The organism is Pseudomonas sp. NPDC079086, from assembly GCF_044542155.1.
Lineage (GTDB): Bacteria > Pseudomonadota > Gammaproteobacteria > Pseudomonadales > Pseudomonadaceae > Aquipseudomonas.
In genome coordinates, this window is sequence record NZ_JBITTY010000001.1 from 1644002 (window position 1) to 1700684 (window position 56683).

A 56683-nucleotide genomic window follows, 5' to 3' on the forward strand; every position below is an offset into this window, starting at 1 on the left:
GATGACCAGTCAGGCCTATCGCCTGGAGCGCTTGACCAACTTCGTTGACCCTTGGGCGGACCAGTACGGCGCCGGTTACCAATTGAGCCAGGCGCTGATCGCCTTCGGCCGCGGTGAGTGGTTTGGTGTGGGGTTGGGCAACAGTGTGCAGAAGCAATTCTACCTGCCGGAAGCACATACCGACTTCGTGTTTGCCGTGCTGGCCGAAGAGCTGGGCATGGTCGGCGCCCTGATCACTGTTGGTCTGTTTGTCTTCGTCAGCGTGCGTGCCCTGTATATCGGCCTGTGGGCGGAGAAGGCCAAGCAGTTCTTCTCGGCGTATGTGGCCTACGGCCTGGCTTTTCTGTGGATCGGCCAGGTGCTGATCAATATTGGCGTGAACGTCGGCCTGCTGCCGACCAAAGGCCTGACTCTGCCATTTCTCAGCTACGGCGGCAGCTCGTTGGTGATCTGCTGCGTCAGCCTGGCGCTGCTGCTGCGCATCGAGTGGGAACGTCGCACCCAGCTGGGCAGTGAGGATGTCGACTTCAAGGAATCGGATTTCTTCGAAGGCCAGTCCGCCGAGGAGGTTCAGCATGCGCGGTAATGTGCTGATCATGGCCGGCGGCACCGGTGGGCATGTATTCCCGGCGCTGGCCTGCGCCCGCGAGTTCAAGGCGCGTGGTTACAGCGTGCATTGGCTGGGTACGCCGCGTGGCATCGAGAATGAGCTGGTGCCGGCGGCTGGGCTGCCGTTGCACCTGATCGATGTCACTGGCCTGCGTGGCAAGGGCAAGCTGTCGCTGCTGAAAGCACCGTTCCAGCTGCTCAAGGCGCTGTTCCAGGCGCGCAAGGTCATGCGCGAGCTGCAGCCAGTGTGTGTGCTGGGCATGGGCGGTTATGTCACTGGCCCAGGCGGCCTGGCTGCGCGCATGAGCGGGGCGCCGCTGATCATCCACGAGCAGAATGCCGTGGCAGGTACGGCTAACCGCAGTCTGGTGCCGTTCGCCAGCCGCGTCTGCGAAGCCTTCCCGAATACCTTCGGCAACAGCGACAAGCGCCGTACCACCGGCAACCCGGTGCGTGAAGAGCTATTCCTGGAAACCCCACGTGATTCGCTGCGCAATCGCCAGCCGCGTTTGCTGGTGCTGGGCGGCAGCCTGGGCGCCGAACCGCTGAACAAATTGCTGCCTGAAGCCCTGGCGCTGGTGGCTGCCGAGCTGCGGCCTGAAGTGTTCCATCAGGCCGGCAAGCAACATGATGCAATTACCGCTGAACGCTATCGCGCAGTTGACGTCGAAGCGCAGGTCGCGCCGTTTATCAAAGACATGGCGCGGGCCTATGCCTGGGCTGATCTGGTTGTGTGCCGGTCCGGCGCGCTGACCGTCAGCGAGCTGGCCGCAGCCGGCCTGCCAGCATTTCTGCTGCCGTTGCCGCACGCGATCGACGATCACCAGACCCGTAATGCCGATTATCTGGCCAGTGCTGGCGCTGCCGTACTGCTGCCACAACGTTCCACTGACGCCGCCAAGCTGGCCGCGCAGCTGACCGAGGTTTTGATGCACCCCGAACAACTCACCCATATGGCGCAGACGGCTCGTCGTCTAGCCAAGCCCGATGCAACCTGCACCGTTGTCGATATCTGCCTGGAGGTGGCCCGTGGCTAAGTCTCCCGCCGCTGCACGTTCGGAAATTCGCCGCATGCGCCGCATTCGCCGTATCCACTTTGTCGGCATCGGTGGCGCCGGTATGTGCGGTATCGCCGAAGTGCTGCTCAACCTCGGCTATGAAGTCTCCGGCTCCGACCTCAAGGCTTCGGCCGTGACCGAGCGTCTGGAAACCTTCGGTGCGCAGATTTTCATTGGCCACCGCGCCGAGAACGCCGAACAGGCCGATGTATTGGTCGTGTCCAGTGCGGTGAATACCAGTAACCCGGAAGTCGCCACCGCCCTGGAGCGTCGTATTCCAGTCGTGCCGCGCGCCGAGATGCTCGCTGAGTTGATGCGTTATCGCCACGGTATTGCTGTTGCCGGCACCCATGGCAAAACCACCACCACCAGCTTGCTGGCTTCGGTGTTCGCCGCTGGCGGTCTGGACCCGACGTTCGTGATTGGTGGCCGGCTGAATGCAGCTGGCACCAATGCGCAGTTGGGCAGCAGTCGTTACCTGATCGCCGAAGCCGATGAGAGTGACGCCAGCTTCCTGCACCTGCAGCCGATGGTCTCGGTCGTTACCAATATCGACATGGACCACATGAGCACCTATGGCGGTGACTTCAACAAGTTGAAGAAAACCTTCATCGAGTTCCTGCACAACCTGCCGTTCTACGGCCTGGCGGTGATGTGTGTGGATGACCCGATCGTGCGCGAGATTCTTCCGCAGGTGGCCCGTCCAACTGTAACTTACGGCTTCGATGAAGGCGCCGATGTGCGCGCAATCAATGTGCGTCAACAGGGCATGCAGACCTTCTTTACCGTGCTGCGCCGTGACCGCGAGCCGCTGGATGTGTCGGTGAATATGCCGGGCAACCACAACGTATTGAACGCCCTGGCCACCATCGCCATCGCCAGCGACGAAGGGATCAGCGATGAAGCCATCGTCCAGGGCCTGTCGGGCTTCCAGGGTGTTGGCCGGCGCTTCCAGGTGTACGGCGAACTGCCGGTGGATGGCGGCAGCGTGATGCTGGTCGACGATTACGGCCACCACCCGCGCGAAGTCGCGGCGGTGATCAAGGCCGTACGCGGTGGTTGGCCGGAGCGCCGCCTGGTGATGGTCTATCAGCCGCACCGTTTCAGCCGCACCCGCGACCTGTATGACGATTTCGTCCAGGTGCTCGGTGATGCTCAGGTGTTGTTGCTGATGGAGGTCTACCCGGCCGGTGAAGCGCCGATTCCGGGGGCGGACAGCCGCAACCTGTGCCACAGCATCCGCCAGCGCGGCCAGCTCGACCCGATCTATATCGAGCGCGGCGTGGACCTCGCGCCCATCGTCAAGCCGCTGCTGCGCGCGGGCGACATTCTTCTTTGCCAAGGTGCCGGCGACATCGGCGGCCTGGCTCCGCAACTGTTGCAAAGCCCTTTGTTCGCCACAGTCGGCGGCGAGTCATCAGAGGAGGCGAAATGAGTGCTGCCAGTCTGCAATCACAATTTCCGGTCAGCGCCTTTGGTCGCGTGGCCGTGCTGTTCGGCGGCAAGAGCGCCGAGCGTGAAGTCTCGCTGAACTCCGGCAATGCCGTGCTGCAAGCGTTACTGGCTGCGGGTGTGGATGCGTTCGGCATCGATGCCGGCGATGACCTGCTGCAGCGCCTGACGGCCGAGAAAATCGACCGCGCCTTTATCGTGTTGCACGGCCGTGGTGGCGAAGACGGCGCGATGCAGGGCCTGCTCGAGTGCGCTGGGATTCCTTACACCGGTAGCGGCATCCTGGCTTCGGCTCTGGCCATGGACAAACTGCGCACCAAGCGCGTGTGGCTGAGCCTCGGCTTGCCGACGCCGGCTCATGCTGCTCTGTCCTGCGAAGCCGATTGCCACGCTGCGGCTGCTGCACTGAGCTTCCCGTTGTTCGTCAAGCCGGCCCATGAGGGATCGAGCATTGGCATGGCCAAGGTGGGCGATGTCGATGCCCTGATCGCCGCCTGGAAGGATGCTAGCCGCTATGACTCGCAGGTGTTGGTCGAGCAGATGATCGCCGGGCCCGAGTTCACCATCGCCATGTTGCGCGGCCAGGTGCTACCACCGATTGCCCTGGGCACGCCGCACAGCTTCTACGACTACGACGCCAAGTACCTGGCCAATGACACCCAGTACCGCATCCCGTGCGGCCTTTCGGCAGAGAAGGAAGCCGAGCTGAAAGACCTCACTGCACGCGCCTGCGACGCTGTCGGCACTCAGGGCTGGGCCCGGGCCGACGTGATGCAGGACGCCGAGGGCAAGTTCTGGCTGCTGGAAGTCAACACAGTACCGGGCATGACCGACCACAGTTTGGTGCCGATGGCGGCTCGTGCAGCGGGTCTGGATTTTCAACAACTGGTGTTGGCGATTCTTGCCGACAGCCTTGAGGCGCGGGGTTAAGTCATGACGGCCACCTTGCGTCACCAGCCAGGCTCGAACCGCGCCCCCGTGCGCGGCAAGCCTGTGCCGCGTGGCGCCAGCCGTCTGGTGGCCAAGGAGCCGCTCAGCCTGCGGGTGAGTCTGCCCAAAGCCAATTTTTCTTGGTTAAAACACCTGACTTGGCCGTTTCTATTACTTGCACTGGGTTACGGCACCTATGAGTTGTCGTTGCGCGCGTTGCCCTATGCCGACCAGCCGATTGCGCGAATCAGCGTCGAGGGCGACCTCAGCTACGTCAATCAGCAGGCCGTGCAAGAGCGCATTGCACCGTATGCCAGCGCGAGTTTCTTCAGTGTTGACCTGCTGACTATGCGTCGCGAGTTGGAGTCAATGCCGTGGATTGCCAGTGCACAGGTACGCCGCGTATGGCCGGATCAGTTGGTGGTGCGTCTTGAGGAGCAATTGCCGATTGCCCGCTGGGGTGATGAAGCATTGCTGAACAATCAAGGCGAGGCGTTCGCGCCGCTAGAGCTGGCGAATTATCCACACCTGCCACAGCTGTATGGCCCCAAGCGTGCGCAGCAACAGGTGATGCAGCAATACCAGGTGCTCAGCCAGATGTTGCGGCCCATGGGCTTTTCCGTGGCGCGCCTGGAATTGCGTGAGCGCGGTAGCTGGTTCCTCTCCACCGGGCAGGGCATCGAGCTGCTGCTGGGGCGTGACCATCTGGTGGAAAAAATGCGGCGCTTCACGGCCATCTATGACAAGGCCCTGAAAGAGCAGCAAACGAATATTGCGCGGATCGATCTGCGTTATGCCAACGGCCTGGCCGTGGCATGGCGTGAGCCGGTAGCGCCCACGGCGGCACCAACCGCTGTCGTGCAGTGAATCAGGAGAAGGCAAGAGCCATGGCAAACGTGCAGAGCGGCAAGATGATCGTCGGCCTCGACATCGGTACCTCGAAAGTGGTGGCGCTGGTCGGTGAAGTGAATGCGGACGGCCAACTGGAAATCGTCGGCATCGGCACCCATCCGTCGCGCGGCCTGAAGAAAGGCGTGGTGGTGAATATCGAATCCACCGTGCAGTCGATCCAGCGCGCTGTTGAAGAAGCGCAGCTGATGGCCGGCTGCCGCATCCACTCGGCCTTCGTCGGTGTGGCGGGTAATCATATCCGTAGCCTCAACAGCCACGGCATCGTTGCTATTCGTGATCGTGAAGTCAGCCCGGCGGATCTGGAACGCGTACTCGACGCTGCCCAGGCCGTGGCCATCCCAGCAGACCAGCGCGTGCTGCACACCCTGCCGCAGGATTATGTGATCGATAACCAGGAAGGCGTGCGTGAGCCACTGGGCATGTCCGGCGTGCGTCTGGAGGCCAAGGTGCACGTAGTCACCTGTGCGGTAAATGCCGCACAGAACATCGAAAAATGCGTCCGCCGCTGCGGCCTGGAAGTCGATGACATCATTCTTGAGCAGTTGGCCTCGGCGTATGCCGTGCTGACTGACGATGAGAAAGAGTTGGGCGTTTGCCTGGTCGACATTGGTGGCGGCACCACCGACATCTGCATCTTCACCGAGGGTGCGATTCGTCACACCGCAGTGATCCCGATTGCCGGTGATCAGGTGACCAACGACATCGCCATGGCCCTGCGTACGCCGACTCAGTACGCCGAAGAAATCAAGATCCGTTACGCCTGTGCCCTGGCCAAGCTGGCCGGTGCCGGCGAAACCATCAAGGTGCCGAGCGTTGGTGATCGTCCGCCGCGTGACCTGTCGCGCCAGTCCCTGGCCGAAGTGGTCGAGCCGCGTTACGACGAGCTGTTCACCCTGATTCAGGCTGAGCTGCGTCGCAGTGGTTACGAAGACCTGATCCCGGCCGGCATCGTGCTCACCGGCGGTACGGCGAAGATGGAAGGCGCGGTGGAGTTGGCCGAAGAGATTTTCCATATGCCAGTTCGTCTGGGCATGCCCCAAGGCGTCAAGGGCCTGGCCGATGTAGTGCGTAACCCAATTTATTCCACAGGCGTGGGCCTGTTGCTGTACGGACTGCAGAAGCAGGCCGACGGCATCTCCATGTCTGCGCTTGGCAGCTACAGCGATGAACCCAAACAACCTGTGCTGGAACGGCTTAAACGCTGGGTCCAGGGCAATTTCTGATTTTGCAGTAGGCGTTACAACTAGAAAGTAAAGGAGAGGGAAAATGTTCGAACTCGTAGACAGCGCTCCAGCTAGTGCGGTTATCAAGGTCATCGGCGTGGGCGGCGGCGGCGGTAATGCTGTCAATCACATGGCGAAAAACAACATTGAAGGCGTTGAGTTCATCTGCGCCAACACGGATGCACAGGCACTTAAAAACATTGGTGCACGCACAGTTCTGCAGCTAGGCACTGCAGTGACTAAAGGCCTCGGTGCCGGTGCAAATCCAGAAGTCGGCCGTCAGGCTGCTATGGAAGATCGCGAGCGTATCGCTGAAGTGCTGCAGGGCACTGATATGGTCTTTATCACCACCGGCATGGGCGGCGGCACCGGTACCGGTGCAGCCCCTGTTATCGCTCAGGTGGCCAAGGAAATGGGCATCCTCACCGTTGCAGTGGTGACCCGTCCGTTCCCGTTCGAAGGCAAGAAGCGCATGCTGATCGCCGAAGAAGGCATTCGCGCACTGTCGGAAAGCGTCGACTCGCTGATCACCATCCCCAACGAAAAACTGCTGACCATCCTCGGTAAAGACGCCAGCCTGCTGTCGGCTTTCGCCAAGGCTGACGATGTACTGGCCGGTGCCGTGCGCGGTATCTCCGACATCATCAAGCGTCCGGGCATGATCAACGTCGACTTCGCTGACGTGAAAACCGTGATGAGCGAAATGGGCATGGCGATGATGGGCACTGGCTGCGCCAGCGGTCCGAACCGTGCACGTGAAGCCACCGAAGCGGCGATCCGCAACCCGCTGCTGGAAGACGTCAACCTGCAAGGCGCACGCGGCATTCTGGTGAATATCACTGCCGGTCCTGACCTGTCTCTGGGTGAGTACTCCGACGTGGGTAACATCATCGAGCAGTTCGCCTCTGAGCACGCCACCGTCAAGGTCGGCACCGTGATCGATCCGGACATGCGCGACGAGCTGCACGTCACCGTAGTTGCCACTGGTCTGGGTGCGCGTATCGAGAAGCCGGTCAAGGTTATCGACAATACTGTGCAAGTTTCTGCCAGCACTGGCAGCAACGCAGCAGCCCCGGCTCGCACCGAGCAGAGCGTTAACTACAAGGACTACGAGCGTCCTACCGTTCAGCGTCAAAGCCACGGCGGCGCTGCTACTGCCGCTAAGCTGAACCCGCAGGACGACCTGGATTACCTGGATATTCCAGCCTTCCTGCGTCGTCAGGCCGATTGATGAAATGTATCAGGAGCATTGGGACGATTGGTGTTCAGCAAAGGCCGGTTCTGCTATTATCGCCGGCCATTGTTGAAAACAATTCGCAACTAGCGCTATAGCGGCCAAAGCCATGATCAGACAACGCACCCTGAAGAACATTATCCGCGCCACAGGCGTCGGCCTGCATTCCGGGGAAAAGGTATACCTGACCCTGAAGCCGGCACCCGTGGACACCGGTATCGTGTTCCGTCGTACCGACTTGGACCCTGTCGTGGAAATTCCCGCGCGTGCAGGTAATGTTGGTGAAACCACCATGTCGACCACATTGGTCAATGGTGATGTCAAGGTGGATACGGTAGAGCACCTGCTTTCGGCCATGGCTGGCCTGGGCATCGATAACGCCTACGTCGAGCTCTCCGCGTCCGAAGTACCGATCATGGATGGTAGTGCGGGTCCCTTTGTATTCCTGATTCAATCTGCTGGTCTGCAAGAGCAGGATGCCCATAAGCAGTTCATCCGCATCCTTCGGGAAGTCACGGTTGAGGAGGGCGACAAGCGCGCCACCTTCGTGCCTTTCGAAGGCTTCAAGGTGACCTTCGAGATCGATTTCGATCACCCGGTGTTCCGCAATCGCACCCAGTCGGCCAGCGTAGACTTTTCCAGCACCTCGTTTGTGAAGGAAGTCAGTCGCGCTCGCACCTTCGGTTTTATGCGTGACATCGAGTTCCTGCGTTCACAGAACCTGGCGCTCGGCGGCAGCGTAGATAACGCCATCGTGGTGGATGAGTTCCGCGTGTTGAACGAAGACGGCCTGCGTTACGAGGACGAGTTCGTCAAACACAAGATTCTCGATGCGATCGGTGACCTATACCTGCTGGGTAACAGCCTGATTGGCGAGTTCAAGGGTTTCAAATCGGGGCATGCGCTGAACAATCGCTTGCTGCGCACTCTGATCGAGCAGCCTGATGCATGGGAAGTCGTTACCTTTGACGACCCCAACACCGCGCCAATCTCTTACATGCGCCCGGTTGCGGCCGTGTAACGCAATACCCTCCTTACTTTGCTTTTCGAGGCCACCTTCGGGTGGCCTCTTTTTTATGTTCAGCACATCCATGTGCTTCACCCCTTCGGGGCTTTGCGCAAGAAGGCTCCGGGCGTTCTTGCGGCCTGTCATCCCTGGCGGCCACCCTTCGGGCAGCTGCAGCGCAGCGTTAAAAATGATTCCTGATCATTTTTTGCCTGCGCTTAAGCGCTGGGCTTGCCGTGCTTGGCCAGGCGCTCCAGGGCGGCGCGTAGCTTGGGGTCGCTGATGCCATCGGCAGTCGCCTGAATGTTTTCTGCTGCGCTGCTGGATAGGCTGATTGTGCGACCCGGCGCACGCCTTTCGGCAGTCGGAGGTTGCACCTTGAATAGGATCTTCGTTAAGGTCGCGAATTCTTCGAGTGCCTGCAGCTGTTTCAACAAGCGTTTTTGTTGATAGCGCAGGCGCGTGGCCCAGTGGCCGTCGGTGATTATCAGCAGCAGGCAACCCTCGCGCCATGACGCTACATGGCAGTGTTCGCGAGCAGCAGGCTGCAGCTGGCTTTCCAGTAGGTGCTGCAGGCGATCAATGCGTTGCGCTTGATTGAACAGCGCCTTCAGGGGTTTCGCTTCGCGCAACAGCGCGGCGGGAGCCCGGGCCGGCAAAGGACGAAAAGTCATGGCAGGACGCCTGAAAAAGTGGAGCCGCCATGGTAGCAGAATCGCTGCTACCGACTGACGCTTCACCACTAGGGGAAAGCCGTGCACATTATTCTACTTAGTCGTCACCACGGTGCCGCACGTTCGCTCAGTCTGGATCTGCGCTGGTTGTTGCTGGCGCTGTTGCTGGCACTTGGCGTTGCGCTGGCCAGCGGTGTGGCTGTGGGGGGCTGGTGGGCTCCGGCCACGGTTGCCGTTCAGGACGACTCGAAAATCAATCAGGTACTGGATGAGCAGCGCGCCGAAGTGGGTGCTGTGCGTCTGGATGCGCAGCGCCAGCTGGATGCATTCGCTGTGCACGTGGCCGAGCTGCAAGCGCGTCTGACGCGTCTTGATGCGCTGGGTGCCCGCCTGACCGAGCTGGCTGATCTGGATGCCAGCGAATTCGACTTTTCGCTTAACGTTGGCCAGGGTGGTGCGGAAGACACCTTGGGCGATGCGGCTTATGCGCCGCCACCTTTTATGGATGAATTGGATCAGCTAAGCCTGCGCCTGGACAGTCGCGAGCAGTTGCTGGAAGTGCTTGAACAGTTGATTGGTGATCGCCAGTTGAGTGAAGCCGAGTATCTCTCCGGCATGCCGGTGCGCCACGGCTATATGTCATCGCCATTTGGCCGCCGCGTGCATCCGCTAACCGGGCGCAACACCCAGCATAAAGGCGTCGATTTTGCCGCCAAACCCGGCAGTGATGTGGTCGCTGTCGCCGCTGGAGTGGTGAGCTTTTCCGGGGTCAAGTCGGGCTATGGCAATGTGATTGAGGTCAGTCATGCCGATGGCTACACCACGCTCTATGCGCACAATAAACAGAATATCGTGCAGATCGGTGATCTGGTGCAGCGTGGTCAGACCATCGCCAAGGTCGGTCGTAGTGGCCGCGCCAGCGGTTATCATGTGCACTTTGAAGTAACCAAGAGCGGTCGGCTGGTCAATCCAGCCAGCTATATAGCCCGGGTTAACGACGTCGAATAACGCCGCTTTCCTCGTTTGCGTTTCCGGGTAGAATGCCCCCTTCGCACGCAGCCATAAAGGCTGCATGGGTCGCTGTTCAGCCGCCCTCAATCCATACGCCTGGAAGATCCTGTCGATATGTTTGCGCCTCTGTTGAAAAAACTCTTTGGAAGCAAGAACGAGCGTGAAGTCAAACGCATGCTCAAGGCGGTACAAGCCGTCAATGCCTTCGAGGAGCAGATGCTTGCCCTTTCCGATGAGCAACTACGTGCCAAGACGGATGAGTTCAAAGCCCGTCTGGCCAAAGGCGAAACCCTCGATCAGCTGCTCGCCGAAGCCTTTGCGGTAGCCCGCGAAGCCGGCAAGCGTGTAATGGGCATGCGCCACTTCGACGTGCAGTTGATTGGTGGTATGACCCTACACGAAGGCAAGATCGCCGAGATGCGCACCGGTGAAGGTAAGACCCTGGTGGCGACCCTGGCGGTGTACCTCAATGCGCTGTCCGGTAAGGGCGTGCATGTGGTCACGGTCAACGATTACCTGGCTCGCCGCGACGCCAACTGGATGCGTCCGCTGTATGAATTCCTCGGTATGACTGTGGGTATCGTCACCCCGTTTATGCCGCCAGAAGAGAAGCGTGAAGCCTACGCTGCCGATATTACCTACGGCACCAACAACGAATTCGGCTTCGATTACCTGCGCGACAACATGGCCTTCAGTCTGGAAGATAAATTCCAGCGCGAGCTGAATTTCGCCGTGATCGACGAAGTTGACTCCATTCTGATCGACGAAGCGCGCACCCCGCTGATTATCTCCGGCCAGGCTGAAGACAGCTCGCGCCTCTACATCGAAATCAACAAGCTGATTCCACGCCTCAAGCTGCATGTTGAGGAAGAGGAGGGCATCGTCACTCAGGAAGGCCACTACAAGGTCGACGAGAAGGCTCGCCAGGTCGAGCTTAACGAGGCTGGCCACCAGTTTGTTGAAGAGATGCTCACCGAAGTTGGCCTGCTGGCCGAGGGCGAGAGCCTGTATTCGGCACATAACCTGGGCCTGCTGACTCACGTGTATTCGGGCTTGCGTGCGCACAAGCTGTTCAACCGCAACGTTGAGTACATCGTGCAAAACAACCAGGTGCTGCTGATCGACGAACACACCGGCCGTACCATGCCCGGTCGTCGTCTGTCCGAAGGCCTGCACCAAGCGATCGAAGCCAAAGAAGGCCTGCCGATCCAGGCCGAGAGCCAGACACTGGCCTCGACCACCTTTCAGAACTACTTCCGTCTCTACAACAAGCTGTCCGGCATGACCGGCACCGCTGATACCGAAGCGTTCGAGTTCCATCAGATCTATGGCTTGGCGGTGATCGTGATCCCGACCAACCGTGCCTTGGCGCGTAAGGACTTCAATGACCTGGTCTATCTGACTGCGGAGGAGAAGTACGCCGCCATCGTCACTGACATCAAGGAAAGTATGGCCCTGGGCCGTCCGGTGCTGGTCGGTACGGCCACCATCGAAACGTCCGAGCACATGTCTGCGCTGCTCAATCAGGCAGGCATCGAGCACAAGGTGCTCAACGCCAAATTCCACGAAAAGGAAGCGGAAATCATCGCTCAGGCCGGTCGTCCGGGTGCGCTGACCATTGCCACTAACATGGCCGGTCGCGGTACTGACATCCTGCTGGGCGGCAACTGGGAAGTTGAAGTTGCCAACCTGGAAAATGCCACGCCCGAGCAGATTGCACAGATCAAGGCCGATTGGCAGAAGCGTCACCAACAGGTGATCGAGTCCGGTGGTCTGCACGTGATCGCATCCGAACGTCACGAATCGCGTCGTATCGATAACCAGCTGCGTGGGCGTGCTGGCCGCCAGGGTGACCCAGGCTCCAGCCGTTTCTACCTGTCGCTGGAAGACAGCCTGATGCGCATCTTTGCCTCGGACCGGGTGAAGAACTTCATGAAGGCCCTGGGCATGCAGTCCGGTGAAGCCATCGAACACCGTATGGTCAGCAACGCCATCGAAAAAGCTCAGCGCAAGGTTGAAGGACGCAACTTCGACATGCGTAAGCAGTTGCTGGAATTCGACGACGTGGCCAACGAGCAGCGCAAAGTGATCTATCACATGCGTAACACGCTGCTGGCTGCCGACAACATCGGTGAAACCATCGCCGAGTTCCGTCAGGAAGTGCTGGATCACACCATCAACCAGCATATCGCCCCGCAGTCGTTGCCTGAGCAGTGGGATATTGCCGGCCTGGAAGAGGCGCTATACAGCAGCTTCAATCTGCGCCTGCCGATCCAGCAGTGGCTCGACGATGATCACCAGCTGTATGAAGAGACTTTGCGTGCGCGCATTCTCGAAGAGCTGATCACCGCCTACAACGAGAAGGAAATCGAGGCCAGTGCTGAGGCATTGCGCACCTTCGAGAAGCAGATTCTGCTGCGTGTGCTCGACGACCTATGGAAAGACCACCTGTCGACCATGGATCACCTGCGTCACGGCATTCACCTGCGCGGCTATGCGCAGAAGAACCCTAAGCAGGAATACAAGCGCGAGTCCTTCACCCTGTTCCAGGAGTTGTTGGATTCGATCAAGCGCGACACCATCCGCGTGCTGTCGCATGTGCAAGTACGTCGTGAAGATCCGGCCGAGGAAGAAGCCCGTCTGCGCCGTGAAGCCGAAGCCCTGGCCGAGCGCATGCAGTTCCAGCATGCCGAAGCTTCAGCCTTGCTGCCGGAAGCCAGCGAAGAAGAGGGTGATCTGGCGGTTGCTGCCGCGCCGGTCCGTACCGAGCCGAAGATCGGCCGCAACGAGCCGTGCCCTTGTGGTTCCGGCAAGAAGTACAAGCACTGCCACGGTCAGGTTAACTAACCCGACTGTGTAGAGCGGGTTGAGCCGACAGTGAAGTTGGCTATGCTTGGCCTAGCTTGATTAACGCCGCGAACGGTCTGACCGCTCGCGGCGTTTTACCATCGCAATAAGTCCTACCACCTCAAGGAGCGTTTTCTATGGCTGTTGGTCTTGGCCCGTTGTCTACCCTGCACCCGGTTCCAGGTTTCGAGTTGGGCATTGCCTCTGCGGGCATCAAACGCCCGGGGCGCAAGGACGTGGTAGTGATGCGATGTGCCGAAGGCTCCAGCGTAGCGGGTGTGTTTACTCTCAATGCGTTCTGCGCTGCGCCGGTCATTCTGGCCAAGAAGCGGGTGCTGGGCAGCGTGCGTTATCTGCTGACCAATACCGGTAACGCCAACGCTGGTACTGGCGAACCGGGCCTGCAGAATGCCACGCGCACCTGCGCCGCCCTGGCTCAGCTGACCGGTGTCGATGAAGGTGCCGTGCTGCCATTTTCCACTGGGGTAATTGGTGAACCGCTGCCAGTGGAGAAGATCGAAGGCGCGCTGCAGGCTGCTCTCGACGATTTGTCCGAGAACCACTGGGCCGAGGCTGCCACCGGCATCATGACCACTGACACCCTGCCCAAGGGTGCCAGCCGCCAGTTTAGTCACGATGGCGTCACCGTCACTGTGACCGGCATCAGCAAAGGCGCCGGGATGATTCGCCCGAACATGGCAACCATGCTGGGTTATATCGCCACCGACGCCAAGGTCGCGCGCAGCGTGCTGCAGGACCTGGTCCGTGACGCGGCGAACAAGTCGTTTAACCGCATCACCATCGACGGCGATACCTCGACCAACGATTGCTGCATGCTGATCGCCACCGGCAAGGCTGCCCTGCCAGAAATCACCCAGGCCAGCGGCGACCTATTCGCCAAGCTCAAGCAGGCAGTGTGCGAGGTGTTTATGGAGGTGGCGCAGGCCATCGTTCGTGACGGTGAAGGCGCGACCAAGTTCGTCACCGTGCAGGTCAATGGTGGTGGCACGCATCAGGAGTGTCTGGACGTTGCCTATGCTGTGGCCCATTCACCGCTGATTAAGACCGCCCTGTTTGCCTCCGACCCGAACTGGGGGCGCATTCTTGCGGCTGTCGGTTACGCCGGTGTGGCGCAACTGGATGTCAGCCTGATCGACGTATTCCTCGGTGATGTGTGCATTGCCAGCCGTGGCTGCCGAGCCGCCACCTACACTGAAGAGCAGGGCGCGGCGGTGATGGCCAAGGAAGAGATCACCATCCGTATCGAGCTGGGCCGTGGCGGTTGCAGCGAGACCATCTGGACCACCGACCTGTCCCACGAGTACGTCAAGATCAACGCCGAATACCGTACCTGATCTGCCACGTACCTGCTGTTTGACTGCCCGCATTCCCGTTGTTCATGCCCCTATGAACAACGGGAATTTGCTATTGCGGGAGTCGCCTTTTAAGGTCACTCGACCTTCTCGCAACGAGCGCAGCCCATGTCACTTACTCTGATTATCGGCGACAAAACCTATTCGTCCTGGTCGCTGCGTGCAGCGCTGGCCCTGGAGCTGACTGGCGCAGCCTATACTGAGCAGCTGATTACCCTGAACCGGCCCGATACGCGCGCGCGAATTTTGCAGCACTCGCCGACCGGTAAAGTGCCGTTGCTGATCAGTGATGACGGCGCCATCTGGGACTCCCTGGCGATTGGCGAATACCTGGCCGAATGCTTCCCTGCTGCCCAGCTGTGGCCGCAGGGGCGAGCGGCGCGTGCGTTAGCGCGGAGTGCCTGTGCCGAGATGCACAGTGGCTTTGTCGCATTGCGCAGCCACCTGCCGATGGATCTCAAGCGCAATCAGGCACTGGTTGAGATACCGGCTGAAGCCATGACCGATATTCAGCGTATCTGCGCCTTGTGGGCCGAGTGCCGGCAGCGTTTTGGTCTGAGTGGCGGCTTCCTGTTTGGTCAGCCCAGCCTGGCTGATGCCTTCTTTGCCCCGGTGGCGGCGCGTCTGCGCAGTTATCAGGTGAAGTTGCCGGCAGAGGCTGCCGCCTACGTTGAGACGATCTACCAGTGGCCAGCGTTTCAGCGCTGGTATCAAGCCGCCCAGGAGGAACATCTGGCGTGAAGCGTATTCATGTAGCCGTCGCGGTTATTCGTGGCGTGGACGGGCAGATACTGCTCGCCAAACGGCCTGAAGATAAGCACCAGGGCGGGCTCTGGGAGTTTCCTGGTGGCAAGGTCGAGGCCAGCGAAACGGTGCAGGCCGCGCTGGCCCGTGAGTTGGAAGAGGAGCTGGGCATTCGCCCCAGCGCCGCACGGCCGCTGATTCAGGTGCGTCACGATTACCCGGACAAGCAGGTGTTGCTGGACGTCTGGGAGGTCTCGGCCTTTACCGGTGAGCCGCATGGTGCCGAAGGCCAGCCGCTGGCCTGGGTCAGCCCTCGGCAGTTGGACGAATATGAGTTTCCCGCTGCCAATCGGCCGATTGTTGCAGCCGCACGTTTACCCGAGCGTTATCTGATTACGCCCGAGGGACTGAGTGGGCCTGAGTTGCTGCGCGGTATCCAGGCAGCGCTGAAAAACGGTATTCGTTTGCTGCAACTGCGCGCCCCGGCGATGTTCGATGCGCAGTACCGCGATATTGCCGTGGACGCCCTCGGTTTGTGTGCGGGCAAGGCGCAGCTGATGCTTAAGGGGCCATTGGAATGGCTGGGCGATTTTCCCGCCGCGGGCTGGCATCTGACGGCGCAGCAGTTGCGTGAGTTGAGCGCCGGCGGCAGGCCGTTTCCTGCGAAGCGTTGGTTAGCGGCTTCGTGTCATTCAGCACAGGAGCTGGAGCTGGCTTCGCAGATGGGCGTTGATTTCATCACCCTGTCACCTGTGCAAGCGACTCAGACCCACCCCGATGCGCAACCGCTGGGCTGGGGGCAGGTTGCCGAGCTGCTGCAGGGCTTCAATCTGCCGGCCTATCTGCTAGGCGGGGTTACGCCGGCCGATTTGGAGCGCGCCTGGCAGGTCGGCGCTCAGGGCGTGGCGGGGATTCGCGCGTTCTGGCCGGAGTAACTGCCTCCTATGGGCAAAGGGCGTTATAGTCGCGCACCTTGAATGGTGTGTGACAGACGAGCGTTTGACGGTGCAAAACATCAAAACGTGGCTGAAAGGCTTCTGGCCTGCTCCCATGGCAATCAGCCTGAAAGAACGGGTGTTGAGCTGTGTGGGCGCAGTGTTGGGGCTGTTGTTCAGCAGTTGGCTCTGTCACGAAGTGTTGGGCAGCGGCAGCCCTTGGTTGATAGCGCCTATGGGCGCGTCGGCGGTGTTGATGTTTGCCTTGCCGGCCAGTCCTTTGGCACAGCCTTGGTCGATTATTGGCGGAAACCTGATTTCCGCCCTGATTGGTGTCACATGCGCTACTTGGTTCGGCCACGACGCCTGGGTGGCGGTGCTCGCAGGTGGCCTAGCGATTGCCGCGATGTTTACCCTGCGATGCCTGCACCCACCGGGTGGTGCGGTTGCGCTGACGGCCGTGTTAGCAGGGCCAGAAGTGGCTCAGCTGGGTTATCACTTCGCCCTCTATCCGGTGGGACTTAACTCCATTGGCTTGCTGTTGATTGCCTTGCTGTTCAATAACGCTCTGCGTCGGCAATACCCATATCGTCCGTTGGAACAAGGCAATGTGCATGGGACTCGTGATCCGCTCCCGCGTGATCGCTTGGGTTTTACCTCGGCGGATCTGGATGCGGTGCTCGAGGCGCGCGGTGAGTTACTCGACATTTCCCGTGAAGATCTGGAGGAGATTCTCCTGCAGACCGAGCTGAGGTCTTATCAGCGGCGCGTTGGTGAGGTGTTCTGTGGCGACATTATGTCCCGCGACGTGCGAACACTGGGGCCGGATGACCGCCTTGTCGACGCTCAAGCCAGCCTGCATCAGTACCGTCTGACGGCGATGCCCGTGGTTAACCTTCAAGGTGAGTTGCTTGGCATGCTAGGGCTGCATGATCTGTTGCAAGCCTCTACTGAGGCTCCTGATGTAGCCACTTCTATGCGTCACCCGGTGCCTACCTGTCACGCCGATTGGCCAGTAACCTACTTGGTGCAGATGTTCACTGAGGCGGATGTGCACGTGATCCCGGTGATCGACGAAGAACGTCGAGTGGTGGGTATTGTCAGCCAGTCCGATCTACTCGCGGCAATGTTTCGAATGTCCCTGCAAGCCTCTGCGGTGACTTCAGCTGGCAGCTGATTGCAGCAGCTACGTTATCCTGTGTTTTCCACCGCTTGGTTGTTGAGTGTGTCCATGCCTGTTGAAGCTCGCTCTCCGTCGAATATGCGCCCCAGCACTCTGCACCTGCCGCGTGGCAACTGGGCGACGGTGTTCGAGTGCCTGTGTGCGCATTTCCCGGCGATTGCGTCGACGGTGTGGCAGGAGCGGATCGCACGTGGCCGGGTGCTCGACGCTCAGGGTCAGCCTATTGGGATAACTGCGGCGTATCGCGAAGGGCTCAAGGTGCACTACTTTCGCGAAGTTCCGGCGGAAACGCCGATCCCCTTCGAGGAAGCCGTGCTGCATGTTGATGAACACCTGCTGGTGGCCGACAAACCGCATTTTCTGCCGGTGATGCCCGCTGGTGAATACGTCGAGCAGACCCTGCAGGCGCGGCTGGCCAAGCGCCTGGGCAATGCCGACCTGGTGCCGCTGCACCGGATTGATCGGCACACCGCCGGCCTGGTGCTGTTTTCCACCAATCGCCAGAGCCGTGCTCAGTACCAGGCGCTGTTTCGCCTGCGGCAGATGGACAAGTGCTACGAGGCGTTGGCGGCGGCCTTGCCGCAGCTGGACTTTCCGCTGTTGCGGGCGACGCGGCTGGAGGGAGCCGAGCCGTTCTTCCGCATGCAGGAAGTGACTGGTGAAGCGAATACCGAAACCCGTGTCGAGGTCGCCCAGCGCCTCGGCGAATACTGGCTGTATCGGCTGTATCCGGTTACCGGCAAGAAGCATCAGCTGCGTGTGCACCTGGCCGCGCTGGGCGCGCCGATCTTCAATGATCCGTTCTATCCCGAGGTCACCGATGCTCCGGATGACTACAGCAAGCCGCTAAAGCTGCTAGCCAAGGGCCTGAGCTTTATTGATCCGTTAACCGGCGAGCGTCGCGCATTCGAAAGCCAGCTGAGTCTGCTCTGAAGTCGTAGGGTGGGTGGCGCTTTATCCATCCGCCAACCCGTAATGGTGGATGAAAACAGCGTCATCCACCCTACGCGGCTACAGGCTTAGCGTTGTGGCTCTTTGGCTGCCGCCTGCCAGAGCACTTCAGCGATCCCCTGACGCTTGGCGATCAGCCGTGCGGCGACAAACAGCAGGTCTGACAGGCGGTTGACGTAGGCCAGGCCGACGCCGCGAATCGGCTCCACGGCATTCAGGTGTTGGCAGCGGCGCTCGGCGCTGCGGGCCAGGCTGCGGCACACGTGGGCCTGGGCAATCAGGCGCGAGCCGCCGGGCAGGATAAAGTTCTCCAGCGGGCCGACTTCTTCGTTCCAGCGGTCGATAGCGGCTTCCAGGCGCTCGATTTCCGGGGCTTGCAAGGCTTGGTAGTCCGGCATCGCCAGTTCACCGCCAAGGTCGAATAGGCGGTGCTGGCAGGGCGCGAGCATCTCGAAAACCTCGGCCAGCCCTGGCCACTGGGCTTGCTGTTCGGCCAGTTCGGCCAGCAGCAGGCCGATATGGCTGTTCAATGTATCGACCTCGCCCATGGCATCCACCCGAGGGTGGTCCTTGGTTACGCGGCGGCCATCGGCCAGGCCGGTTTCGCCGGCGTCGCCAGTGCGGGTATAGATTTTTGAGAGGCGGTAACCCATGTTCAGAGACCTGTGTCAGACGTGGCGGTGGTCATCGGCAGGCGCAGGGTGAAGCAGGTACCCTGGCCAGCTTGGGACTGCACTTCCATCTGCCCTTTGTGGTTGTTGGTGATGATGAAGTAGGACACCGACAGACCAAGCCCCGTGCCCTGGCCGACTTCCTTGGTGGTGAAGAATGGCTCGAAAATGCGTTTGCGCACTGACTCGGGCATGCCGACGCCATTGTCCTCCACCTGGATTTCCGCCCAGGGCGGCGCCAGGCGTACGCGTAGGGTGATCTGTCCAGGTGTCTTACTGTCGTCGCGTTGATGGATGGCCTGGGCAGCGTTTTTCAGCAGGTTGAGCAGCACCTGCTCCAGTTCGTTGGCGGTGGCCGGCACAGGGGGTAGGTCGGCGGCAAACTCGCGCTGGATGTTCAGGCTCTTGAAGTCGAAGCTTTCGGTCAGGTCGAAGTCATTGCTGGCAATCTCGACTGCCTGATCGAGCAGTGCTGGCAATTGACACGGCGCCAGCTGGCGATCGCTGAGGCGGCTGAAATTCAGCATATGGCTGACAATTTTTGCTGCACGGCTGCCGGCCTGCTGGATGCCGTCGAGCAGACGCGGAATTTCCCGGGCATTCAGGTAGCGGTCGATGGCTTCCAGGCAGATGCCTGCTTGCTCCGCCTGTTCGCGGTTCTTTTCCAGCTCGGGTGATAGGCGTCGGCGGATGTTCTGCACGTTATGCAGGATGGCCCCTAGCGGGTTGTTGATCTCATGCGCCATGCCGGCGGCCAGGCCACCGACCGAGAGCATCTTCTCCGATTGCACCATCATCTCTTCCAGGTTGAGGCGCTGGGTAATGTCGTCGATACGGATCACCACGCCGCGCCCGCTGCCGCCCATCAGTGGGTAGAAGGTCAGGGCGAAGTGGCGCGGTTGCTCGTTGCTGCCCCAGGTGACCCGTTCGATCTTTTCCACCTGATGCTGTTCGACAGTGCGCCTTAGCTGCGGTAGGAAGGGTTTGAGCGGCGCGAATGCGAGGAAGATCGGCTGGTTTAGCGCCTCGTCCAGGCGCGTACCGGAAAGGCTGCTGGCTTCCTGGTTCCACTGGGTGACGTAGAGCTGCTCATCGAGGGCAATCAGCGCCGAGGGCATGGAGTCAATGATGCTGTTGAGGTACTTCTGAAAGCCGGTGAGCTTCTTCTCGATCTTGCCGCGCACCTGCACTTCCAGCTCCAGCTTGCGGTTGGAGTGGCGGGTTTCTTCTGCCAGGTGCTGGGCTTGGTCGAAGGCTTCCTGGGCGTCGTCACGGGCGCGCTTGAGCTGCTGCTCACGGGCTTCGATGCGCACCAGCATGGTGTTGAAGGCATCGGCCAGGCTGCCGATCTCGTCACGGTTGCCACGGCGAGCGCGCAGGGCGTAGTTCTCTTCGCGGGTGACCTGGCGCGAAAGTTCTTCCAGGCGGCGGATCGGACGGGTGATCAGGCGGCGCACCTGGCGCGAGACGATCAGCCAGAACAGGACGCTCAAGGCCAGAATCACCCCGCTGGCGGTCAGGGTGCCGGTGTAGAACACCCCCGGTAGCTCGCTGGAGGCTACCAACAGCAGATGGCCAGAGTTGCCCGTGGCCTGCGGTAGCTCGACAAGCTGACTGATGCGGAATTCGCTGTGGCGCCATGACTCGACCTCTTCGACGCGCTGCGGCAGTTGTAGTTTGGTGCCGCGCTGCAGCTGTGCCAGGTTCAGCCCCTCGGCGTCATAGATTACCGCCGCGCGCAATGGCGCGTAGTCATCCAGGCGGCGGAGCAGCGTTTCGGCAGCTGCCGGTGTGCTCAATGCTTCCTTACTCAGCGGTGGGCTGGCTATCAGTCGTCCGAGTGTGTGCAGGGCCTGGGGCGCCACGCTTTCCTGAGAAATCCAGTAGGCCGCGCTGATAAAGGCTAGGTTGGCCACCAGCAGCACGGTGGCGAGCAAAGCCAGCAGGGCGACCAGCAGTTTGCGGCCGACCGGTAGGTTTTCGAGGCTCTGACGCAGGGGCATGGCGGGCTGTCGCGATGGTTGAAGTGCAGGCAGGTTAACGCGGGCCTCAGTGGCTGGGCAATCCACGTGCGTCAAGGTGGGCCAGTAGTTGGCTGTGCAGGGCCTGTAGATGAGGCAACACCAGTTGGTGGCGTTGTGCGGCGTTGCAGGCATAGCCGAGCAGGTAGGCGATTTCCGTGCGGCGGCCCTGGCTGACATCCTGGTGCATGGAGGAATAGTTGGCGGCGGTGGCCTGGATCACCCGTTGTACTTCGTCATGCAGGTCCTCGGCGGCCGCGCTTTGGCCGCAGCGGTGCAGCAACTCGCTCAGCTCGTTGCACAGGCAGGCAACTTGCGCCGGGTGTTCACGCAGCCCGCCATTGCGGCAGTCGTGCAGCACGGTCAGCGGGTTGATCGCGCAGTTCAGTGCCAGCTTGCGCCACAGCCGACTAAGAATATCCAGGCTCCAGTCGTGAACAATACCGGCCTGGTGCAGGTCTTCCAGCCAGGTGGGTGGCTGCAGATTGAGCGGGTCGCCAAGCCAGGTATGGCCGTGGCCGGCAAATACCACCTGAAAATCTGCCTGACGAAATGCGCCTTCGGTGCTGGAGGCGAAGATGCAGCGTGCTTGGGGCGCTGCGCGAGCGACTTCGTCCTGGCTGCCAAGGCCATTCTGCAGCAGGAGGATTTCGGCGCCAGGGGCCAGGCGTGGCGCCAGTTGGCTGACGGCCGCGGCGGCGTCATAGGCCTTGCAGGCCAGCAGCAGGCGCTGGATCGGCTGGGGGGAATCGACTGTTTGCGCGGGAATGGCGTAGTGCTGGGCGTGACCTTGTTCAATCAGGGTCAGCCCGCCGGCCTGTTGATAGCTGTGTAGGCGCGCCGGGTCGCGCAGGATCAGCTGCACCGGCCGGGCGGCGCGCGCCAGGCGCGTCGCCCATAAAGTGCCGAGGCTGCCGGCGCCGAGGATATGCCACATATGCGGTACAGCTTATTGCGGCAAAGACAGACGCAAGGCGGTGACAAGCCCTGTGCTGTGCGACTCGGGCAGTATCCTGGCTGCGTGTTCGGTGATCTGATCCGGGGTGATGGGGAGACCTTTTGCATCCAGACCCACCAGGCTGATACCCGCCTTGAGGCTGATAAAGCCTTCGCTGGTCTTGAACGCCTTGAGGTTGATGCCTTCATGCAGGCGCTTGAAACTGCTGGGCGAGCATTCATGCAAATCGGTCAGCAGGGTGATCAGGCCGAAGTGGCTTTCATCCAGACGTACCAGTACATCCAGTGGTCGCACCAGCTGTTGCAGGCGCCGTGCCACGCCGGTAAGCAGCTCGTTGTAGAAGGCATCGCCATGCTGCTGGTGCAGCTCATGCACATCCTGCAGGCCGATCAGCAGGTAGCACAGGGCTCCGCCGCGAGATTCGACCTGGCGCAGGCTGTCGAGCATCTTCTGGTGCAGGTAACGGTTGTTGCCTAGACCGGTGAGCGGGTCGATCAGGTTGCGCTGTTCCAGGCTGGCAATATTTTCGGTCAGTAGGCGGTTTTCCTGGAGCAGGCGCTGCAGGGTGTTGCACAGACGGTCGGCGGCGTAGACGCGCGGCACCAGTTGCTCGTTCATCGCTGCCTTGCTGATGAAGTCATCGACACCGCTATCGAACGCTTCGCCCAGCACGTTTTCACCTTCCTTGCCGGTGAGCAGGATGACGTAGGTGTAGTGGTGGGCCATTTCATCGAACTGGCGCACTTGCACGGTCAGTTCCAGGCCATTCATCTCAGGCATCAGCCAGTCGGCGAGTAAAACGCTGGCAGGGCGCTGTTCGAGCAGTTTGATGGCCTCTGCGGCGCTGCTGGCGAAACGGAGGTCCTGATAGCCCGCCTGGCTCAGGGCGCGCCCGATCATGGCGCTGGAGAACTTGGCGTCATCGACGACCAAAATGCTCAGGTGGGGGTTAGGCATGGGCAGGCTCGCTAGAGGGAAATCACGTGGGCCCGATACTTCGCCGGGCAGTGTATGTTGCTACCACTATATAATGGCCGGGTTTTTTTACCGTCAAGCCAGGCGTGCCCCATTCGTGATGCAGGGCGCGCCGTCTATCTGGAGTAAGCCCATGCCCTCGTTCGACGTGGTGTCCGAGTTGGACAAACATGAAGTTACCAACGCTATCGACAGTGCCATAAAGGAACTGGACCGTCGTTATGATCTGCGCGGTAAAGGTAGCTTTGAGCTGAAAGAGCTGACTGTCAACCTGACAGCCGATGCGGATTTTCAGTTGGAGCAGATGGTTGAGATTCTCAAGCTCTGCCTGGTCAAACGCAAGATTGATGTGCAGTGCCTGGAGTTCAAGGACGCCTACCCATCGGGCAAGAGCGTTAAGCAGGAAGTGATCCTGCGCGAAGGGATCGAGAAGGACCTGGCGAAGAAGATCGTCGCGCACATCAAGGACATCAAACTTAAGGTGCAGGCCGCCATTCAGGGGGAGCAGGTGCGTATCACTGGCAAGAAGCGCGATGACCTGCAGGAGGCCATCGCTGCCTTGCGTGCCAAGGACTTCGGTATGCCGCTGCAGTTCAATAACTTCCGCGATTAATGCGTGAACGTTGAACCTTGCCGCCGCACAGGCGTCGCAACGGTGTTGGTGCAGTGAAACCGCCACGGCTTGCCGTGGCGTTTTATTTTCAAAGGTTTACAAGGATTAACAGATGGATATGAACGTCGAACAACTGGTGAAAATGTCCGAGGCCTGGTTGCCTGTGGTGCTTGAATACAGCGGCAAGCTGACTCTGGCTTTGATCACGATGCTGATTGGTTGGTGGCTGATTGGCCGGCTTACCTCGAGTGTTGGTCGTTTACTTAATATGCGTCAGGTTGATCGAGTGCTGAGCAGTTTTATCTGCAGCCTGGTCGGCATCGTGCTCAAGGTATTGCTGCTGGTCAGCGTGGCCTCGATGATCGGCGTGGAAACCACCTCCTTTATCGCAGTGATCGGTGCTGCCGGCCTGGCGATTGGTCTGGCTTTGCAAGGCAGCCTGGCGAACTTCGCTGGCGGGGTATTGATCATGCTGTTTCGCCCGTTTCGTGCTGGCGACTGGATTGAGGCGCAAGGCGTATCGGGCAGCGTCGACAGTATTCAGATTTTCCATACCACGCTGAAAACCGCGGATAACAAGGTGGTGATCGTGCCCAATGGCAGCCTATCGAACGGCCATATCACCAACTATTCGCGTGAGCCCAAGCGTCGAGCCGATATCAAGCTTGGCATCGACTACTCCAGCGACATCAAGCAAGCTCGTGAGGTGCTGCTGGAAATAGCCAAGGATCCGCGGGTGCATGCTGACCCGGCCCCGGTGGTTTTTGTTACAGGGTTGGGCGATAGCGCGATCAACGTGTCACTGCGGGTCTGGGTGGATACACCGAATTTCTGGCCGGTGACATTTGCCTTTATCGAGCAGGCGAAGGAGCGTTTGACTGAAGCCGGTATCGGCATTCCATTCCCGCAGCGGGTGGTGCATCTGGTGCAGCAGTCCAGCTGAGCCTGGCTCGCACCGCGGCTCGCCCTGTTAGGGGCGAGTGGCGTTATAGAGGCTTTTGAAGATATGACCCATGGCGGTTTGATAGTGGCCAATCAGGGTTTTCCAATCGCTTTGATCCCAAGGCGAATGGCGACGTAGCTGCAGCATGTCGTGCATCGCAGCCTGTTTGCTGGTGAGGCGTTGTCTGCATTTTTCTAGATCAAGCAGCGCGACTTCGGGCATAGCTGCGGAGCCCTCGCCGGTAATGCGTACAAAAATATGCTTGATATAAATGCAGCCATGTTGCCAGCGAGCAGTATGTAGCCGTGCAAGGGTGTGGGCCACCTCGACCAGTAGCTGTTGATGGAGCGCCTCTCCATACTCTTCGCGGCCGTTGTTGGCATACCACTCATCAATTGGTTGAAAGCCTTCAAGGGCCTTGGTGATTAACAATGCGCGCCAGCCTTGCGTGCTTTGCTCAGCAGCACAATAAACAATCTCTGGCACTGTCACCCCAGCTTTACGGGCTCCCAGTAGTGCTTCTTGCTCGCGCAGTACGGTTGGGCGACCGAAAGGGTGTAGAAGGCTACGGTGTATGTGTCCTGTTTGGCGTTTAGCGTAGAGCAGCTTGCCCTCTGCATAGATGCGCTGAACACCGCTATAACCACCTCGCCTATCATTGGGCTCTTCTACCCATTCGCCTTGGATTTTCCACCAGTTCTCGAAGCTAGTAGTGGATGAGTGGGTGTCGGAGACGCTAGGTTTTGCGGTCATAATTTGCCCTTTTTAGATATCAATCCTCAGCAAGACTCGTGCCTGCTAGGCTGATATGTGCGTCTTATTAGACGCTGTTTTCTTGTTATTCGGGGGGCGCAATAGCGTTGGAGTCGCTGGAGTTATTTGGCCGCTCGCGGCGCCATTGCAGAACGATCAGGATCAGCGTTGGTATGCCCAGCAAGGCGGTTATCAGGAAGAACTCGGCGTAACCGAACTTCTCCACCATCACCCCTGAGTAACCACCAATTAGCCGTGGCAGTAGCAGCATGATCGAGCTGAGTAGTGCGTATTGGGTGGCAGAGAACTTCAGATTGGTCAGGCTCGACAGGTAGGCGACAAATGCCGCGGTGGCCAGGCCTGCGCTGAAGTTGTCGGCGGAAATGGTCACGATCAGCATCTGCAGGTCTGCGCCCATGCCGGTGAGCATGAGGAACAGCAGGTTGGTTGCCGCCGAGGTCGCGCCGCCGATAAACATGATCGGCAGAATGCCGAAGCGCACGATCAGCAGGCCGCCAAAGCCTGCACCAAACAGGGTCATCACTAGGCCGAACAGCTTGCTGACGCTGGCGATCTGATCCTTGGTAAAACCCTGGTCGATATAGAACACGTTGGCCATGACACCCATCACGGTGTCCGACATGCGGTAGGTGGCGATTAGTCCCAGCAGCAGGAAGGCCTGCCAGCGGTAACGCACGATAAAGTCGTTAACCGGCGTCAGCACCGGGGCCAGGCCGCGGCGGCCCATGGACGACAGACACAGGGCAGTGAGGATGCTGTAGAGCAGGGCGCGCAGGAAGGCGCGGTCTTCCAGCAGCAGGTCGAGCAAACTCGCTTCGCCGTTGACCAGGCTGGCGAAATCGGTGTGATAGAACTGGGTAAACATCGCCGGTACCGACACCAGCAGCACGATCAGCACCAATACCGACATAATCTGATGGCTGAAACCATAGCGCGCAGCGGCCAATTGCGTACGCAGTGGTACATCCGGCTCGCGCATCCACAGGCTGGTCAGCAGGCCGGGCAGCATCAGTAGGGCAAACAACAGGTAGGTGCCGGCCCAGGCGCCATGCTGATAGAGCAGGGCGGTGGAGCCAAAGCCTTCGGCGAAATACAGCGCGCCGGCGGTGGCGAGGAGGGCGGCGACGCGGTAACCGGCCATGTAGCTCGCGGCCAGTGCGGCCTGGCGGGTGTCGTCGACGATTTCCAAGCGGTAGGCGTCGACGGCGATGTCTTGGGTGGCTGAGGCGAAGGCCACCAGTACGGCTAGGGAAATCAGCCAGGTCAGATGGGTTTGCGGGTCACACAGGGCCATGCCGGCCAAGCCGATAGCGATCAGTATCTGCGATAGCACCAGCCAGGAGCGCCGCCGGCCCAGCTTGCCAAGCAGCGGTAGACGCCATTGGTCGAGCAGCGGCGACCACACCCATTTGAAGGCGTATGCCAGGCCGATCAGGCTGGCAAAACCAATGGTATCGCGGGCCACTCCGGCTTCGCGCAACCAGACTGAAAGGGTGGAGAACACCAACATATAAGGTAGGCCAGCGGCGAACCCTAGAAGCAGCAGCACCAATGTCGAGGGGCTGGAGTAGGCAGCAATGGCATCACGCCAGCTTTTACGGGGCATTGAAGGGGTATCAGCCTGAGTTTGACCTAATAAAGGGCGCACTCTAACCGCTGTGCTCCATTGGGCGCCAGCCATAGCGCGGCATATCCACCCTATCGTTATGGATTTGCACGCCTTCTTCACGTAGTCGGATGCGTTGCTCCGCGCCGGAGAGACTATCAACGGATAAGCTGAGGCGCCCGCCGGCGGCAATTACCCGGTGCCAGGGCAGGATGCTGCCGTCCGGCAGCTGACTGAGGGTGCGCCCGACCCAGCGCGCGGCGCGGCCCAGGCCTGCATATGCGGCCAGTTGGCCGTAACTCACCACGCAACCGGCAGGTATCTGGGCCAGCGCCGTATAAAGTGCCGTGCGACGCTCGAGTTGGCTTGCTGTTGGCTGGCCTGGCGCGGCATGCTTCTGCCCCTGTCCTAGCTCGCTATCCGGCTTTTCCATCATGCTGCTACGTACTCTGTTGTGTTTTCTGGTTATTGCTCTGGCCGCACCTGCTTGGGCGGACACGGTGTGGTTGAACAATGGTGACCGCCTGAGCGGCGAGATAGTTCTGCTCGATGGCGGCAAACTGGCCTTGAAAACCAAGTACGCCGGTCAGGTGCTGATTGCCTGGAAGGATATCGACACCCTGCGCTCGGAGAAACCCTTGCTGATACGTCGCCAGGGCTTCGATAGCGAGCGCAGCAATCAACTGGAAGCCGCCGGAAAGGGCATGGTACGGGTCGTCAGCGAAAGCACACAGACCGTTCCTCTGGCGAGTATCAATCGGCTGATTCCACCGCGCCCGGTGCTGCAGGACCGCTTATGGGAGGGCAACCTGGACGCCAAATTGGACATGAAACGCGACGACAACCATAGCGATGAGTGGAAGCTTAAAGGCAATACGCGTATGGAGCATGGCCGCTGGCGTCACGTGTTAGCCGGTGAGCTGGAACGCAAGGTCAAGAATGACGCTAAGACTGCCGACAACTGGCAGCTGGAATACGATCTCGACCGCTTTATCACGTACCATTGGTTCTGGCGGGTCGGTGCCGAGCAGGACGAAGACGAGTTCGCCTTCCTGAATCGTCAGCGTTCGCTGGGTACCGGTCCGGGCTATCGCTTCTGGGATAATGAGCTGGGCCGGTTGGATGTGATTGGCCAGTTCAATCGTCTGCAACTGGACAGTAGTGCCGGCGAGCTGGCACTGAATACCTACTCGTTTTCCTGGGATTACAAACGCCTGCTCTGGGGCACCCGTTTGGAGTTCTACAGTACGGCCGAGCTGCAGCTGCCGGACATAGATGAAATTGACTATGTACTCGACAGTGAAATGGGCCTGCGTTATCGGCTGACGGACTGGGCGCGCCTCTCGCTGTTGTATGAGCTGGACCAGGCGCGTGGGCTCGGCCAGACCAGCAGTGAACGGCGTTATCTGCTGGGGGTAGGGGTCGGCTGGTAGGGCAGACCGTAGTGAACTCGCAGTGGTTCTGTCGGTCAGTGCTTGCTCTGGCGTCGTGCTTACGGATAATGCGCGACCTTCCGCGAACCCGAAGTAGAAAAACCATTCCTATGTTTTCCCGAACCCTGCTGTGCCTGGCCCTTTCTGTGGCTGCCACCTCCGCGCTGGCGGATACCGTCTGGCTGAAGAACGGCGACCGCCTGACCGGCAAGATCAAGTTCTACGACGGTGGCAAGCTGTTGCTGGCAACCGACTACGGCGGCGCGATTGCCCTCGACTGGAGCAAGATCGCGACCCTGGAAAGCGATCAGGAACTGCTGATCAAGGAAAACGCTATTGCTGGCGAGCGCACCAAATCCCTGCAGTCGGCTGAGCCGGGCAAGGTGACGCTGGCCAACGGTGGTGCTCCCAAGACTGTTGAGCTGGCGAGCATCCAGCAGATTCTCAAGCCCAAACCCTTGGTTGAGGACTTGGTCTGGAAGGGCAATATCGATGCGGCCCTGGACTACAAGCGTGCTGAACGTGACACCGACGACTATGACGTCAGCCTGAAAACTCAGGCGCGGCATGGCCTGTGGCGGCACCACGCCGAGGCGGAATACAACCGTGAGTTCCAGGATGACGTGGTGACCACCGATAACTGGAGTGCTGAATATGCGCTTGACCGTTTTCTGACTGAGAAATGGTTCTGGCAGGGGCGCATGGAATACAAGCGTGACCGTATTGAAGAGGTGCGCCGCCAGCGTACCTTGGGTACCGGTCCCGGTTATCAGTTCTGGGACAACGAGCTGGGTGCTTTCTCCGTGGCCGGCCTACTTAACCGTTCGGACTATGAGTACGACAATGGCGAACGTGACAACTTCTATGCGGTGAGTATGAAGTGGGATTACAACCGCTACCTGGTCGGCAAGAGTGTCGAGCTGTTCAGCGATGGTGAGGTGGGTAAGCCGCTGGCCAATGTGGCTGACTACACCCTGGATGCTGCGGTGGGGCTACGTTACAAGCTGACGGACTGGGCTTCGCTGAATATGAAGGCGGAGAAGGACCTGGTCAGTGGTTCGGAAGGTGAGCTGGACGAAACCCGTTATAGCCTGGGTTTTGGCGTCGGCTGGTAAGTGTTAGGCCGTCGATCTGCTGCGCGTCGGCCCTGCGGCGTTAAAAACAGGCTCGGGATGCCGCTTGCGGCTAACGCGCTTTAGCGCGGCCCGAAGGGCAAGTGAAACGAGTAATGCTCATGTACAAAAGTACGCTCCGCTTCCTCGCCTGTTTTTGCCTTGCAGGACTCTAGCTCGCTAGCTCGTGAACAAATGCTAAGCAAAACAAAAAGCCCCGCATTGCGGGGCTTTTTGTTTGCAGCGTTTCGATCTAGCGGATCAGAGGCGCAGGCCGCCATCCAGCTCCAGAACGCGACCGGTGTAGTAGTCGTTTTCCAGGATATATGCAACCGAGTGAGCGATCTCGGCCGGTTTGCCCATGCGGCGCAGTGGGATGACCGAGGTCATGCGCTCCAGCGCTTCCGGCTTCATGCTGGCAACCATTTCGGTTTCGATAAAGCCCGGTGCTACGCCCGCAACGCGGATGCCGTAACGCGCCAGCTCCTTGGCCCAGACCACGGTATCGGCTGCCACACCGGCCTTGGCGGCGGAGTAGTTGGCCTGGCCGATATTGCCCGCGCGGGAGATCGAGGAGATGTTGATGATCGCGCCTTCGTTCTTCAGTTCGATCATCTTCGCCGCGACTTCACGGGTGCAGAGGAATACGCCGGTCAGGTTGACGTCGATCACCGATTGCCACTGGGCCAGGCTCAGTTTGGTGATTTCGCCGTCCTTGACCTTGATGGTCAGGCCGTCACGCAGGATGCCGGCATTGTTGACCAGGCCGTTGATCGCACCGAAGTCTTCGGCAATCTGTGCCACAGTCTGGGTCACTTGCTCTTCATTGGCGACGTTGCACAGGTAGGCGCGGGCTTCCACGCCCAGAGCCTTGCAGGCAGCCACTGCTTCGTCGAGTTTTTCCTGATTCAGGTCGACCAGCGCCAGCTTGACGCCTTTCTCTGCCAGGTATTCAGCCATGGCGCGGCCCAGACCCTGGCAGCCGCCTGTGATGACGATCACTTTGTCTTTGAGTTGCATTGCGTATCCCCTCAAGTGGTTCGAACCGCTGCAACCTCTGCTGCGCGCCGGGCATACCGCGATAGCAGTGTCTGGCCCAGCCCGCGAGATTATCAACAGGCTCTTCGGTGTAACCTTGCCGGCGCTGTAACCGTTATTCTAAAGCGCCTGTCCGTTTGTGACGGATTCTATACAAGGAGTCATAAGTTGAGCGTGAAAGCCGGCAAGCATGCCCGAGAATTGCTGCTCAAGGAATACCGTGGCGTGCTCAGTACCCATTCCAAGGCCATGCCGGGCTTCCCTTTCGGATCAGTGGTGCCTTACTGCCTGGATGCTGACGGCTATCCGCTGATTCTGATCAGCCGCATCGCCCAACACACCCACAACCTCAAGCAGGACGGCAAGTGCTCGCTGCTGGTGGGCGAGCGTGGAGCGGAGGATGTGCAGGCGGTCGGCCGTCTTACGCTGCTCGCGCAAGCGCGGCAATTGGATGACGAAGGGCAGGTTGCAGCTGCTGCGCAGCGCTATTACCGCTATTTTCCGGATTCGCGCGGCTATCACCAGGCCCATGACTTCGATTTCTGGCGGCTGGAACCGGTGCGCTGGCGCTATATCGGCGGTTTTGGCGCGATTCACTGGCTGGACCAGGTGGCCCTGACCAATCCCTTTGCCGGCGAGAGTGAAATCGGCATGGCCGAACACATGAATAGTGATCATGCTGACGCTATCGCTCACTATGTCGAGCTGGTTGGCTTGCCCGGCCATACGCCGGCCGAGCTGGTCGGTCTCGATAGCGAAGGTTTCCACTTGCGCATCGGTCAGGGTCTGTATTGGTTGGCCTTCCCAACATCCTGTAACAGTCCGCTGGAGGTGCGCCAGGCCTTGGTAGCACTGGCTCGCGCCGAAGTCTGGCCGACCGACGGTCAGGCTTCAGCTTGAATTCAGCCTAACGCCCCATACTTCTGTCCCATAGGAAGCTGATCTTCCGTTAAGGAACCTTTGATGCGCGCTTTTCTGTTTCTGTTTTTGCTGTTTCCGATCATCGAATTGGCCCTGTTGATTCAGGTGGGCAGCGCCATCGGCGTGCTGCCGACGCTGATGCTGGTCATTGGCTCTGCGATTCTTGGCAGCGTGCTGCTGCGTGTCGCTGGTGTTGCCACGGCCTGGCGTGCTCGGGAAAAACTGGCGCGTGGTGAGCTGCCCGAGCAGGAAATGCTCGAGGGGCTGCTGATCGCCGTCGGTGGTGGTTTGCTGTTACTGCCAGGCTTTATCAGCGACATCTTCGGTGTCTTCTGCCTGATCCCCTTCACGCGCCGTCTGCTGGTCAACAAGATACGTCTGCGTGCCGCCGAACAGGCTATGCGCCAGCGTGCCTTCTTTGATGATCAGGCCGCCCGTTCCGGGCAGGTCAGGCCTAATGTGCTGGAAGGTGAATATGAGCGTCGTGAGTAAGCTTGTACGCAACGTGTAGGTCTTGTTTTGGCAGTGCTGATCGTAAAAATAATCATCCCCTGCCCTTGAAATCCTCTTGTACGCCCTTATGTAGCGGTCACCGCAAGGTTTTCTGTCGTCAGACAGAATCAGACTTCAGCGTTGCGCCTGGCGCAACGCAACCGGCCTCGCCGGATTTTGCTAACCCGCCGGTGAATACACCGGCCGAAAAACCACCTATTGGGAGAGATCGACAATGAAGCTTCGTCCTCTGCATGACCGCGTCGTAATCCGTCGCAGCGAAGAAGAAAAGAAAACCGCAGGCGGCATCGTGCTGCCAGGTTCCGCTGCCGAGAAAGCCAACAGCGGTGAAATCCTCGCTGTCGGTACCGGCCGCGTGCTGGACAACGGTGAAGTGCGCGCCCTGGCCGTCAAAGTCGGCGACAAAGTGGTGTTTGGCCCTTACTCCGGCAGCAACACCGTGAAAGTTGACGGTGAAGACCTGCTGGTAATGAGCGAGAGCGAAATCCTCGCTGTCGTTGAAGGTTGATTTCAGCGCCCCGTCGCTACGAATTCCGCTCTATTTGAACGAATTAAGGAATAACCATCATGGCTGCTAAAGAAGTTAAATTCGGCGATTCCGCCCGCAAGAAAATGCTCACCGGTGTCAACGTTCTGGCTGACGCGGTAAAAGCGACCCTCGGCCCGAAAGGCCGTAACGTGATCATCGAGAAGAGCTACGGCGCTCCGACCATCACCAAAGACGGCGTTTCCGTTGCCAAAGAAATCGAGCTGAAAGATCGCTTCGAGAACATGGGCGCTCAGCTGGTTAAAGACGTTGCTTCGCGCGCTAACGATGACGCAGGCGACGGTACCACCACTGCTACCGTTCTCGCTCAAGCCATCGTCAACGAAGGCCTGAAAGCCGTCGCTGCTGGCATGAACCCAATGGACCTCAAGCGCGGTATCGACAAGGCGACCATCGCCATTGTTGCCGAGCTGAAGAACCTGTCCAAGCCTTGCGCTGACACTAAAGCCATCGCTCAGGTCGGTTCGATCTCCGCCAACTCCGACACCTCCATCGGCGAAATCATTGCCGAAGCTATGGAAAAAGTCGGTAAAGAAGGCGTGATCACCGTTGAAGAAGGTTCGGGCCTGGAAAACGAACTGTCGGTTGTTGAAGGCATGCAGTTCGACCGTGGCTACCTGTCCCCATACTTCATCAACAAGCCGGACACCATGGTTGCCGAGCTCGACGGCCCGCTGATTCTGCTGGTCGACAAGAAGGTTTCCAACATCCGTGAGCTGCTGCCAGTTCTGGAAGCTGTAGCCAAGTCCGGCCGTCCGCTGCTGATCGTGGCTGAAGACGTTGAAGGCGAAGCCCTGGCGACTCTGGTTGTGAACAACATGCGCGGTATCGTTAAAGTTGCTGCCGTTAAGGCACCAGGCTTTGGTGATCGTCGTAAGGCCATGCTGCAGGACATCGCTGTGCTGACTGGCGGTACCGTGATCTCCGAAGAGATCGGTCTGAGCCTGGAAAGCGCTACCCTGGAGCACCTGGGTAACGCTAAGCGCGTCATCCTCAGCAAAGAAAACACCACCATCATCGACGGTGCTGGCGTTCAAGCTGATATCGAATCTCGCGTACTGCAGATCCGTAAGCAGATCGAAGACACTTCGTCCGACTACGACAAAGAGAAGCTGCAAGAGCGTCTGGCCAAATTGGCTGGCGGTGTTGCCGTGATCAAAGTCGGTGCCGGTACCGAAGTTGAAATGAAAGAGAAGAAAGCCCGCGTTGACGACGCTCTGCACGCAACCCGCGCGGCCGTTGAAGAAGGCGTGGTACCTGGCGGTGGCGTGGCACTGGTTCGCGCTCTGCAGGCCATCAGCGAACTGAAAGGCGACAACGCCGATCAGGACGTCGGTATCGCTCTGCTGCGTCGCGCTGTTGAAGCGCCGCTGCGTCAGATCGTTTCCAACGCCGGCGGCGAGCCAAGCGTTGTGGTCGACAAGGTCAAGCAGGGTTCGGGCAACTACGGCTTCAACGCCGCTACCGACACCTACGGCGACATGATCGAGATGGGTATTCTCGATCCGGCCAAGGTCACTCGTTCGGCACTGCAAGCTGCAGCTTCGATCGGTAGCCTGATGATCACCACCGAAGCGATGATTGCCGAAGTGGCTGAAGACAAACCAGCCGGTGGCGGTATGCCGGACATGGGCGGCATGGGTGGCATGGGCGGCATGATGTAAGCCAGCCCGGCCCCTAACAGGCCGTCGCCAGGCGGCCTGTACGTTGTAAAGAAAACCCCGTGCCTGTCACGGGGTTTTCATTTTTCTAGGCTATAACAGTCCCTCGCGGCAAAGCGGTACGCCAATTGCTTTGTGTGATGCGTGCTCCCGGACTGGAGCCTGTCAATCTGCGCTGTGCTGCTGGTCAGCATTGCTGCTCCGTGTTTTGACCTCACCTGGATGTGCTCTACCACGCCGCTTTTGCTGTGTGGCTGGAGATTGTGCCGGTTACGGTTTTGCCTGCAGCTGTTTTAAAACAGTTGGTTCTATGACGCACCAAGCTGATGCAATTGGGCAATTAAGTGACCGTGAGAGTGTTACCGCAAGGTGCGGTGTTGCGGCGCCCAACCTTGGTTTGCTCACGCATTGAACCAATGGCGTGAATGCAGCTCAAAGGCCTGGCCTGCTAAATGGCTTGCTTGTGGATCAGGATGATCTGGATGGAGTTGCCGGCAGAGTCCGGCAGTAACGACCGCTGGTCGCAAAGCGCGATGCTGCGGTTATCAGTGATCTAGGGTCTACATACAGCGTTTAGCAGCGCTATCAAGAGGTTGCAGTGATGAAGCTAGAAATCGCACGAGGTTTATTTTTGGTAACCGCGCTCAGCGTGGCCTCGCTTGCGGCTGCGGCCTGGCAAGAAGCCAGCCCCCAGGTCATCACCCTCAATGAGCGGGGCTACTGTCCGCTGCCGCCGCAGGCGCGAACGGCCGAGGCGCTCAAACCGGATCAGGATCTGTTGCTGTTTATGTTTAGCCTGTCCCAGGGCGCTCGTTCGCAAGGTTGATCCGATTCGACAGACATAAAAAAGCCCTGCAATGCAGGGCTTTTTTGTGGGCGACCTTCCATGGCCGCCACGCTTCGCTGTGCTGTCAGTGAGCCTTGGCAGCTGTTGCAGGTGCATCCGGTTGCGCCAGCAGGCTGTACACACACGGCAGCACGAACAGGGTAAACAACGTGCCAATCGACATGCCGGTGGCAATCACTAGGCCAATATCGAAGCGGCTGACCGCGCCTGCACCGGTTGCGAGGATCAGCGGCACCATGCCGAAGACCATCGCGGCCGTTGTCATCAGCACCGGACGCAGGCGAATCGCTGCGGCCTCTTCGACCGCCTCACGACGCGACAAGCCCTTCTCGCGGCGTAGCTGGTTGGCGAACTCGACGATCAGGATGCCGTGCTTGGTGATCAGACCGATCAGCGTCACCAGGCCCACCTGGGTGTAGATGTTCATGCTCGACAGGCCAAGGAACAGCGGAATCAGCGCGCCGCAGATCGACAACGGCACCGTGACCATGATTACCAGTGGGTCGCGGAAGCTTTCGAACTGTGCCGCCAGCACCAGGAAGATCAGTGCCAGGGCCAGGCCGAAGGTCACGTACAGCGCGTTGCCTTCCTGCACCAGCTGGCGCGAGGCACCGGCAAAGTCGTAGGCAAAGCCTGCAGGCGCTTCCTCACGCATGATCTGCGCAACGGTTTCGACGGCTTCACCCATGCTCACGATCGGTACGCCCTGAATGATCGCCGAGTTGAGTTGTTGGAATTGATTGAGCTGGGTCGGCCGGGCGCGGTCGCTGACCTTGACCAGCGTGGACAGGGCCAGCATCGCGCCGCTTTCGCTTTTCACGTAGTAGCTGCTCAGCCACTCCGGGTTGTCGCGGTAGGCGCGCTCGACCTGGGCAATCACCTTGTAGCTGCGCCCGTCGATGGTGAAACGGTTGATCTCACCTTCACCGAGCAGGCTGGCCAGGGTCAGACCGAGGTCTTCCATCGATACGCCCATTTGCGCGGCTTTCTCGCGGTCGATTTCCACTACCACTTCTGGCTTATCGAAGGCCAAATCAACGTCGAGGAAGGCAAACTTGCCCGACTCTACGGCGCGTGTTTTGACCTTCTCAGCCACCTGCAGCAGTGACTGGTAGTCGCTTGGGGTATTGATCACGAACTGGAACGGCAGGCCCTCACCCGTGCCCGGTAGGGACGGCAGGTTGAAGCCAAAGATCTGCAGGCCGGCAATTTGTGACAGGCGACCTTGTACCTCCGGCAGGATCTCCATTTGCGTGCGCTCGCGCTCGTTCCACGGTGTCATCAGAAAACCACCGATACCCGACTGCACGCCGTTGAAGCCGTTGATCTGGAACGAGGAGTAGTACTCGGGGAACTCCTTGAAGATGCTGACGAATTCATCGGTGTACTTGTTCAGGTACTCCAGGTTGGTTGGCTGCGGCGCGTTGGCGATCATGAAAATGATGCCCTGGTCTTCTTCCGGGGCCAGTTCGCTTTTAGTGAACTTGAGCAGCACCGGGATCAGGCACATGACGATTACCGCAAACACCAGCACCACTGGGCGAGTGTCCAGAGTGCCGTGCAGGGCGCGCTGATAGCGTTTCTTGAGCTTGTCGAAGATTTGGTCGAGCTTGTGTGCGAGGCCCGACGGATTTTCCTCGTGACGCAGCAGCTTGGCGCACATCATCGGTGACAGGGTCAGGGCGACGATGCCAGAGATGATCACGGCGCCGGCCAGGGTCAGGGCAAACTCCTTGAACAGCGCGCCGGTGAGACCTTCAAGGAAGCCGATCGGCGCGTACACCGCCGCCAGGGTGATGGTCATCGACACCACCGGTACGGCGATTTCCCGAGCGCCTTCGATGGCCGCATCGAACGGCGTTTTGCCTTCCTCGATATGCCGGTGGATGTTTTCCACCACGACGATGGCGTCGTCCACCACCAGGCCGATCGCCAGCACCATGGCCAGCAGGGTCAGCAGATTGATCGAGTAGCCCATCAGCTGCATAAAGAACATCACGCCGATCATCGACAGCGGGATGGTGATCACCGGGATCAGCACCGAGCGGAACGCGCCGAGGAAGAGGAACACCACCACAATGACGATCAGCACCGCTTCGCCGAGGGTCTTCACCACCTCATCGATTGAGGCCTGGATAAACAGCGTGGCGTCATAGGCGATGGAGACTTTCAGGTTCGGCGGCAGCTGCGCTTCCAGGTCCGGCAAGACCTTACGCACCTCTTTGATCACGTCCAGCGGGTTGGCCCCAGGCGTGCCTTTGATGGCGATGTACACCGAGGGGGTGCCATCGAAGGAGCTGATCGCATCGTAGCTTTCTGCGCCCATCTCGACCCGCGCCACATCGCGGATCAGCACGCGGCTGTCGCCCACGGTCTTCAGCGGGATGGCGGCAAAAGCCTCGGCCGACTTGAGGTCGGTTTCGGCATTGATGCTGGTGACCACGTACTCGCCTTTTACTTCACCCGCAGCCGCGAGGAAGTTGTACTTGCGCACGGCGTCATTCACGTCGCCTGCGGTCACGCCGTAGGCGCCCATCTTCACCGGGTCCAGCCACAAACGCATGGCAAACACCTGATTGCCGAGAATCTCGGCCTCGGCCATGCCGGGCAGGGTGGCCAGCTTGGGCTGGATGACCCGCGACAGGTAGTCGGTGATCTGCGGGTTGCTCAGTTCCTGGCTATAGAAGCTGATGTACATCAGTGCCGTGGAGTCGGCGGCTTCCTTGCTCAGTACCGGGTCTTCGGCATCCTGCGGCAGCTGGTTCTTCACCTCGTTGGCCTTGGCCAGCAGTTCGGTGAACAGGCGGTCGCTATTGGCACCGATGCGCGCATAGATCGAGATGATCGACACATTCTGCCGGCTTACCGAGGTCATGTAATCAATGCCGTCGGCGCTGGCCAGGCTCTGCTGCAGCGGCTGGGTGATATAGCCCTGGATGGTCTCGGCATTGGCCCCGGGGTAAGCCGTGGTGACCGTGATCAGGGCGTTTTCCATCTGCGGGTACTGGCGGATGGTCAGTTTGCTGAATGCTTGGAAACCAAGCAGGATGATCAACAGACTGACCACGGTCGCCAATACCGGGCGACGGATAAAGGGATCAGTAAAAGCCATAAATAAATTCCTTTGAGCCAGCCTCGATTACTCGACGCTTGGCTTGGCCTCGGCATTGGCGATGCTGACGTGGGCGCCGTTATCCAGCTTCAGCTGGCCGGCGGATACCACCTGTTCACCGGCCTGCAGACCCTTGCTAATCACTACCTGGCCGTCACGGCGCTCGCCGGTCTCGATGAAGCGGCGTTCTACCACCAGTTCGGCCTGACCTTTGTCGTCTTTGACTACCTGGCCGTCTCCGCCCTTTTTCTCGCCGATCACATACACCGAATTGCCATACAGGGTGTAGGTGATCGCAGTTTCAGGAACGACGATGACGTTCTGCTCGCCTGGCAGCAGCACTTCCAGGTTGGCGAACATGCCGGGCAGCAGTTTGTTATCCAGGTTGACCAGCATGGCGCGCACTTGCACGTTACGGGTGGTGTCTTCGACCTTGGGGTTGATCGCAGTGATTTCGCCTTCAAACACCTCGTTCGGGTAAGCCGCCACGCTGAAACGCACACGCTCGCCGATGGCCAGCTTGGGCACGGCCTGCTCGGGCAGGAAGAAGTCGACGAAGAGCTTGCTCAGGTCCTGCAAGGTGGCGATGGTGGTACCTGAGGACAGGTAGTCACCGACGTCGACCTGGCGAATGCCGATGGTGCCGGCAAACGGCGCTGTGATGCGCTTCTTCGCCAGCATGGCTTTCAGCTGGGCAACGCTGGCGTTGGCTTTCTGCAAGCTGGCGGAAAGGCGGTCGAACTCGCTTTTCGAGATGCTCTGGCGATTGACCAGGCTGCGGCCGCGCTCATATTCAACGCGTGCCAGGCCCAGTTCGGCCTCGGCGGTGGCCAGACTGGCCTGCTCGACATCGCTGTCCATCTGGATCAGCGGCTGCTGCAGGGTGACCTGCTCGCCGGAGCGGAACAGCACCTGCTGCACGGTGCCGCCGACCTCTACGGTCAGGTCAACGCCCTGGAAGGCCTTTAGCGTACCGATGGCTGGCAGGCGACCCTGCCACGGGCGTTCTGCTGCCGTCGCGGCATCGACGCTGATGGCCGGCTGCGGCGCTGAGAACATCTGCACTTGTTGGTAGATGGAGAAGCCTTTGTAGGCGGCGAGGGCGAGTACCACGACGAGTACCGCGCCGAGCATAAATAGCATGCGGCGGAGCAACATATTCCGGTTCCTTGGCAAGGCGGTTGAGTAGCCTGGGAATAGGCAAGAGGGGCACAGTAGACCTCGCGTAAAGGCCTGTCAAAGATTCGCATTCACACGGAAAAGTTGTGCAAAAGTTGGCTTATTGATCAAGCGCTTTCTAATAAAAATGCCAGCATTTGCTGGCATTTTTATTACTGCTTGTTGGGTCAGGCGCTGAGGCGCTGAGTCACCTCACTGAGTTGCCCGGACAGGTTATGCAAATTCTGTCCGGCGGTTTCGGTGCGCTGCACATTCTCCTGGTTGGCCGTGGCAATCGCGGTGATTTCGGTGAGGTTGCGTGAGATGTCCTCAGCCACAGAGGTTTGTTCTTCAGCAGCGGTGGCAATCTGCCGATTCATGTCGCGGATGGCTTCCACTGCACTGGTGATCAGTTGCAGTGTGGCGCCGGCCTCGGTCACTTGGGTCACGCCTTCCTCGCTGCGTTGCTGGCCGCTTTCAATCGCACGTACGGCATTGACCGCCCCGGTTTGCACGGTGTCGATGATCTGGTGGATTTCTGCGGTGGATTCGGCCGTACGCTGCGCCAGCGTGCGTACTTCGTCGGCCACTACGGCAAAACCGCGGCCCTGTTCGCCGGCGCGTGCGGCTTCGATGGCGGCGTTGAGGGCGAGCAGGTTGGTTTGTTCGGCAATGCCACGAATCACTTCCAGCACCTTGCCGATGCGCCCGCTGTCCGCTTCCAGTCGGCGGATGACCTCGGAGGTATTGCTAATTTCGCCACGGATATCGGTGATGGTCTTGATGGTCGCCTGCATCACGGTCTCGCCCTGGCGTGCGGCGCTGTCGGCGTCATCGGCGGCATTTGCTGCTTCAGCCGCATGGCGCGCCACTTCCTGAGCGGTGGCGGACATTTCGTGCATGGCGGTAGCGACCTGGTCGGTGCGCGAGAACTGTTCGCGAGTGCCCTGGGCCATTAGCGTGGCGATGGAGTTGAGCTCGCCACTGGCGGTGTCCAGGTCAGCGGTGCTGCGCTTCAGGCGGGTGAAAGTGTCTGAGAGGAAGTCGCGCAGGATATTAGCCGCTACTGCCAGGTTACCCAGCTCGTCTTGACGGGTGGCATCGACGTGCTTATCGAAGTTGCCCTTGCTGAGCTGAGCAATATGATCAATCAGCTCGCGAATAGGGTTGATCAGGTTGCGGTTGATCAGCCAAATGCTGAGCAGTGCGATCACCACGGTGGCGCCGAGCATCAGCAGGGTGCCGTAGGTGATGGTGCGGTCGGCCGAGGCATTGATCATGCTGGCCTGCTCCAGGCTCTGCGTGTGCAGCTCGCTGGACAGTGCCTCCAATTGCTGGGCGGTGTTGCGGTCGATGCCGGAGACTGCCTTGTCGCCGACAGCGGCGTCACCTCCGGCAGCGACAAAGGCATCGCGACCTTTGCGGTAGTTGGCGCCGAGTGTTTGGTGTTCGCTGCGCAGCGCATCGACCTTGGTTTTCAGGGCGCGGTCAGCACCCGCCAGGTCGCTCAATTTGCCCAGTAAGTCCTGGACCTTGCGCTCCTGCGCTTCAAACTGGCCCCAGTATTTGTCCAGTTGGGCTTTGTCGCTGCCACGTAGCAGGACGTTTTTCCACTCCTGAACCTGGGTCTTGAAGTTCAGGTTGGTCGAGTCGATCAGTGTCGAGGCCTCCAGTGGGCCTTCCAGCAGGCCGCGATAGGCCTGCATGCCGCTGGACAGGAAGCTGAAACAGGCCAGTGCCGTGACTAGAATCAATGCGAGGCTGCCACCGAGCAGGGCGAGGATTTGCGCGCGCAAGGATTTTTGCAGAAACATAAGTGATACCCCTGAGTATGGAAGGCGGGATGCCAGTGACGCCAAACGCGCCCTAACTGCGAAGATCCCTATCGACTGGTATCGGCTGGGCCGGAGTGCCTGGAAGCAGCGGCTAGCTAGGAGTATAGATCGGCTCTGCGGCAGCGTTCTTTAGCGTGCCGCAGGCGTGTTACAAATTCAGAGGCGGGCGTTTAGACCAGGCGCAGGTGGTTGTCCCACAGGCCAGCAGGGAGTTGCAGTGGCTGGTTGCTGATCTGGGCGCTGCGGCAGTCGTATAGACGACAACGGCCGACGCCGCTGCTGACTACAAAACCGTCGGCCACCGCGCCGACACCGGCGCAGTCCGCCAGGGGCGCATCCAGACGTAGTTCGGTGCTGTCCAGGTCCCAGATAAACACTCGGTTGCCACGCGGTGCGGTCAACGCCAGCAGGCGCAGCTCGCTATGGATTGCCACGCTGGCGGTGTACTGGCTCATCAGCTGGCGCTGCGCATCGGCCACCGGGAAGTGTTGGAAGGGCTGGCCAGGGCGTTTGATCGCGAGTAGCGGCACCACATCGCTTATTTCGCCCATATATTGCTGACCGGTCACCAGGGTGCCGTCGCTGGCCACGGCCATATGGCGCACGCTGTTCATCCGCTCTGGCAGCTGCTCCTTGCTGATCAGGCTGCCGTCGCGGCGCAGCAGCACCAGGCTGGATTGCATGGCATCAAGGTTCATTTCCACCCGGCTGTCGGCCTCGGTGCGGATGCCGCCGTTGGCCACCGCCAGGGTTTCACCGTCTGGCAGCCAGAGCAGCTGGTGCGGCCCGATGCCGTGGGTCGACAGTTCGCTGCTGCGCAATAACTGTTCACCTTGCAGGCGATAGACACCGAGTACGCCGCGGCCGGGATCGGAGGTGTCGTTTTCGGTGGCATACAGCCATTCGCCGTCCTTGTGGAACACCGCATGGCCGTAGAAGTGGCGCTGCTTGGGTGAGTTCAGGGTCTGCAGCAGGCGACCGTCGCGGGTGTCGATCAGATAGCTCTGGGTGCTCGGGCGGCGGCCGACAAACAGTGCCATCGGCAAAAACGGGTGGCCGATAACATCGTGGCAGCGCTCGCTGACCTGGGTGGCAAACGCCTGGCTCCCATCCAGCCGGTAGCCCACCGCAAAGTGCTTGCCGGCGCTGTCGTTGCGCGCCGACAACAGCAGCGGCTGCGCGCCACTGTGCATCAGCGTCCAGCCGCCCAGAGCGCTCGCGGCCAATGCCGTGCCAGTAAGACCAAGAAAGGTTCGGCGCTTCATCTGCATGGCTCAGTCACCGTCATGGGCGTTAAAGCCCAGTTGGATGCCCAGGGTTTTTGCCAGCTCTGACTCATGCAACCGGTGCAAGGCATTCAGGCTGTCATACAGGGCGTTCAGCTCAGTGCGACCGGCTTCGTCGCTCAGCAGTTCGCCGAGCGGACGCTGCGCGGCAGCGAGGCGCTGACGGGTGTCGCTGTAGGCGGCATTGATGCGCTGTTTCAGCTCGGCGTGATCACTGTTGAGTAGCGCCTGAATGCCATCCTGTTCAGCGCCCAGCCAGATACGTTCGGCACTGGCCAGGCTGGCGGCGAGATTGGCCAGGCTGGCTTTGCTGCGCCAGGCTTCGGCTTGATAGGGTTGCGGCTGGCCTTTGCTCTGGCGACCGAGTGGCGTGCCAAGTTTCTTCTTCAGCCCGTCGATGGCGCTGACCTGAGTGCGCAGCAGTTCGGCCACCGCTTCGGGGGCTTCGGCGTAGCGCGCGTTGGGGAAGCTCTTGAGCAGCGCGGCCATGCCATCCTTGGCTTGCCACTGGCTCAGCACATCGGCGGCGAGCACTTGCTGGTGCTGGCCGATGGCGACGATCAACGGGCAATAGCGGGTTTTCTGTTCGGCGACGCTCAGGTCGATGGCTGAGTCGAACAGCAGGTATTCATAGGCGGTCAGGCCTTGCACAACGACGCTGGATTTATCCAGATCGGCCGGGGTCAACTCGGGCTTGCTGTTGATCAGCGCTTCAACCTGACGTGCTACCAGATTCTTCTTGTCCGGCCAGAACTGCACCTGCCAGGCGCGGTTACCTTCCGCCAGCGGGCCGAAGGCCGCCGGCTGCACTGCGGCCCAGGCGCTCTGCGCGCTGGCAAAGGCCTGGCGGGCTTCGACGAGGTTCTGCTGACCTGCGCAGAAGGCCTGGCCGCTGGCAGCCAGTTGCCGGTCGGCTTCGCTCCAGGCGCTGTAGATCGGCAGCAACACGCCATCGGTAAGCGCGCGGCTGACCTGCTGCTGCGGGTCGCTTGGGCTGCAGGCGGTGAGCGTGAGGCTGAGCAGGGCGAGCGTGAGGGGTGAGCGAATCATCTACAGCTCCTTACAACGAGTTCAGGAAAGCCAACAGCGCGCTGCGCTCGTCGGCATTGAAAGTCATGACCTGCTGCTTGGCCGCCTCGGCCTCGCCGCCGTGCCAGAGGATGGCCTCCAACAGGTTGCGCGCGCGACCGTCATGCAGGAACTGGGTATGGCCGTTGACTGTTTTCGTCAGGCCGATACCCCACAGCGGCGGGGTGCGCCACTCACTGCCGCTGGCGAGAAATTCCGGGCGATTGTCGGCCAGGCCTGCGCCCATGTCATGCAGCAGCAGGTCGCTGTAGGGGCGGATCAGCTGATTGGCCAGCTCCGGTTCGGCGGCATCCGCTGCGGTGGTGAATTGCGGGGTATGACAGCCCTGGCAGCCTGACTGGTAGAACAGGTTCTTGCCAGCGATCACTTGTGGTGTATCGGCCCCGCGCCGCGCCGGTACACCGAGGTTGCGGGTGTAAAACAGTATGCTGGCGAGAATGTTGTCACTGACCTCGGGCTCGCCGCCATGGGGGGCGCTGCGGCAATCCGTCTGTGCTGCGGTGCAGCTGTCATGGGCAACCAGCGTGCTGGTCAGGCCCATGTCGTTGGCAAAGGCTTCGGCATTTTGCTGGTTGAGCGTCGGCTGACCGGCCTTCCAGCCGAAACGGCCGAGCACTGTGCGTTGTTGCTCGCGGTCCCAGACCTGGTTGGTGCGCCCGGAAATGCCATCGCCATTGCGGTCGTCGGGGTCGGCATTGGCCAGGATCGCCGCTTCGGGAATCGCTTCGAGCAGGCCTAGGCCGATCATCGGTGGGGCGATGCGCGCGGAAAACAGTGTGTCGGGATGCAGGTCGCCGTAGCCGAGCTGGCTGATTTCCAGGCTGGGCTTGCGCAGCTCGACCTGTGTGCCATCGGCAAAACTGACCTGTTGCGTGCTGTAACGGACGCGGACTTTGCCTTCGGGCGCGGTGCCGGGGTTGGCCATGTCTTGCAGTTGAGCGCCGTAGGTGGGTTCGGCCAGCACGCCAAGGCGCTGGATAATCTCGGCATGTTCGCTGCCGGCCGGAATCGACAGACGCACCAGCATGGACGCCGCACTTTGCGCATCAGGCGCTGGAGGATGACCGCGGCCGTCCTTGATATGACAGTTCTGACAGGCGTTGGTATTGAACAGCGGGCCGAGGCCGTCACGCGCGGTGGTAGTGGCTGGGGCGGTGACCCAGGGGTTGCGAAAGAAGCTGTTGCCGACGCTGAAATCCAGGCGCCGTGACGGCGACAGATTAGCGGATGGCAGCGAGAAGGCGTTCTGGTCTGCCTTGCGCACGGTGCTGCTGCCGGCGGACAGGGCTTCGCCTGGCTCGGCTTGGGTGAACTGGGGAGTTTTATCGCAGGCGACCAGGCTAAGGCCCAAAACCAACAGCAGCGCAATGCGATGCGGCGCAAACATGAAAGGACATCCGCAGCAGAAAAACAGGCGGCTGATCTTAACAGCCTAGCCCGGTTTAAATAAGACGGATTTGCATTATCGATGGTGGTTAAAGGTCGCAGGCCACAAAAAACGTCGGGAGCGATTCTTGACGATGCGTAGCGGCGGCCTCGAGGGGTGGCCGCCAAGGATGGCAGGCCACAAAAAAGCCGCGACTCCGATTAAGGAGTTGCGGCTTCTTATGTGCTACCGATTTTCGGGCTTCGCGAGCTAGAGTGAGACAAGGCGAAAACAGCCGAGAAACGCAGCGAAGCGAAGTAACAGCCGCAGGCTGGCCCGAAGGGTGAGCGTAGCGAATCAAGCGGAGTTTACGAGCATTACTCGTTTCACTCGCCCTTCGGGCCGCGCTAAAGCGCGTTAGCCGCAAGCGGCTTGCCGAGGCTGTTTTCAACGCAGTATCGCCGACGCGCAGCAAGTCCTACACGATTAGAAGCTGTGGTCAGCGGTATCGGGGTTGAGATCACTGATACCCAGCTTGCCAGCTGCCTGCTCGATTGCGCCGGTCTGCTTGACCAGTGCGGCGATGGCGTCACGAACGATCTGCTGGCCTTCGGCGTTGTCGGCGGCGATCAGCTGATCGAAGTGCTTGCCGTTGTTAGCGCTGTCGACCAGAGCCTGCAGCTTGCCTTCGGTGGCTTCGAGGTCGGCTTTCAGGGTGCTGTCTGCGGCGGCGTCAACCTTGGCGACCAGCGACGACAGGCTTGGGCCGGTCAGGGTGGTGCCATCGACCTTCTTGTACTCGCCCAGGTAGACGTTGCGAATACCTTTGCCGTTGTAGAAGTGCGAGTTGTGGGTGTTGTCGCTGAAGCAGTCGTGCTCGTCTTCGGTGGAGTTGGCCTCCAGCGCAACCTTCATACGCTCGCCGGCCAGTTCGCCGAGAGACAGGCTGCCCATGCCGAAGAGCATTTTGCGCAGGCCGTTTTCAGCCGATTCCGCTTCCAGCTTGGCGCGGTAATTATCAGCACTGCCGGCTTGCCATTGCACAACCATCGCATCGAGGTCGCTGACCAGCAGGTCTGCGGCAGCTTTGATAAAGGCGCGGCGACGCTCGTTGTTGCCGCCGGTGGCGCCTTCGCCCACGACGAAATCGCTGGCTGGACGCTCGCCGGCGCCTGGGTTGGTGCCATTCAGGTCCTGACCCCAGAGCAGGAATTCAATGGCGTGGTAGCCGGTGGCGACGTTGGCTTCGGAGCCGCCCAGTTCATTCAGGCTGGCCAGCAGTTCCGGGGTGATAGTGGTGACATCGAGCTTATCTTCGCCGACCTGCAGTTCGGTGTTGGCGATGATGTTGGCGCTGGCGCCTGGGTTGCCGAGGGCGTGCTGGTAATCCTTGGCGACGTAGTCGATCAGGCCTTCGTCCAGCGGCCAGGCGTTCAGCTGGCCTTCCCAATCGTCGACCACGGCGTTGCCGAAGCGGAACACTTCAGATTGCATGTAAGGCACACGGGCAGCCAGCCAGGCTTCACGGGCGGCTTTCAGAGTGTCGTCATTCGGGTTGGCTAGCAGGGCATCAATGGCGCCTTGCAGGGTTTTGCCAGTGCTGGCGGCGTCACTGAATACGGCCAGAGCCAGGTCCGCATAGTGGCTGACCACTGCTTTGCTGGCGGCTTCATCGATTTGGCTGGTGGCCGCTGCCGGGGCGCTGACGCTGCTGGCAGCCGGTGCGGCGGCTTGGCTGGCTGGCGCTTTGTCTTCACCGCAACCGGCGAGTGAAATGGCGATGGCAAGCAGGCTGGCAGAGGCCAGGGGCATACGGAGCATGGCGGAATCCTTTGCTGGTGAGAGTAAGCACCCACGCACGCGGGTACAGAAACCGAAACATAATGCGAAAGATTTTCATTTTGCGCAAAGGATCAATGCAGTTTTTTCACCACGAGCTGTGGGCAAAGTCTGCGATCGGGCAATTCGATAGGGCTAAAATGCCAGCACAGCTGCCTTCAAGAACCACTCAGGAGTTCCGCATGAGCCTTACCAGTGTTGTCATCATTGTGCTGTTGGTCCTGCTCGCGGCTTATGCCGTGCTGCTCTACAACGCTCTGGTGCGTTTGAAGCACGGCGTGAGCAAGGCCTGGTCGAATATCGATGTGATGCTCAAACAGCGCCACGATGAATTGCCCAAACTGGTGGAAACCTGCAAGCAGTACATGCAGCACGAACGCGGCACCCTGGAAGCGGTGATCGCTGCGCGCCAGGCGGTTTCTAGCGCCCAGGCCAAAGGTGACATGAGTGCTCTGGGTAAGGCCGAGACGGGCCTGCGTGCGGGCCTTGGTCAGCTGTTCGCCCTGGCCGAGAACTATCCGGAACTGAAGGCCAATGAAAGCTTTCAGCATCTGCAGCAGCGGATCAGCGGCCTGGAAAACGGCATTGCCGACCGCCGCGAGCTCTACAACGAAGCAGTCAACCTGAACAACGTGCGCATTGAGCAGTTCCCAGATGTGATCATTGCCCGTGCTTTCGCTTTCAAGGAAGCGGCGCTGCTCGAGTTCAGCGAGGGCGAGAAAGCTGATGTCGACCTCAAGTCACTGTTTGGCTGAACCGTGGATATTCAAGGGCAAGTCATTGGGTTGGCTTTCAGCATGGCGGCTAGCGCGGGCGGGGCGTGGTGGTTCTTGCGGCGTTTCTCCCAGGCGCGACATTTGCTCGATACGCCGACTTCGAAGATTCGTTCGGCGGCCCAGGGCTATGTTGAATTCTATGGCGTACTGCACGACAGCGCCGAACCTCAGTTGCTCGGCCCGCTGACCAATACGCCCTGCCTGTGGTGGCGTTACAAGATCGAGGAATACACCTCAAACGGCAAGAAACGCAGCTGGCGCACCCTGGAAAGCGGCAGCAGCGAGGCGTTGCTGCAACTCGATGACAGTACCGGCAGTTGCTTGATCGACCCACGTGGCGCTCATGTGCGACCGCTGACCCGTGAAGTGTGGAAGGGCGGCCTGCGTCACCCGCTGGGTGTCGCAAAAACCGGTTGGCGTGCGCTGTTCAGCAATGACCAGCGCTATCGCTATACCGAGGAGCGTTTGCATGCCGGTCAGCCGCTGTACGCCATCGGCGATTTCCGCAGCAGTGGCGGCGGCCGTCAGGGACTGGATCTGCCTGCGGCTCAAGGTGCGGTAATTCGTGAATGGAAGGGCGATTTCGGCGGTTTGCTGCAGCGTTTTGACAGTGACGGCAATGGTCAGCTGGATGCGCGTGAATGGCAGCGTGTGCAACTGGCGGCGAGCCTGGAAGCCGAAGATCGGCATCGCCAGCAAAGCACTCGGCCGGTGCAGCATCATCTTGCCAAACCGCGCGAGGCGCAGCCGTTTATCCTCTCCTGCGCCGGTGAAGATGAGCTGGTGCGGCAGTTCTACTGGCAGGCGGCTGGCGGGGTAGTGCTGTGTCTGGCTGGCGCACTGGTAGCGGCCTGGTTGCTCGGGATCAACAGCTTTTAGGTGAAAGTGCAGCGCACGAAAAAGCCCGCCAATTGGCGGGCTTTTTCATCTGTATCTGACGTTACAGCGTGGCGGGGTTGGCAGCGTTGTTCAGCCGTCTGGCCTGTTTCAGGTAGGCAGTCAGCTCACGAGCGGGCAGGGGCTTGCTGTACAGGTAGCCCTGACCTTCGTTACAGCCCTGAGCCATGATGTAGGCCTCCTGCTCTACGGTTTCCACGCCCTCGGCGATGACCTGCATGCCTAGGCTCTTACCGAGTTGGATGATGGCACGTACGATGGTGGCATCGTCTTCGTCTTCGAGCAGGTCTTGCACGAAGCTCTTGTCGATCTTGATCTTGTCCAGCGGCAGGCTCTTGAGGTAGCTAAGCGAGGAGTAACCGGTACCGAAGTCGTCAATCGCGATCAGCGCGCCGGAGCGGCGCAGGCTGAGCAGATGCTGGGCGGCGGTGTTGATGTCTTCCATCAGGCCGGTTTCAGTGACTTCCAGTTCCAGGCTGCGCAGTGGCAGGCGGTAGACCTGCATCAGGTTATTCACCACTCGCGGCAGTTCGGCGTGGTGCAGCTGAACGGTGGAGAGGTTGACCGCCATGCGCAGCTCGGTGAAGCCCTGATCATGCCATTCGCGCAACTGGCGGCAGGTCTGGTCGAGAATCCATTCACCAATCGGGATGATGGTGCCGTTCTGTTCGGCCAGCGGGATAAACAGATCCGGCGGCACGAAACCATGTTGCGGATGTTGCCAGCGCAGCAGCGCTTCGACGCCAACCACGCTGTGGTCGCGGTAGTCGACCTGCGGTTGGTAAACCAGGTGCAGTTGATTCAGGGACAAGGCGTCGCGCAGGTCTTTTTCCAGCTCGCGGCGGCGGCGCATTTCACTGTCGACGCTGGCGATGTAGAACTGGTAGCGGTTACGCGAGCGGCTCTTGGCCAGGGTCATGGTTTGTTCGGCTTTCTGCAGCAACTTCTCGGTGCTGTCGCCGTCTTCCGGGAACAGGGTGATGCCGATGGTGGCGCGCAGGCGCACTTGCTGCTGGTCGAGCATAAACGGGTTGTCGAGGTCGTCGAGTACGCTTTGCGCCAGTTCCGCGGCCTCGTAAGGCTGCTCGATATCGGCCTGCACCAGGGCGAATTGGTCGCCACCCAGACGAGCCAAGGCGCCGAGGCGGCCACTGTGGCTGCGCAGACGGTCGGATAGGGCCAGCAGCAGTTGGTCGCCAGTCTGGTAGCTGAACTGCTCGTTGATCCCTTTGAAGTCATCCAGGCCGACGCACAGTACGGCTACGCGCCGGTTTAGGCGCCCGGCGTCTTCGAGAATCTGGTCGAGTTGCTGCTGCAGCTGTTGACGGTTGGGCAGGCCGGTAAGGAAGTCGTACTGGGCCATGCGCAGCAGACTGTTTTCCGCTTCGCGGCGCAGGTTGGTGTTGCGTTCGATGGACGAGAGTAACTGGTTGGCGGTGTTGATCCACAGCCCTAGCTCGTTCTTCTCGTTGCCCTTGAGCATCGGCAGTTTGTGCTCGCTGGGGCGGTCCGGGTTGATGTTGGTTAGGTGCTCGATGATCTTCGACAGCGGTTTGGTCAGCAGCCAGTGGTAGACCAGATACAGCACTAGGCCCATCGCCACGGCGCGCAGCACACCGGAGATAAAGATGATGACTGAATTGGTGACAAAGCTCTCGCCGTAGGGGGCGGTGTCGAGGGTAATACTGAGGTCGCCGTAGTATTCGCTGTAGGGGCCGCGGCCGACCAACTGAGTGGTGAAATTCTGTTCTTTGCCAAGGATCGGGTCGGTCAGCCAGCGAGTCGGTACGTCGACTTGCTCTCGGGCTTTCTCCGCCAGCATCGGTTCGTTGGGGTGGCCGATGGAGGCCATACGCACCGACTCGTGCTGGAACAAGCCCTCGATGACCTGCATGCCCATTTCCCGGTCGAGGCTGTAGACCGCCTGAGTGGAAGGGTCGCGGAACATGCCGAGAATACGATGGGCGTCGTTGGCGACTGCCTGACGTGTTTTATAAACGTCGAAAACAATCTGCGCAAGACTCAAGACCACGCCGACGATCAGCGCTGATAGCAGCACCACGCGGAGCAACTTGAGTGACAAGCTGTTTTTAAGTTCCAGCTTCAAATGACGGTTCCTTGTTCGAGGCCTTCGGCGTCAGACGCTAGTGAGTATTGGCAAAGTCGCGCTTGCAGTCAAAGGGCCATTACCAAACTTTGTCGAACAAATTATCTGCGCGGCGATGGCGCGGCCGCCGACAGCTGTTTTGGCTGCTTGCACTGTGTCGGTGCGAGTTGCTTGCGGCTTGAGCACCGTTTGGCGGTTTTTTATGGCCTGCCACCCCTGGCGGCCGCCCTTCGGGCCGTTGCTACGCAACGTTAACAATGGCTCCCAGTTATTTTTTTGTTTGGCATGAGAGTTGCGACACCCCCTGTACTCACCATCATGGGGGCTGCTGCAATGAAAACTCGACTGTTAGGGATAGCGGTATTTGCGGTTTCGCCACTGGCCCAGGCGGCCAGCGATGAGGCGCTCAATACGGCCTGGTTGGTGTTAGCCAGCGTGCTGGTGTTCTTTATGCAGGCCGGCTTTGCCTTGCTGGAAAGTGGCATGTCGCGGGCTAAGAACGCAGTCAATGTGATGATGAAAAATTACATGGACGGCTGCGTCGGCGGCATCACCTTTTGGTTGTTGGGTTTCGGCCTGATGTTCGGCAGCAATATCACCGGCTGGTTCGGTATGAGTCATTTCGCTCCGCATACGGGCGAGCCCTGGGATTTCACCTTTCTGCTGTTTCAGATGATGTTCGCTGCCACGGCTGCGACCATCGCCAGCGGCGCCATGGCCGAGCGTACGCGCTATTCGGCCTACTTGATCGGCGCGGTGGTGATCAGCGGGTTTATCTACCCGGTGTTTGGCAGCTGGGTGTGGAGCGGCATCTATGGTGGCCAGGGCTGGCTGGCGGCGTTGGGTTTTATCGACTTTGCGGGCTCGACCGTGGTGCACAGCGTCGGTGCCTGGTGTGCGCTAGCCGGCATTCTGGTCCTTGGGCCGCGTCTGGGGCGCTTTGCGGCGGACGGTACGCCGCGCAGCATTCCCGGGCATAACCTCAGCCTGGTCGCGCTGGGTGGCTTTATTCTCTGGGTCGGCTGGTTTGGTTTCAACGCAGGCAGCAGCCTGGAGATGAATGTCAGCCTCGGCCTGATTGCCCTGAATACACATTTGGCGGCTTCGGCCGGCGCGCTCGGCGCCTTTCTCGCGCAGCGCAGCACCTCCAGTCCGGTGCTGCTGACCACCACGGTGAACGGCTCGCTGGGTGGGCTGGTCGGCATCACCGCCGGTTGCGCGACGATGTCGCCGCTGTTTGCATTGCTGACCGGGCTGGTCGCCGGCTTTGTGGTGGTGTTCGGCATGCGCTTGCTGGAGCGCTGGCAGCTCGATGATGTTGTTGGCGCCGTGCCGGTGCATGGTTTTGCCGGTGTCTGGGGTACGTTGGCAGCTGGTCTGTTCTTCAGTGGTGATCTGTTCAACTGGTCGCGGGTTGGCGTGCAGCTGCTCGGCGCCGGTGTGGCATTTGTCTGGGCCTTCCCGCTGGCGCTGATGCTCTATCTATTACTGGCGAAAACTCTCGGCCTGCGTACCTCGACCCAGCATGAGCAGCGCGGTCTGGATTATGCCGAGCACGCCGAGGTGGGCTATCCCGAGTTCAACCTGGCCGTGACCTTCGACAGCAACGACCTGCCGAGGAAGGTGTGAGATGAGCCTGGCAACTCGCCGACGGGCGATCTACACCGGGCTGGCCGGACACTTTGCCGAGGACGAGCTGTTGGCTGTGTTGGCGCTATGGGAAAGCAAATATGCCGACAAACCGCCGTTCGCCCTCAACGAGTTTCTCGGTGAGGTGGCCAAGACCTCTGAGCGCAAGCTGGAGCGCGCCAAACTCTATCGTGAATTAGTTGGTGCGCTGACCGGGCCGTTATCGGCCTTGCTACCCGACCCGGAGCCGCTGCTGCTCAGCTGGCGGCAGCGGATGGGCGTGGCGGCGCCGCTACGGGTTGGTTCGGATAGTCAGGCGCGGCATACCTTCGAGGCGCTGAGTCGGGTGCTGTTGAATGAGCTGGAGGCTGAGCTGGTGCCGCGTTTGCGGCGCTTTGCGGCGGGCAATCTTGCTGGGTTGAGCGTGGCTAACGAGCAGCGTCTGTTGGTGCGTGCCTGGCTGGAGCAGGGTGCTGCACTTGAGTCCGCTGGCTTGGGCCTTGAGCAGTTACGGCAATTGCTCAATCTGCTGTATATCGGCTTGTGCGAGTACCTGGGCCCGGTCATCGCCGATCAGCGCCTGAGTCAGGCGGTGCAACAGGTGGAGGCACTGCACCTGGCTTTTGCACCGCGCAAACTGCTGTAAACGCGTATCCACATAACAAGAAACCCGGCTCAGGGCCGGGTTTCTCGTGTGGTGCGCTGGTACTTAGGCGGCGAAGTTTTTCGCGACGAAGTCCCAGTTAACCAGGTTCCAGAACGCTTCGACGTACTTCGGACGTACGTTGCGGTAGTCGATGTAGTACGCGTGTTCCCATACGTCGCAGGTCAACAGCGGAGTGTCGCCGCTGGTCAGCGGGCAGCCGGCACCGATGGTGCTGGCCAGAGCCAGGGAGCCGTCAGCTTTCTTTACCAGCCAGCCCCAGCCGGAGCCGAAGGTGCCGATGGAAGTTTTGCTGAACTCTTCCTTGAACTTGTCGAAGGAACCAAAGGCTGCGTTGATCGCGTCAGCCAGGGCACCTGTCGGCTGGCCACCAGCGTTTGGTGCCAGGCAGTTCCAGTAGAAGGTGTGGTTCCAGACTTGAGCGGCGTTGTTGAAGATGCCACCCGAAGAGGTCTTGACGATCTCTTCCAGGGTTTTGCCTTCGAACTCGGTGCCTGGGACCAGGTTGTTCAGGTTCACGACGTAGGTGTTGTGGTGCTTGTCGTGGTGGAATTCCAAGGTTTCCTTGGAAATGTGCGGCTGCAGGGCGTCATGTGCGTAGGGCAGCGGCGGCAATTCGAAAGCCATTGTCTATCTCCTAATCAGGTCAGGTGCGGTGTGCGCGAGGCCGATCACGGGCGGCCATCTCAGCGGCGTGAGTTATCTCTTTGCGCCACAAGCCTTGGATCATAGCACTGGCCCAGCGCCTTAAACACGCGGCAACTGTGTGGAAAACCACCTCGGCATGTTGCATCAGGGCCGTTTTAGAGCATGCCGGGGTTGCTCAATAGCTGCCAGGCAATGCTGAACATCATCAACGCCACGCCCAGGTCGATAAAGCGCCAGGTGCTTGGGCGCGCCAGCCAGGGAGCGAGCCAGGCCGCGCCGATGGCCAGGCAGAAGAACCACATCAATGAAGCGCTTGCCGCGCCCAGGGCATAGGCGCCGGGCACCGGTTGCTGCGCGCCGAGCGAGCCGATCAGCAATACGGTATCGAGGTACACGTGTGGGTTGAGCAGGGTCACTGCCAGGGCTGCCAGCAGCACCGCACGGCGTGAGCGCGGGCCGCTGTCACTGGCCTGATTCAGTGCCTGTGGACGGCTGGCGCGAACCAGCGCCTGGGCGCCATACCAGAGCAAAAAGGCTGCGCCACCCCAGCGCGCTACACCCAGCAGAATCGGGTTTTGCGCCAACACGGCGGCCAAGCCGAATACTCCGGCGGTGACCAGTAGGGCATCGCAGACCACACAGAGCAGCGCCACCGGCAGGTGATGCTCGCGGCGCAGGCTTTGCGCCAAGACGAAGGCGTTCTGCGCGCCGAGGGCGATGATCAGTCCGGCGGCGATCAGTAACCCATTGCTATAGCTTTGCCACATATCGGCTATTCCGCCTGTTTACTGAGCTGTTGCAGGGTGGCCAGCGCGCGCGGCCCATCGGCGTGGGCGACGAACAGGTGGTCGTGATAGAAACCGGCGATCACGTTGCAGCTGATCCCTGCGTTCGCCAGTGCGCTGGCGACGGCGGCCGTCAAACCGACTGCTTCTAAAGCCGAATGCACGTGCAGCGTCAGCCAGGCGGCCACGTAGCTGTAATGCAAACCCAGTTGTTCGGCCTGCTGGCGCGGCAGGATCACGGTGAGGCCTTCGGCTTCCTGAAAGCTGCCCAGCGGCTGCACGCCATTCAGTTGCGCGGCATCGCTTAGGCTGCAGAACACGAAAGCGCCCTCGTTCAGCTCTGGGCTCATGCTGCGTAGCAATGTTGTTAATGAGGTTTCGCCGGCCATGCGGATTGCCTTGTTCAGGGTTGGGATGCTGGCCAGTCTGCTGTGGTTGGGTATATAAGAGAAACCAATAATCCTGATCACTCATTAGGAAAATTTATATTGCTGGATTACAAATTACTCGCCGCCCTGGCTGCGGTTGTGGAACAGGCCGGGTTCGAGCGTGCGGCGCAGGTGCTGGGTTTGTCGCAGTCGGCCGTGTCGCAGCGGATCAAGCTGCTTGAGGCGCGCGTCGGTCAGCCGGTGCTGGTACGCGCGGTGCCGCCGGCGCCGACGGAAATCGGCCGGCGCCTGCTTAACCATGTGCAGCAGGTGCGGCTGCTGGAGCGCGATATTCAGGCGCAGGTGCCGGGGCTAGATGAGGGCGGCCTGCCCGAGCGGCTGCGTATCGCGCTGAATGCCGACAGCCTGGCCACCTGGTGGGCAGGCGCCGTGGGCGTTTTCTGTACCGAGCAGCGCTTATTGCTGGATCTGGTGGTAGAGGATCAAGAGGTTGGCCTCAAGCGTATGCGCGCTGGCGAAGTGGCCGCCTGCGTATGCGCCAGCGAGCGCCCAGTAGCCGGTGCGCGTGCCGTGCTGCTCGGGGCGATGCGTTATCGCGCCATGGCCAGCCCGGCGTTTATTGCCCGACATTTCCCGAGAGGTGTAACGGCGCAGGCGCTGGCCCATGCGCCTGCCATCGTCTTCGGTCCGGATGATCTGCTACAGCACCGCTACCTGTCCGGTCTGGGCGTGGAAGGTGGCTTTGCTCACCACCTGTGCCCGTCATCCGAGGGTTTTATCCGTCTGGCCCAGGCCGGATTTGGCTGGGGGCTGATCCCTGAGCTGCAAGTGCTGGGGGAGTCAGCCCGTGGCGAGTTGGTCGAATTGATCAGCGACCGGCCAATCGATGTGCCGCTGTACTGGCATCATTGGCGCAATGGTGGCGAGTTGCTTAATCAGCTGACGCGCCACCTTACCCTGGCCGCAGGCCATAGCCTGGTGGCGCTCAGGAAATAACCATCTTGCCCGAGCCCGGCAGCTGTTCCACGCAGCGCTCGCCGAACAGTTTGCTGGGGGTGAAGTAGCCGCCGGGACCGCTGTATTCGAGCAAGTGCCGCACGGCGAGCAAGGCGCCATGCACGGTTACGTCATAGCCGTTGGCGGTTTCCAGGCGCGCGGTTTTCACCGCGCCCGCAGCATTGCGTGCCTCGCCCCAGAGCCAGGTGCGCTGGCGTGCACGGCTGGCTTCATCAGGGCCACTGACGCGTTTCTCGATCAGCCGCTTGAGCCAGTTCTGCACTGCATCCAGGCCGAGCAGGGCGCGCAACGGGTCGATCAGGCGCATAACAATCGCTGCTGCTGTCGGCGTGGGCAGGTAGACCTCGATGTTGTCGATGCCGGTGGAGTGGTAGGCGGTTGATACATCGCCCCAGGGAATCGTCACGGCGGGCTTTTCACCGCGGCCAAAGTTGATAGCGCGGCGCTTATAGCCCAACGGCACATCGGTAATGATCCCTGCGCGGCGTACTTTGCCGCCAAACTTCAGGCCTTCCACCGAGGTTTTTGCAGTGCCAGGCGAGAGCCCGCTGCCGCTGTCAAAACCCAGTGCCAGGTGTGTGGCGTCCGGCAATGCCTGATGCAGACAGGCGGCCAGGCAATCGCTGGGGATGACATCGAAGCCCACGCCGGGGCAGACCACCACACCCAGTTCGCGAGCCTGTTGACCACGTTGCTGAGCGGCCTCGAACACGCTGATCTCACCGGTGATATCGACGTAGTGCGTGGCGCTGGCCAGGCAGGCATCGAGCATCGGCGCGCTGGTGGCGGAAAACGGCCCGGCACAGTGAGCGACCACGGCAATATCGGCCAGGGCCTCCTTGGCTCGGTCCAGCTGGTGGATATCGAATATGCGGCACTCCAGGCCGAGCAGGCTGCCCAGTGCGTGCACCGCTGCCGGGTTGCGACCTGCCAGAATGGGCGTGAGGCCCTGGCGCTTGGCTTCGGCGGCGATCAAGTGGCCGGTGTAGCCGTTGGCGCCGTAGATCATCCAGTGCGTGGCCATCCAGTGCTCCTTTGTTATGGGGTGTGGGTGAGCAGCTTAGCTGCTGTGTCCGCTGCTGTTAGCCTATCGCAGAGTGTGTGCAGTCGTTGTTCTGGCTTGCAATGCCACGGCAGCACCCTGCGTGCGCTGCTAGAGTGGCCTGCAATCAGGGTAAAGGGGGCGACAATGAAGATTCTGGTAACCGGGGCCAGTGGCTTTATCGGTGGGCGCTTCGCCCGCTTTGCCTTGGAGCAGGGCTTGAGTGTGCGGGTCAACGGGCGGCGTGCCGAGGGCGTTGAGCATCTGCG

The 56683-nt window shown here is 60.2% G+C and carries 50 protein-coding genes and 1 pseudogene (2 of these 51 cut by a window edge); 30 read left to right on the forward strand and 21 right to left on the reverse strand.

Annotated features, from left to right (window positions below; all coding sequences use genetic code 11):
• The 8 genes from ftsW to lpxC form a co-directional block, all read left to right on the forward strand.
• A protein-coding gene (gene ftsW, locus ACIGEK_RS07695; protein WP_397493105.1) for a putative lipid II flippase FtsW crosses the window boundary here: on the forward strand, positions 1 to 586 show its end. The gene continues 641 nt to the left of window position 1, outside the view; only the last 586 of its 1227 coding nucleotides appear in the window; the start codon falls outside the window, past its left edge; the stop codon is at positions 584 to 586.
• A complete protein-coding gene (gene murG, locus ACIGEK_RS07700; protein ID WP_397492710.1) occupies positions 576 to 1646 on the forward strand; it encodes an undecaprenyldiphospho-muramoylpentapeptide beta-N-acetylglucosaminyltransferase in 1071 nt (356 codons plus the stop codon). Before ftsW ends, murG begins: the two co-directional genes overlap by 11 nt.
• A gap of 34 nt (positions 1647 to 1680) precedes the next feature.
• The gene (murC, locus tag ACIGEK_RS07705; protein WP_397493106.1) at positions 1681 to 3102 is read left to right on the forward strand and encodes a UDP-N-acetylmuramate--L-alanine ligase; all 1422 of its coding nucleotides are present in this window, start codon (positions 1681 to 1683) and stop codon (positions 3100 to 3102) included.
• Positions 3099 to 4049: a D-alanine--D-alanine ligase gene (locus ACIGEK_RS07710; protein ID WP_397492711.1), complete on the forward strand. Its 951-nt coding sequence runs from the start codon at positions 3099 to 3101 to the stop codon at positions 4047 to 4049. The genes murC and ACIGEK_RS07710 overlap by 4 nt, the downstream gene beginning before the upstream one ends.
• Before the next feature lie 3 nt (positions 4050 to 4052).
• Complete coding sequence (locus ACIGEK_RS07715) at positions 4053 to 4916, forward strand: cell division protein FtsQ/DivIB (RefSeq protein WP_397492712.1); 864 nt, start codon at positions 4053 to 4055, stop codon at positions 4914 to 4916.
• A gap of 20 nt (positions 4917 to 4936) precedes the next feature.
• Positions 4937 to 6184: a cell division protein FtsA gene (gene ftsA / locus ACIGEK_RS07720; RefSeq protein WP_304870469.1), complete on the forward strand. Its 1248-nt coding sequence runs from the start codon at positions 4937 to 4939 to the stop codon at positions 6182 to 6184.
• A gap of 43 nt (positions 6185 to 6227) precedes the next feature.
• Entirely contained in the window at positions 6228 to 7415 is a 1188-nt protein-coding gene (gene ftsZ, locus ACIGEK_RS07725) for a cell division protein FtsZ (RefSeq protein ID WP_397492713.1), read from the forward strand.
• Positions 7416 to 7527: 112 nt separating this feature from the next.
• Positions 7528 to 8439, forward strand: coding sequence for a UDP-3-O-acyl-N-acetylglucosamine deacetylase (lpxC, locus tag ACIGEK_RS07730; protein WP_090249100.1), 912 nt, complete (start codon positions 7528 to 7530; stop codon positions 8437 to 8439).
• Positions 8440 to 8642: 203 nt separating this feature from the next.
• Here the strand turns inward: lpxC and ACIGEK_RS07735 are convergent, their stop codons facing one another.
• On the reverse strand, positions 8643 to 9098 hold the full coding sequence (locus ACIGEK_RS07735; RefSeq protein WP_397492714.1) for a DUF721 domain-containing protein: 456 nt from the start codon (positions 9096 to 9098) through the stop codon (positions 8643 to 8645).
• Between the two features lie 81 nt (positions 9099 to 9179).
• On the opposite strand from ACIGEK_RS07735, the gene ACIGEK_RS07740 reads away from it, so the two are divergent.
• The 7 genes from ACIGEK_RS07740 to ACIGEK_RS07770 all read left to right on the forward strand — a co-directional run bounded on the left by ACIGEK_RS07740 (position 9180) and on the right by ACIGEK_RS07770 (position 18124).
• Positions 9180 to 10106: a M23 family metallopeptidase gene (locus ACIGEK_RS07740; RefSeq protein WP_397492715.1), complete on the forward strand. Its 927-nt coding sequence runs from the start codon at positions 9180 to 9182 to the stop codon at positions 10104 to 10106.
• Positions 10107 to 10223: 117 nt separating this feature from the next.
• A complete protein-coding gene (secA, locus tag ACIGEK_RS07745) occupies positions 10224 to 12956 on the forward strand; it encodes a preprotein translocase subunit SecA (protein ID WP_397492716.1) in 2733 nt (910 codons plus the stop codon).
• Between the two features lie 137 nt (positions 12957 to 13093).
• On the forward strand, positions 13094 to 14311 hold the full coding sequence (gene argJ / locus ACIGEK_RS07750) for a bifunctional glutamate N-acetyltransferase/amino-acid acetyltransferase ArgJ (protein ID WP_397492717.1): 1218 nt from the start codon (positions 13094 to 13096) through the stop codon (positions 14309 to 14311).
• A gap of 126 nt (positions 14312 to 14437) precedes the next feature.
• Positions 14438 to 15070, forward strand: a complete 633-nt coding sequence (locus ACIGEK_RS07755; protein WP_397492718.1) for a glutathione S-transferase family protein — start codon at positions 14438 to 14440, stop codon at positions 15068 to 15070.
• On the forward strand, positions 15067 to 16008 hold the full coding sequence (locus ACIGEK_RS07760) for a Nudix family hydrolase (RefSeq protein WP_397492719.1): 942 nt from the start codon (positions 15067 to 15069) through the stop codon (positions 16006 to 16008). The genes ACIGEK_RS07755 and ACIGEK_RS07760 overlap by 4 nt, the downstream gene beginning before the upstream one ends.
• Positions 16009 to 16123: 115 nt before the next feature.
• Positions 16124 to 17185 (forward strand): HPP family protein, encoded by a 1062-nt coding sequence (locus tag ACIGEK_RS07765; RefSeq protein ID WP_397492720.1) that lies wholly within the window; start codon positions 16124 to 16126, stop codon positions 17183 to 17185.
• A 54-nt stretch (positions 17186 to 17239) separates the two neighbouring features.
• Positions 17240 to 18124, forward strand: coding sequence for an RluA family pseudouridine synthase (locus tag ACIGEK_RS07770; protein ID WP_397492721.1), 885 nt, complete (start codon positions 17240 to 17242; stop codon positions 18122 to 18124).
• Positions 18125 to 18210: 86 nt separating this feature from the next.
• On the opposite strand, the gene ACIGEK_RS07775 is transcribed toward ACIGEK_RS07770, so the two are convergent.
• The 4 genes and pseudogenes from ACIGEK_RS07775 to ACIGEK_RS07790 form a co-directional block, all read right to left on the reverse strand.
• Positions 18211 to 18795: a cob(I)yrinic acid a,c-diamide adenosyltransferase gene (locus ACIGEK_RS07775; RefSeq protein ID WP_397492722.1), complete on the reverse strand. Its 585-nt coding sequence runs from the start codon at positions 18793 to 18795 to the stop codon at positions 18211 to 18213.
• Between the two features lie 2 nt (positions 18796 to 18797).
• Entirely contained in the window at positions 18798 to 20816 is a 2019-nt protein-coding gene (locus tag ACIGEK_RS07780) for an ATP-binding protein (RefSeq protein WP_397492723.1), read from the reverse strand.
• A 46-nt stretch (positions 20817 to 20862) separates the two neighbouring features.
• Positions 20863 to 21771, reverse strand: coding sequence for a putative 2-dehydropantoate 2-reductase (locus ACIGEK_RS07785; protein WP_397492725.1), 909 nt, complete (start codon positions 21769 to 21771; stop codon positions 20863 to 20865).
• A 110-nt stretch (positions 21772 to 21881) separates the two neighbouring features.
• A pseudogene (locus ACIGEK_RS07790) lies at positions 21882 to 22758 on the reverse strand (response regulator); the annotation flags it as partial.
• Positions 22759 to 22900: 142 nt separating this feature from the next.
• Between ACIGEK_RS07790 and ACIGEK_RS07795 the strand changes: the two are divergent.
• Both ACIGEK_RS07795 and ACIGEK_RS07800 read left to right on the forward strand, forming a co-directional pair.
• Positions 22901 to 23380 (forward strand): YajQ family cyclic di-GMP-binding protein, encoded by a 480-nt coding sequence (locus ACIGEK_RS07795; RefSeq protein WP_090249077.1) that lies wholly within the window; start codon positions 22901 to 22903, stop codon positions 23378 to 23380.
• A gap of 112 nt (positions 23381 to 23492) precedes the next feature.
• A complete protein-coding gene (locus tag ACIGEK_RS07800) occupies positions 23493 to 24323 on the forward strand; it encodes a mechanosensitive ion channel family protein (RefSeq protein ID WP_397492726.1) in 831 nt (276 codons plus the stop codon).
• Between the two features lie 27 nt (positions 24324 to 24350).
• Here the strand turns inward: ACIGEK_RS07800 and ACIGEK_RS07805 are convergent, their stop codons facing one another.
• From ACIGEK_RS07805 to ACIGEK_RS07815, 3 genes are all read right to left on the reverse strand, one after another.
• Positions 24351 to 25076: a lipopolysaccharide kinase InaA family protein gene (locus ACIGEK_RS07805; RefSeq protein ID WP_397492727.1), complete on the reverse strand. Its 726-nt coding sequence runs from the start codon at positions 25074 to 25076 to the stop codon at positions 24351 to 24353.
• A gap of 85 nt (positions 25077 to 25161) precedes the next feature.
• The gene (locus ACIGEK_RS07810; protein WP_397492728.1) at positions 25162 to 26703 is read right to left on the reverse strand and encodes an AmpG family muropeptide MFS transporter; all 1542 of its coding nucleotides are present in this window, start codon (positions 26701 to 26703) and stop codon (positions 25162 to 25164) included.
• A gap of 43 nt (positions 26704 to 26746) precedes the next feature.
• Positions 26747 to 27136 (reverse strand): MGMT family protein, encoded by a 390-nt coding sequence (locus ACIGEK_RS07815; RefSeq protein WP_397492729.1) that lies wholly within the window; start codon positions 27134 to 27136, stop codon positions 26747 to 26749.
• Between the two features lies 1 nt (position 27137).
• On the opposite strand from ACIGEK_RS07815, the gene ACIGEK_RS07820 reads away from it, so the two are divergent.
• Positions 27138 to 28136, forward strand: a complete 999-nt coding sequence (locus ACIGEK_RS07820; RefSeq protein ID WP_397492730.1) for a DUF481 domain-containing protein — start codon at positions 27138 to 27140, stop codon at positions 28134 to 28136.
• A gap of 110 nt (positions 28137 to 28246) precedes the next feature.
• Complete coding sequence (locus tag ACIGEK_RS07825) at positions 28247 to 29251, forward strand: DUF481 domain-containing protein (RefSeq protein WP_397492731.1); 1005 nt, start codon at positions 28247 to 28249, stop codon at positions 29249 to 29251.
• A gap of 258 nt (positions 29252 to 29509) precedes the next feature.
• Here the strand turns inward: ACIGEK_RS07825 and ACIGEK_RS07830 are convergent, their stop codons facing one another.
• Positions 29510 to 30268, reverse strand: a complete 759-nt coding sequence (locus ACIGEK_RS07830; protein ID WP_397492732.1) for an SDR family oxidoreductase — start codon at positions 30266 to 30268, stop codon at positions 29510 to 29512.
• Between the two features lie 186 nt (positions 30269 to 30454).
• Here ACIGEK_RS07830 and ACIGEK_RS07835 point away from each other — a divergent pair, with 186 nt between their 5' ends.
• From ACIGEK_RS07835 to ACIGEK_RS07855, 5 genes are all read left to right on the forward strand, one after another.
• Positions 30455 to 31186 carry a HugZ family protein gene (locus tag ACIGEK_RS07835; protein ID WP_397492733.1) on the forward strand — a complete coding sequence of 244 codons (732 nt, stop codon included), beginning with the start codon at positions 30455 to 30457 and terminating at the stop codon, positions 31184 to 31186.
• 63 nt (positions 31187 to 31249) lie between these two features.
• The gene (locus tag ACIGEK_RS07840; protein ID WP_397492734.1) at positions 31250 to 31699 is read left to right on the forward strand and encodes an FxsA family protein; all 450 of its coding nucleotides are present in this window, start codon (positions 31250 to 31252) and stop codon (positions 31697 to 31699) included.
• A 235-nt stretch (positions 31700 to 31934) separates the two neighbouring features.
• Positions 31935 to 32228 (forward strand): co-chaperone GroES, encoded by a 294-nt coding sequence (locus ACIGEK_RS07845; protein WP_296132517.1) that lies wholly within the window; start codon positions 31935 to 31937, stop codon positions 32226 to 32228.
• 59 nt (positions 32229 to 32287) lie between these two features.
• On the forward strand, positions 32288 to 33931 hold the full coding sequence (groL, locus tag ACIGEK_RS07850) for a chaperonin GroEL (protein WP_397492735.1): 1644 nt from the start codon (positions 32288 to 32290) through the stop codon (positions 33929 to 33931).
• 598 nt (positions 33932 to 34529) lie between these two features.
• Positions 34530 to 34754, forward strand: a complete 225-nt coding sequence (locus tag ACIGEK_RS07855; protein ID WP_397492736.1) for a hypothetical protein — start codon at positions 34530 to 34532, stop codon at positions 34752 to 34754.
• 85 nt (positions 34755 to 34839) lie between these two features.
• On the opposite strand, the gene ACIGEK_RS07860 is transcribed toward ACIGEK_RS07855, so the two are convergent.
• From ACIGEK_RS07860 to ACIGEK_RS07890, 7 genes are all read right to left on the reverse strand, one after another.
• The gene (locus ACIGEK_RS07860) at positions 34840 to 37887 is read right to left on the reverse strand and encodes a multidrug efflux RND transporter permease subunit (protein WP_397492737.1); all 3048 of its coding nucleotides are present in this window, start codon (positions 37885 to 37887) and stop codon (positions 34840 to 34842) included.
• A gap of 27 nt (positions 37888 to 37914) precedes the next feature.
• Entirely contained in the window at positions 37915 to 39045 is a 1131-nt protein-coding gene (locus ACIGEK_RS07865; RefSeq protein WP_397492738.1) for an efflux RND transporter periplasmic adaptor subunit, read from the reverse strand.
• 188 nt (positions 39046 to 39233) lie between these two features.
• Positions 39234 to 40859, reverse strand: a complete 1626-nt coding sequence (locus ACIGEK_RS07870) for a methyl-accepting chemotaxis protein (RefSeq protein ID WP_397492739.1) — start codon at positions 40857 to 40859, stop codon at positions 39234 to 39236.
• Between the two features lie 191 nt (positions 40860 to 41050).
• Complete coding sequence (locus tag ACIGEK_RS07875; RefSeq protein WP_397492740.1) at positions 41051 to 42145, reverse strand: DUF1513 domain-containing protein; 1095 nt, start codon at positions 42143 to 42145, stop codon at positions 41051 to 41053.
• Positions 42146 to 42154: 9 nt separating this feature from the next.
• Positions 42155 to 43216: an imelysin family protein gene (locus ACIGEK_RS07880; protein WP_397492741.1), complete on the reverse strand. Its 1062-nt coding sequence runs from the start codon at positions 43214 to 43216 to the stop codon at positions 42155 to 42157.
• 10 nt (positions 43217 to 43226) lie between these two features.
• Positions 43227 to 44642: a di-heme oxidoredictase family protein gene (locus tag ACIGEK_RS07885; protein WP_397492742.1), complete on the reverse strand. Its 1416-nt coding sequence runs from the start codon at positions 44640 to 44642 to the stop codon at positions 43227 to 43229.
• 465 nt (positions 44643 to 45107) lie between these two features.
• Positions 45108 to 46442 carry an imelysin family protein gene (locus ACIGEK_RS07890; RefSeq protein ID WP_397492744.1) on the reverse strand — a complete coding sequence of 445 codons (1335 nt, stop codon included), beginning with the start codon at positions 46440 to 46442 and terminating at the stop codon, positions 45108 to 45110.
• 200 nt (positions 46443 to 46642) lie between these two features.
• On the opposite strand from ACIGEK_RS07890, the gene ACIGEK_RS07895 reads away from it, so the two are divergent.
• On the forward strand, positions 46643 to 47215 hold the full coding sequence (locus ACIGEK_RS07895; protein WP_397492745.1) for a LemA family protein: 573 nt from the start codon (positions 46643 to 46645) through the stop codon (positions 47213 to 47215).
• A 42-nt stretch (positions 47216 to 47257) separates the two neighbouring features.
• The gene (locus ACIGEK_RS07900; RefSeq protein WP_397492746.1) at positions 47258 to 48115 is read left to right on the forward strand and encodes a GIDE domain-containing protein; all 858 of its coding nucleotides are present in this window, start codon (positions 47258 to 47260) and stop codon (positions 48113 to 48115) included.
• A gap of 61 nt (positions 48116 to 48176) precedes the next feature.
• On the opposite strand, the gene ACIGEK_RS07905 is transcribed toward ACIGEK_RS07900, so the two are convergent.
• The gene (locus ACIGEK_RS07905; RefSeq protein WP_397492747.1) at positions 48177 to 50240 is read right to left on the reverse strand and encodes a putative bifunctional diguanylate cyclase/phosphodiesterase; all 2064 of its coding nucleotides are present in this window, start codon (positions 50238 to 50240) and stop codon (positions 48177 to 48179) included.
• Positions 50241 to 50573: 333 nt separating this feature from the next.
• On the opposite strand from ACIGEK_RS07905, the gene ACIGEK_RS07910 reads away from it, so the two are divergent.
• Together ACIGEK_RS07910 and ACIGEK_RS07915 are read left to right on the forward strand one after the other, a co-directional pair.
• Complete coding sequence (locus ACIGEK_RS07910; RefSeq protein ID WP_397492748.1) at positions 50574 to 51869, forward strand: ammonium transporter; 1296 nt, start codon at positions 50574 to 50576, stop codon at positions 51867 to 51869.
• Between the two features lies 1 nt (position 51870).
• Positions 51871 to 52515 (forward strand): hypothetical protein, encoded by a 645-nt coding sequence (locus ACIGEK_RS07915; protein WP_397492749.1) that lies wholly within the window; start codon positions 51871 to 51873, stop codon positions 52513 to 52515.
• Positions 52516 to 52578: 63 nt separating this feature from the next.
• Here ACIGEK_RS07915 and ACIGEK_RS07920 read toward each other — a convergent pair whose 3' ends face one another.
• From ACIGEK_RS07920 to ACIGEK_RS07930, 3 genes are all read right to left on the reverse strand, one after another.
• Positions 52579 to 53160, reverse strand: a complete 582-nt coding sequence (locus ACIGEK_RS07920) for a superoxide dismutase (RefSeq protein WP_090239738.1) — start codon at positions 53158 to 53160, stop codon at positions 52579 to 52581.
• Between the two features lie 176 nt (positions 53161 to 53336).
• Entirely contained in the window at positions 53337 to 53948 is a 612-nt protein-coding gene (locus ACIGEK_RS07925; protein ID WP_397492750.1) for a LysE/ArgO family amino acid transporter, read from the reverse strand.
• Between the two features lie 5 nt (positions 53949 to 53953).
• Positions 53954 to 54355, reverse strand: coding sequence for an ACT domain-containing protein (locus ACIGEK_RS07930; RefSeq protein WP_397492751.1), 402 nt, complete (start codon positions 54353 to 54355; stop codon positions 53954 to 53956).
• 96 nt (positions 54356 to 54451) lie between these two features.
• Between ACIGEK_RS07930 and ACIGEK_RS07935 the strand changes: the two genes are divergently transcribed.
• Complete coding sequence (locus ACIGEK_RS07935; protein WP_397493107.1) at positions 54452 to 55351, forward strand: LysR family transcriptional regulator ArgP; 900 nt, start codon at positions 54452 to 54454, stop codon at positions 55349 to 55351.
• Here ACIGEK_RS07935 and ACIGEK_RS07940 read toward each other — a convergent pair.
• A complete protein-coding gene (locus ACIGEK_RS07940) occupies positions 55341 to 56396 on the reverse strand; it encodes a saccharopine dehydrogenase family protein (protein WP_397492752.1) in 1056 nt (351 codons plus the stop codon). The two genes, ACIGEK_RS07935 and ACIGEK_RS07940, sit on opposite strands and share 11 nt — an antisense overlap.
• 165 nt (positions 56397 to 56561) lie before the next feature.
• Here ACIGEK_RS07940 and ACIGEK_RS07945 point away from each other — a divergent pair, with 165 nt between their 5' ends.
• Positions 56562 to 56683, forward strand: partial view of an NAD-dependent epimerase/dehydratase family protein gene (locus ACIGEK_RS07945; RefSeq protein WP_397492753.1) — the start only. Its footprint extends 871 nt past the window's final position; 122 of the gene's 993 nt are visible here — the first part of the coding sequence; it begins with the start codon at positions 56562 to 56564; its stop codon lies off the right edge, out of view.

Bases quoted from the DNA above. Each gene is read 5' to 3' on its own strand.
- murG (WP_397492710.1), top strand. From the start codon at position 576: ATGCGCGGTAATGTGCTGATCATGGCCGGCGGCACCGGTGGGCATGTA.
- murC (WP_397493106.1), top strand. From the start codon at position 1,681: ATGCGCCGCATTCGCCGTATCCACTTTGTCGGCATCGGTGGCGCCGGT.
- ACIGEK_RS07710 (WP_397492711.1), top strand. From the start codon at position 3,099: ATGAGTGCTGCCAGTCTGCAATCACAATTTCCGGTCAGCGCCTTTGGT.
- ACIGEK_RS07715 (WP_397492712.1), top strand. From the start codon at position 4,053: ATGACGGCCACCTTGCGTCACCAGCCAGGCTCGAACCGCGCCCCCGTG.
- ftsA (WP_304870469.1), top strand. From the start codon at position 4,937: ATGGCAAACGTGCAGAGCGGCAAGATGATCGTCGGCCTCGACATCGGT.
- ftsZ (WP_397492713.1), top strand. From the start codon at position 6,228: ATGTTCGAACTCGTAGACAGCGCTCCAGCTAGTGCGGTTATCAAGGTC.
- lpxC (WP_090249100.1), top strand. From the start codon at position 7,528: ATGATCAGACAACGCACCCTGAAGAACATTATCCGCGCCACAGGCGTC.
- ACIGEK_RS07735 (WP_397492714.1), bottom strand. From the start codon at position 9,098: ATGACTTTTCGTCCTTTGCCGGCCCGGGCTCCCGCCGCGCTGTTGCGC.
- secA (WP_397492716.1), top strand. From the start codon at position 10,224: ATGTTTGCGCCTCTGTTGAAAAAACTCTTTGGAAGCAAGAACGAGCGT.
- argJ (WP_397492717.1), top strand. From the start codon at position 13,094: ATGGCTGTTGGTCTTGGCCCGTTGTCTACCCTGCACCCGGTTCCAGGT.
- ACIGEK_RS07755 (WP_397492718.1), top strand. From the start codon at position 14,438: ATGTCACTTACTCTGATTATCGGCGACAAAACCTATTCGTCCTGGTCG.
- ACIGEK_RS07765 (WP_397492720.1), top strand. From the start codon at position 16,124: ATGGCAATCAGCCTGAAAGAACGGGTGTTGAGCTGTGTGGGCGCAGTG.
- ACIGEK_RS07770 (WP_397492721.1), top strand. From the start codon at position 17,240: ATGCCTGTTGAAGCTCGCTCTCCGTCGAATATGCGCCCCAGCACTCTG.
- ACIGEK_RS07775 (WP_397492722.1), bottom strand. From the start codon at position 18,795: ATGGGTTACCGCCTCTCAAAAATCTATACCCGCACTGGCGACGCCGGC.
- ACIGEK_RS07780 (WP_397492723.1), bottom strand. From the start codon at position 20,816: ATGCCCCTGCGTCAGAGCCTCGAAAACCTACCGGTCGGCCGCAAACTG.
- ACIGEK_RS07785 (WP_397492725.1), bottom strand. From the start codon at position 21,771: ATGTGGCATATCCTCGGCGCCGGCAGCCTCGGCACTTTATGGGCGACG.
- ACIGEK_RS07795 (WP_090249077.1), top strand. From the start codon at position 22,901: ATGCCCTCGTTCGACGTGGTGTCCGAGTTGGACAAACATGAAGTTACC.
- ACIGEK_RS07800 (WP_397492726.1), top strand. From the start codon at position 23,493: ATGGATATGAACGTCGAACAACTGGTGAAAATGTCCGAGGCCTGGTTG.
- ACIGEK_RS07805 (WP_397492727.1), bottom strand. From the start codon at position 25,076: ATGACCGCAAAACCTAGCGTCTCCGACACCCACTCATCCACTACTAGC.
- ACIGEK_RS07810 (WP_397492728.1), bottom strand. From the start codon at position 26,703: ATGCCCCGTAAAAGCTGGCGTGATGCCATTGCTGCCTACTCCAGCCCC.
- ACIGEK_RS07815 (WP_397492729.1), bottom strand. From the start codon at position 27,136: ATGGAAAAGCCGGATAGCGAGCTAGGACAGGGGCAGAAGCATGCCGCG.
- ACIGEK_RS07820 (WP_397492730.1), top strand. From the start codon at position 27,138: ATGCTGCTACGTACTCTGTTGTGTTTTCTGGTTATTGCTCTGGCCGCA.
- ACIGEK_RS07825 (WP_397492731.1), top strand. From the start codon at position 28,247: ATGTTTTCCCGAACCCTGCTGTGCCTGGCCCTTTCTGTGGCTGCCACC.
- ACIGEK_RS07830 (WP_397492732.1), bottom strand. From the start codon at position 30,268: ATGCAACTCAAAGACAAAGTGATCGTCATCACAGGCGGCTGCCAGGGT.
- ACIGEK_RS07840 (WP_397492734.1), top strand. From the start codon at position 31,250: ATGCGCGCTTTTCTGTTTCTGTTTTTGCTGTTTCCGATCATCGAATTG.
- ACIGEK_RS07845 (WP_296132517.1), top strand. From the start codon at position 31,935: ATGAAGCTTCGTCCTCTGCATGACCGCGTCGTAATCCGTCGCAGCGAA.
- groL (WP_397492735.1), top strand. From the start codon at position 32,288: ATGGCTGCTAAAGAAGTTAAATTCGGCGATTCCGCCCGCAAGAAAATG.
- ACIGEK_RS07855 (WP_397492736.1), top strand. From the start codon at position 34,530: ATGAAGCTAGAAATCGCACGAGGTTTATTTTTGGTAACCGCGCTCAGC.
- ACIGEK_RS07860 (WP_397492737.1), bottom strand. From the start codon at position 37,887: ATGGCTTTTACTGATCCCTTTATCCGTCGCCCGGTATTGGCGACCGTG.
- ACIGEK_RS07865 (WP_397492738.1), bottom strand. From the start codon at position 39,045: ATGTTGCTCCGCCGCATGCTATTTATGCTCGGCGCGGTACTCGTCGTG.
- ACIGEK_RS07870 (WP_397492739.1), bottom strand. From the start codon at position 40,859: ATGTTTCTGCAAAAATCCTTGCGCGCGCAAATCCTCGCCCTGCTCGGT.
- ACIGEK_RS07875 (WP_397492740.1), bottom strand. From the start codon at position 42,145: ATGAAGCGCCGAACCTTTCTTGGTCTTACTGGCACGGCATTGGCCGCG.
- ACIGEK_RS07880 (WP_397492741.1), bottom strand. From the start codon at position 43,216: ATGATTCGCTCACCCCTCACGCTCGCCCTGCTCAGCCTCACGCTCACC.
- ACIGEK_RS07885 (WP_397492742.1), bottom strand. From the start codon at position 44,642: ATGTTTGCGCCGCATCGCATTGCGCTGCTGTTGGTTTTGGGCCTTAGC.
- ACIGEK_RS07890 (WP_397492744.1), bottom strand. From the start codon at position 46,442: ATGCTCCGTATGCCCCTGGCCTCTGCCAGCCTGCTTGCCATCGCCATT.
- ACIGEK_RS07895 (WP_397492745.1), top strand. From the start codon at position 46,643: ATGAGCCTTACCAGTGTTGTCATCATTGTGCTGTTGGTCCTGCTCGCG.
- ACIGEK_RS07900 (WP_397492746.1), top strand. From the start codon at position 47,258: ATGGCGGCTAGCGCGGGCGGGGCGTGGTGGTTCTTGCGGCGTTTCTCC.
- ACIGEK_RS07910 (WP_397492748.1), top strand. From the start codon at position 50,574: ATGAAAACTCGACTGTTAGGGATAGCGGTATTTGCGGTTTCGCCACTG.
- ACIGEK_RS07915 (WP_397492749.1), top strand. From the start codon at position 51,871: ATGAGCCTGGCAACTCGCCGACGGGCGATCTACACCGGGCTGGCCGGA.
- ACIGEK_RS07920 (WP_090239738.1), bottom strand. From the start codon at position 53,160: ATGGCTTTCGAATTGCCGCCGCTGCCCTACGCACATGACGCCCTGCAG.
- ACIGEK_RS07925 (WP_397492750.1), bottom strand. From the start codon at position 53,948: ATGTGGCAAAGCTATAGCAATGGGTTACTGATCGCCGCCGGACTGATC.
- ACIGEK_RS07930 (WP_397492751.1), bottom strand. From the start codon at position 54,355: ATGGCCGGCGAAACCTCATTAACAACATTGCTACGCAGCATGAGCCCA.
- ACIGEK_RS07940 (WP_397492752.1), bottom strand. From the start codon at position 56,396: ATGGCCACGCACTGGATGATCTACGGCGCCAACGGCTACACCGGCCAC.